This is a genomic window from Mycobacterium sp., assembly GCF_035640695.1.
In the GTDB taxonomy this organism is placed as follows: Bacteria; Actinomycetota; Actinomycetes; order Mycobacteriales; family Mycobacteriaceae; genus Mycobacterium.
The window spans coordinates 1-41,625 of record NZ_DASQVQ010000021.1; the positions used below are offsets into that span (position 1 = coordinate 1).

General features: G+C 64.7%; 41 protein-coding genes. 22 read left to right on the forward strand and 19 right to left on the reverse strand.

The features are described 5' to 3' along the window. Nucleotides 1-65: 65 nt before the first annotated feature. Nucleotides 66-677: a TetR/AcrR family transcriptional regulator gene (locus VE759_RS02595; protein WP_324927948.1), complete on the forward strand. Its 612-nt coding sequence runs from the start codon at nt 66-68 to the stop codon at nt 675-677. A 16-nt stretch (nt 678-693) separates the two neighbouring features. Here the strand turns inward: VE759_RS02595 and VE759_RS02600 are convergent, their stop codons facing one another. After that, nucleotides 694-3,576 carry an MMPL family transporter gene (locus VE759_RS02600; protein ID WP_324927950.1) on the reverse strand — a complete coding sequence of 961 codons (2,883 nt, stop codon included), beginning with the start codon at nt 3,574-3,576 and terminating at the stop codon, nt 694-696. After that, on the reverse strand, nt 3,573-3,977 hold the full coding sequence (locus VE759_RS02605; RefSeq protein WP_414687815.1) for an MmpS family transport accessory protein: 405 nt from the start codon (nt 3,975-3,977) through the stop codon (nt 3,573-3,575). Before VE759_RS02605 ends, VE759_RS02600 begins: the two co-directional genes overlap by 4 nt. 372 nt (nt 3,978-4,349) lie before the next feature. On the opposite strand from VE759_RS02605, the gene VE759_RS02610 reads away from it, so the two are divergent. The 7 genes from VE759_RS02610 (at nt 4,350) to VE759_RS02640 (ending at nt 9,509) form a co-directional block, all read left to right on the forward strand. Next, on the forward strand, nt 4,350-5,591 hold the full coding sequence (locus VE759_RS02610) for a thiolase family protein (protein WP_324927954.1): 1,242 nt from the start codon (nt 4,350-4,352) through the stop codon (nt 5,589-5,591). 54 nt (nt 5,592-5,645) lie between these two features. Next, nucleotides 5,646-6,410: a DUF427 domain-containing protein gene (locus VE759_RS02615; protein ID WP_324928016.1), complete on the forward strand. Its 765-nt coding sequence runs from the start codon at nt 5,646-5,648 to the stop codon at nt 6,408-6,410. A 168-nt stretch (nt 6,411-6,578) separates the two neighbouring features. Next, nucleotides 6,579-7,397 carry an LLM class F420-dependent oxidoreductase gene (locus VE759_RS02620; protein WP_324927956.1) on the forward strand — a complete coding sequence of 273 codons (819 nt, stop codon included), beginning with the start codon at nt 6,579-6,581 and terminating at the stop codon, nt 7,395-7,397. A gap of 33 nt (nt 7,398-7,430) precedes the next feature. Beyond that, complete coding sequence (locus VE759_RS02625; protein ID WP_324927958.1) at nt 7,431-7,661, forward strand: tautomerase family protein; 231 nt, start codon at nt 7,431-7,433, stop codon at nt 7,659-7,661. A gap of 52 nt (nt 7,662-7,713) precedes the next feature. Then, nucleotides 7,714-8,091, forward strand: a complete 378-nt coding sequence (locus VE759_RS02630) for an NYN domain-containing protein (RefSeq protein ID WP_324927960.1) — start codon at nt 7,714-7,716, stop codon at nt 8,089-8,091. 100 nt (nt 8,092-8,191) lie between these two features. Beyond that, nucleotides 8,192-8,479, forward strand: a complete 288-nt coding sequence (locus tag VE759_RS02635; RefSeq protein ID WP_324927962.1) for a YggT family protein — start codon at nt 8,192-8,194, stop codon at nt 8,477-8,479. Nucleotides 8,480-8,594: 115 nt separating this feature from the next. Further along, on the forward strand, nt 8,595-9,509 hold the full coding sequence (locus tag VE759_RS02640) for a LysR family transcriptional regulator (protein ID WP_324927964.1): 915 nt from the start codon (nt 8,595-8,597) through the stop codon (nt 9,507-9,509). A gap of 101 nt (nt 9,510-9,610) precedes the next feature. On the opposite strand, the gene VE759_RS02645 is transcribed toward VE759_RS02640, so the two are convergent. After that, nucleotides 9,611-9,895, reverse strand: coding sequence for a hypothetical protein (locus tag VE759_RS02645; RefSeq protein WP_324927966.1), 285 nt, complete (start codon nt 9,893-9,895; stop codon nt 9,611-9,613). Between the two features lie 198 nt (nt 9,896-10,093). Between VE759_RS02645 and VE759_RS02650 the strand changes: the two genes are divergently transcribed. The 4 genes from VE759_RS02650 to VE759_RS02665 all read left to right on the forward strand — a co-directional run bounded on the left by VE759_RS02650 (nt 10,094) and on the right by VE759_RS02665 (nt 13,645). Beyond that, on the forward strand, nt 10,094-11,377 hold the full coding sequence (locus VE759_RS02650; RefSeq protein WP_324927968.1) for a wax ester/triacylglycerol synthase domain-containing protein: 1,284 nt from the start codon (nt 10,094-10,096) through the stop codon (nt 11,375-11,377). 88 nt (nt 11,378-11,465) lie between these two features. Continuing rightward, complete coding sequence (locus tag VE759_RS02655) at nt 11,466-11,657, forward strand: hypothetical protein (protein WP_324928018.1); 192 nt, start codon at nt 11,466-11,468, stop codon at nt 11,655-11,657. 225 nt (nt 11,658-11,882) lie between these two features. After that, entirely contained in the window at nt 11,883-13,310 is a 1,428-nt protein-coding gene (locus tag VE759_RS02660; protein ID WP_324927969.1) for an ammonium transporter, read from the forward strand. Next, nucleotides 13,307-13,645 carry a P-II family nitrogen regulator gene (locus VE759_RS02665; protein WP_324927971.1) on the forward strand — a complete coding sequence of 113 codons (339 nt, stop codon included), beginning with the start codon at nt 13,307-13,309 and terminating at the stop codon, nt 13,643-13,645. Before VE759_RS02660 ends, VE759_RS02665 begins: the two co-directional genes overlap by 4 nt. A 19-nt stretch (nt 13,646-13,664) precedes the next feature. Here VE759_RS02665 and VE759_RS02670 read toward each other — a convergent pair whose 3' ends face one another. The 6 genes from VE759_RS02670 to VE759_RS02695 are packed head-to-tail and all read right to left on the reverse strand — an operon-like array spanning nt 13,665 to nt 18,584. Further along, entirely contained in the window at nt 13,665-13,988 is a 324-nt protein-coding gene (locus VE759_RS02670) for a hypothetical protein (RefSeq protein WP_324927973.1), read from the reverse strand. A gap of 21 nt (nt 13,989-14,009) precedes the next feature. Continuing rightward, nucleotides 14,010-16,241, reverse strand: coding sequence for a SpoIIE family protein phosphatase (locus tag VE759_RS02675; RefSeq protein ID WP_324927975.1), 2,232 nt, complete (start codon nt 16,239-16,241; stop codon nt 14,010-14,012). After that, nucleotides 16,238-16,864, reverse strand: coding sequence for a SpoIIE family protein phosphatase (locus VE759_RS02680; protein WP_324927976.1), 627 nt, complete (start codon nt 16,862-16,864; stop codon nt 16,238-16,240). Before VE759_RS02680 ends, VE759_RS02675 begins: the two co-directional genes overlap by 4 nt. Further along, the gene (locus tag VE759_RS02685) at nt 16,857-17,279 is read right to left on the reverse strand and encodes an anti-sigma regulatory factor (protein ID WP_414687816.1); all 423 of its coding nucleotides are present in this window, start codon (nt 17,277-17,279) and stop codon (nt 16,857-16,859) included. Before VE759_RS02685 ends, VE759_RS02680 begins: the two co-directional genes overlap by 8 nt. Continuing rightward, nucleotides 17,269-17,658, reverse strand: coding sequence for an STAS domain-containing protein (locus VE759_RS02690; protein WP_324927978.1), 390 nt, complete (start codon nt 17,656-17,658; stop codon nt 17,269-17,271). The genes VE759_RS02685 and VE759_RS02690 overlap by 11 nt, the downstream gene beginning before the upstream one ends. A 20-nt stretch (nt 17,659-17,678) precedes the next feature. Further along, the gene (locus VE759_RS02695; RefSeq protein ID WP_324927980.1) at nt 17,679-18,584 is read right to left on the reverse strand and encodes an STAS domain-containing protein; all 906 of its coding nucleotides are present in this window, start codon (nt 18,582-18,584) and stop codon (nt 17,679-17,681) included. 168 nt (nt 18,585-18,752) lie between these two features. Here VE759_RS02695 and VE759_RS02700 point away from each other — a divergent pair, with 168 nt between their 5' ends. Continuing rightward, nucleotides 18,753-19,124 (forward strand): STAS domain-containing protein, encoded by a 372-nt coding sequence (locus tag VE759_RS02700; protein ID WP_324927982.1) that lies wholly within the window; start codon nt 18,753-18,755, stop codon nt 19,122-19,124. Here the strand turns inward: VE759_RS02700 and lipE are convergent. Together lipE and VE759_RS02710 are read right to left on the reverse strand one after the other, a co-directional pair. Beyond that, nucleotides 19,121-20,362 (reverse strand): lipase LipE, encoded by a 1,242-nt coding sequence (gene lipE / locus VE759_RS02705; protein WP_324927984.1) that lies wholly within the window; start codon nt 20,360-20,362, stop codon nt 19,121-19,123. The genes VE759_RS02700 and lipE overlap by 4 nt on opposite strands. Continuing rightward, the gene (locus VE759_RS02710) at nt 20,359-20,844 is read right to left on the reverse strand and encodes a peroxynitrite isomerase (RefSeq protein WP_324928022.1); all 486 of its coding nucleotides are present in this window, start codon (nt 20,842-20,844) and stop codon (nt 20,359-20,361) included. The genes lipE and VE759_RS02710 overlap by 4 nt, the downstream gene beginning before the upstream one ends. 92 nt (nt 20,845-20,936) lie before the next feature. On the opposite strand from VE759_RS02710, the gene VE759_RS02715 reads away from it, so the two are divergent. Further along, entirely contained in the window at nt 20,937-21,635 is a 699-nt protein-coding gene (locus VE759_RS02715; RefSeq protein ID WP_324927986.1) for a haloacid dehalogenase type II, read from the forward strand. A gap of 27 nt (nt 21,636-21,662) precedes the next feature. Here VE759_RS02715 and VE759_RS02720 read toward each other — a convergent pair whose 3' ends face one another. The 4 genes from VE759_RS02720 to VE759_RS02735 form a co-directional block, all read right to left on the reverse strand. Continuing rightward, on the reverse strand, nt 21,663-24,989 hold the full coding sequence (locus VE759_RS02720; RefSeq protein WP_324927988.1) for a protein kinase domain-containing protein: 3,327 nt from the start codon (nt 24,987-24,989) through the stop codon (nt 21,663-21,665). Between the two features lie 168 nt (nt 24,990-25,157). Next, nucleotides 25,158-26,576 (reverse strand): NAD(P)/FAD-dependent oxidoreductase, encoded by a 1,419-nt coding sequence (locus VE759_RS02725; RefSeq protein WP_324927990.1) that lies wholly within the window; start codon nt 26,574-26,576, stop codon nt 25,158-25,160. A 69-nt stretch (nt 26,577-26,645) separates the two neighbouring features. Next, nucleotides 26,646-28,409, reverse strand: a complete 1,764-nt coding sequence (locus VE759_RS02730; RefSeq protein ID WP_324927991.1) for a DUF3556 domain-containing protein — start codon at nt 28,407-28,409, stop codon at nt 26,646-26,648. A 30-nt stretch (nt 28,410-28,439) separates the two neighbouring features. Further along, nucleotides 28,440-29,903, reverse strand: coding sequence for a class I adenylate-forming enzyme family protein (locus tag VE759_RS02735; RefSeq protein ID WP_324927993.1), 1,464 nt, complete (start codon nt 29,901-29,903; stop codon nt 28,440-28,442). A gap of 174 nt (nt 29,904-30,077) precedes the next feature. Here VE759_RS02735 and VE759_RS02740 point away from each other — a divergent pair, with 174 nt between their 5' ends. Both VE759_RS02740 and VE759_RS02745 read left to right on the forward strand, forming a co-directional pair. Then, a complete protein-coding gene (locus tag VE759_RS02740; RefSeq protein WP_324927995.1) occupies nt 30,078-31,364 on the forward strand; it encodes a PucR family transcriptional regulator in 1,287 nt (428 codons plus the stop codon). A 142-nt stretch (nt 31,365-31,506) separates the two neighbouring features. Further along, nucleotides 31,507-32,757 carry a helix-turn-helix domain-containing protein gene (locus tag VE759_RS02745; protein WP_324927997.1) on the forward strand — a complete coding sequence of 417 codons (1,251 nt, stop codon included), beginning with the start codon at nt 31,507-31,509 and terminating at the stop codon, nt 32,755-32,757. Nucleotides 32,758-32,789: 32 nt separating this feature from the next. On the opposite strand, the gene VE759_RS02750 is transcribed toward VE759_RS02745, so the two are convergent. The 3 genes from VE759_RS02750 to VE759_RS02760 all read right to left on the reverse strand — a co-directional run bounded on the left by VE759_RS02750 (nt 32,790) and on the right by VE759_RS02760 (nt 34,630). After that, nucleotides 32,790-33,377 carry an HdeD family acid-resistance protein gene (locus tag VE759_RS02750; RefSeq protein ID WP_324927999.1) on the reverse strand — a complete coding sequence of 196 codons (588 nt, stop codon included), beginning with the start codon at nt 33,375-33,377 and terminating at the stop codon, nt 32,790-32,792. Between the two features lie 144 nt (nt 33,378-33,521). Continuing rightward, the gene (locus VE759_RS02755) at nt 33,522-34,010 is read right to left on the reverse strand and encodes a DUF1003 domain-containing protein (RefSeq protein WP_324928000.1); all 489 of its coding nucleotides are present in this window, start codon (nt 34,008-34,010) and stop codon (nt 33,522-33,524) included. After that, nucleotides 34,007-34,630, reverse strand: coding sequence for an HdeD family acid-resistance protein (locus VE759_RS02760; protein ID WP_324928002.1), 624 nt, complete (start codon nt 34,628-34,630; stop codon nt 34,007-34,009). The genes VE759_RS02755 and VE759_RS02760 overlap by 4 nt, the downstream gene beginning before the upstream one ends. Before the next feature lie 344 nt (nt 34,631-34,974). On the opposite strand from VE759_RS02760, the gene VE759_RS02765 reads away from it, so the two are divergent. From VE759_RS02765 to VE759_RS02790, 6 genes are read left to right on the forward strand one after another with little or no spacing between them, the layout of a single operon-like run. Then, on the forward strand, nt 34,975-36,480 hold the full coding sequence (locus VE759_RS02765; protein WP_324928004.1) for a long-chain fatty acid--CoA ligase: 1,506 nt from the start codon (nt 34,975-34,977) through the stop codon (nt 36,478-36,480). Between the two features lie 3 nt (nt 36,481-36,483). Continuing rightward, nucleotides 36,484-38,178: a PHA/PHB synthase family protein gene (locus VE759_RS02770; RefSeq protein WP_324928006.1), complete on the forward strand. Its 1,695-nt coding sequence runs from the start codon at nt 36,484-36,486 to the stop codon at nt 38,176-38,178. Between the two features lie 2 nt (nt 38,179-38,180). Continuing rightward, the gene (locus VE759_RS02775) at nt 38,181-38,630 is read left to right on the forward strand and encodes a MaoC family dehydratase (protein ID WP_414687817.1); all 450 of its coding nucleotides are present in this window, start codon (nt 38,181-38,183) and stop codon (nt 38,628-38,630) included. After that, nucleotides 38,627-39,451, forward strand: coding sequence for a poly(3-hydroxyalkanoate) depolymerase (phaZ, locus tag VE759_RS02780; protein ID WP_324928008.1), 825 nt, complete (start codon nt 38,627-38,629; stop codon nt 39,449-39,451). Before VE759_RS02775 ends, phaZ begins: the two co-directional genes overlap by 4 nt. A gap of 9 nt (nt 39,452-39,460) precedes the next feature. Beyond that, nucleotides 39,461-40,645: an acyl-CoA dehydrogenase family protein gene (locus VE759_RS02785; RefSeq protein WP_324928010.1), complete on the forward strand. Its 1,185-nt coding sequence runs from the start codon at nt 39,461-39,463 to the stop codon at nt 40,643-40,645. Nucleotides 40,646-40,658: 13 nt separating this feature from the next. Beyond that, nucleotides 40,659-40,880, forward strand: coding sequence for a hypothetical protein (locus VE759_RS02790; RefSeq protein ID WP_324928012.1), 222 nt, complete (start codon nt 40,659-40,661; stop codon nt 40,878-40,880). Nucleotides 40,881-40,911: 31 nt separating this feature from the next. Here VE759_RS02790 and VE759_RS02795 read toward each other — a convergent pair whose 3' ends face one another. After that, nucleotides 40,912-41,340, reverse strand: a complete 429-nt coding sequence (locus VE759_RS02795) for a hypothetical protein (protein ID WP_324928014.1) — start codon at nt 41,338-41,340, stop codon at nt 40,912-40,914. Nucleotides 41,341-41,625: the final 285 nt, after the last annotated feature.

The window sequence follows — 41,625 nt, forward strand, 5'->3', positions numbered from 1 at the left end:
AAGCCGGGGTCAATTCGCGGCCATCGTACTGGGTTGGACGGTGCAAGCGCCTTATCGTTGATGCTGTGACCGTTGATGCCGTGACCCAGATTGCCGATCGCGCCGCGGAGTCCTCGCCGTGGTCGCCACGGGAGACCGAGCTGCTTGAGGTGACGCTTCGGCTGCTGCAGGAACGCGGCTACGACCGGTTGACGCTGGACGCGGTGGCGGCTACCGCGCGGGCCAGCAAGGCTACGGTGTATCGGCGCTGGCCATCCAAAGCGGAATTGGTGTTGGCCGCGTTCATCGATGGCATCCGCCAGGTCGCCGTGCCGCCCGATACCGGCACGCTGCGGGGCGATTTGCTGCGACTGGGGGAGGTGATCTGCCAGCAGGCCCGCCAGCATGCCAGCACGATGCGTGCGGTGCTTGTCGAGGTGTCACGCAACCGCGCACTCAGCGACGCCATGCAGCACGGGTTCATTGAGCAGCGCAAAGCCTTGATCCACCACATTCTGCAGCAGGCCGTCGACCGCGGCGAGATCGACGCCGCGGCGATCAGCGACGAACTCTGGGACGTGCTGCCCGGTTACCTCGTGTTCCGGTCCATCATCCCCGGTCGGCTCCCCACCCAGCACACCGTGCAAGCCCTTGTCGACGACGTCATCATCCCCAGCCTCACCCGACCCACCGGGTAGGGGACGTGGGAGACCGTTATTCGTCTTCCCAAAGGAGCAATTGACGAACCGCCGGGCGTGGTCCGTACGGCCGCAGCATCTCACTGGCGGGGCGGGGACGTACCCGTTGCGGCCACCAGAACCAGCGCCCGAGGAGTGTCGCGATGGATGGGGTCATGAACGATCGCACGACCAGCGTGTCGAACAGCAGGCCGAGGGCGATGGTGGTTCCGATCTGACCCAGAACCTGCAGATCGGAGGTCACGAACGAAGCCATGGTGAAGGCGAACACCAGGCCGGCGGCGGTCACCACCGCGCCTGTGCCGGCCATGGCGCGGATCACGCCCGTCTTCAACCCGGCGGGAATCTCCTCTTTGAATCGGGAGATCAGCAGCAGGTTGTAGTCCGATCCCACCGCCAGCAGCAGGATCACGGTCAGCGCCAGCACGACCCAGTACAGCTGGATTCCCAGGATGTCCTGCCAGACCAGCACCGACAGGCCGAATGAGGCACCCAACGAAAGCGCCACCGTGCCGACGATGACCAGCGCGGCTACCAGGCTTCTGGTGATGATCAACATGATGAGCAAAATCAGGCTGAGGGCGGCGATTGCAACGATCATCAAGTCGTACTTGGAGCTGTCCTGGATGTCCTTGTAGGTCGCCGCGGTGCCGCCGAGGTAGAGGTTGGCGCCCGCCAGCGGCGTTCCCTTGACGGCCTCCTCCGCCGCACGCTTGATCGCGTCGATGTGCGAGATGCCTGCAGGCGAGGCGGGATCGGCGTCGTGGGTGATGGTCATGCGGGCGGCGGTGCCGTCGGGCGACATGAACAATTTCAGGCCGCGCTGGAATTCGGAGTTGGAAAACGCCTCCGGCGGCAGGTAGAAGGAGTCGTCGGTTTTGCTGGCGTCGAACGCCTGTCCCAGGGCGGTCGCGTTTTGCAACGCTTCCGCCGTCTGATTGTCGATCCCCGACGTGGTGGCGTAGTTCGTCATCGTGAGGTCACGATTGACTTGCTGGGTGTCGATTTGGGGCGGGATCAACGCCAGCAGTTTCGGCTCGATCGCATTTATTTTGTCCAAAGATGCCGTGATGTTGCCGAGCTGATCGGTGAGCGCGTCGACGCCGTCGAGTGCATCGAATAGCGATCGCAGCGCCCAGCAGATCGGGATGTCGTAACAGTGCGGTTCCCAATAGAAATAATTTCGCAGCGGCCTGAAGAAGTCGTCGAAATTGGCGATTTTGTCGCGCAGGTCCTGCACCGTGGCGACCGTGTCGTGAAACCTTGCGGTCTCGTCGGCGGTAGCGGCGTTGAGTACCTGCTGCGCGGAATACTGCTCGTGCAAAATGCCGATCGTTTTGTCAATCTCGGCGACCTGTTTGAGCAAGTCCTTCGCGCGGGCTTGCTGGTATGGCAGGTTCTCGATCTGGCCGAAGTTTCCCGCACTGATCTGAAACGGTATCGAGGTGTGGTCGAGCGGTGTGCCCAACGGTCTGGTAATGGATTGCACCTGGGCGATACCGGGGACGTGGAAGACGGCCTTGGCCACTCTCTCCAAGAGGATCATGTCCGCCGGATTGCGCAGATCATGATCGGCCTCGACCATCAGCAGTTCAGGATTCAGCCGCGCCTTCGAAAAATGGCGCTCGGCGGCCGCGTAACCGACGTTGGACGGGGCACTGCCAGGCATATAGGGGCCGGCGTCGTAACTGGTCTTGTACCCGGGCAGGGTGAGCAGACCGACCAGGGCCACGGCGATCGTCACCACCAGGATGGGTCCGGGCCAGCGCACGATGGCCGTGCCGATCCGTCGCCATCCAAAAGTCCTCGCCCTGTGCTTGGGCTCGAATAGACCGGCAAGACTACCCAGGGCCAGCACGGCGGGGGCCAGGGTGAGCGCGGCCGCCAGCGCCACAAGAATGCCTAGCGCTGCCGGAATGCCAAGGGTCTGAAAATACGCAGTCCTGGTAAACATTAGGCAGGCAACCGCGCCCGCAACGGTCACCCCGGATCCCAAGACAACGTGGGCAGTCCCGTGAAACATGGTGTAAAAGGCCGACTCGCGATCCTGGCCGACGCGACGCTCCTCTTGATAACGGCCCAGAACAAATATCGCGTAGTCCGTTCCGGCGGCGATCACCAGCAGCGTGAGCAGGTTCGTCGAGTACGTCGATAGCCCAATGAACCCGGAGTTTGCCAGCAAGGAGACGACTCCGCGGGCCGCGGCCAACTCGACGATGACCGTGAGAAGCACCAGAATCATGGTGACCAGCGAGCGGTACACAATTAGCAACATCACCGCAATCACCACGATCGTGACAAAGGTGACCTTCGCGGTACCTTTGCTGCCCACTTCGAATTGATCGGCTACTTGGGCCGCCGCGCCGGTGACATAAGCCTTGACCCCGGGCGGCGCCGGCGTGTGGTCCACGATGTTGCGGGCCGCGTCGACGGACTCCAGAGACAACGACTCGCCTTGATTACCAGCGAGAAACACCTGAACGTAGGCCGCCTTGCCGTCGGTGCTCTGCGAGCCCGCCGCCGTCAGCGGGTCCCCCCAGAAATCGTCGATGTGCTGTACATGCTTGGTGTCCTGGGAAAGCTCCTTGACGATGGTGTCGTAAAACCGGTGCGCATCGGCACCGAGCGGCTTGTCGCCTTCCAGCACAATCATCGCCGCACTGTCCGAATCGAACTCGTGGAACACTTTTCCGATTCGTTTGATCGCCTTCAACGACGGCGCGTCCGGGGAGCTCAGCGCCACGTTGTGTTCTTTACCGACAGTCTCCAATTGCGGAACGAAAACGTTCGTCATCGCGGCGACCGCCAGCCAGAACAGCACGATCGGGACCGAAAGCCAGCGGATCGTCCGCGCGATGGTGTGCGGCAACGACCGGTTTAAATTGTGATGGTTGGTCATCCGGACTTGTCCAGGCAGTAGGCGTAGGCGTTCATTGTGTTGACCGTTCTCTCGTCTTTGACCTCGCCGTCAATGCTGATCCGGCAGCCGATGGAATCGCTGTTGCCTTGAGCCACAACGTTGATGAAGACCGCGGCGTCGGTCGTCGTGGCGTCGTAGGACCATGGCAGGGGCACGTCGTCAACGTGCTGTGGCTGCACGTTGACATCGAGATAATTGATCGTCGCCACGGAGCCCGGCGGGCCGAAAACCTCAACGACCACGTGCTTAGGGTTGAAAGGAACGATCGCATTCGAAAAGGCGCTGGCAGTCGAAGTGCTGTAGTGAGAGCCGAAGATGCCATGCAGGCGATACACGCAAAACCCCGCGACCCCGACGACCGCCACGGCGATCAGCAACATCCACCATCGTTTGACGAGGATGCCAACCGAAAACTTCCGCACCCGTTAGCCTTTCGATAAGCGGTGACACGATCACCCGGGCGAGGTTGACTCTACTGAGCGTCGAGTGGCGAACCGAGACTACAAAACTACATCGGTACGGTACGGTTTCGGGCCCCTTCTATACAAGATGCCACGGCATGGTTGCCCTGCTACCTGCTCTTCCGGCGCATCATTGCCGGCCGGTCGCCCACCAGATCCAGAACCGCGTCAATTGTGATACGTCCTGCGCAGTGCCGCTCGGCAGTGCATGCGTTGTCATTGTCATTGGGGTCATTGGGCAGCCGGACGCGGACGGCCTGACAAGATACGGATGGTCTTTAGGAGTCGACGATGACAGAGGCGTTTGTGCTCGGCGGTGTCCGCACACCGTTCGCCCGTTATGGGGGTTCCCTGGCCCACATCCGGGCCGATGATCTGCTCGGGATGACCATGAAGGGCGCGTGTGAACGCGTCGACGTCGCTCTTGATCAGGTCGAGGACATCGTCGCCGGCTGCGTCAACCCGGCCCATGAAGGCATGGGGGATGTCGCCCGCTGGGCAGCGCTGGCCGCGGGGTTTCCCGACAGCGTGGCCGGCTCCACAATCAACCGATTCTGCGCCTCGTCGCTCAGCGCGACCATCCATCTGGCCCACGCGATCAAGGCCGGTGATCTGGGCGTTGGGATCGCCTGCGGTGTCGAATCGATGTCACGCTCGGGGTGGGCCTACATGAAGGGTGACGCACCGTTCGCCCCGCGCGGGCCGGTGCTGCTGCTCGACACCATGTGGGCCGGGGCCGGCGGTCCGCCCAACCCTGCACTGTTGGCCCGCAACGCCTACATCAGCATGATCGAGACCGCACAGAACGTGGCCGACCGCTACGCGTTGTCCCGCGAGGAGATCGACGCGTTTGCGCTGCGCTCACAGCGGCACGCCAAGGCGGCCCGCGATTCGGGGCGGCTGGCCAAAGAAATCATGCCGGTGCCGATCGCGGCGACGAAAAAGACACCGGCGCGCACATTCGAACATGACGAGTTCATCCGTGCGGACACCACCGCCGAGCAGCTGGCGGCGCTGCCGGTCCAACCGGGCACCACGCAGATGACCGCGGCCAACTCCACACCGCTGACCGATGGGGCCAGCGCGATCGTGATGGCCTCGGCACAGCGCGCTTCCGAGCTTGGTGTCCAGCCGTTGGCCCGTGTGGTGTCGTCTGCGGTGTACGCCCTTGATCCGCTGATCATGGGTCTGGCACCGGCGTGGGCGGTGCCGCTGGCGCTCAAGCGCGCCGGCTTGGCCCCGGAGCAGATCGACGTGTGGGAAATCCACGAGGCGTTCAGTGCCCAGGCGCTTGGCGTGCTTCGTGAATTGCCCAATCAGCTCGGAGGTTTCACGGTCCCCGACGACAAACTCACCCCCAATGGCGGCGCCGTGGCAATCGGGCATCCCTTCGGCGCCACGGGCACACGCTACGTATTGACCCTGGCGACCGAGCTGGCCGAGCGCAAAGCCCGCTACGGCGTGATCGGTGTGTGCGTCGGCTCGGGCCAAGGCGTGGCCATCGTCCTGGAAAACCCGAACGCCAACACGTAATCCGCGCGCCCCCACAAGTTCTATTTGCAAGGAGCACCAATGATTCCCGAGTCCATGAATCGCGATCGGGACTATCCCCAAATGGCGGCAGACCGGGGCCGTATCGAGCCGGCACCCCGCCGAGTCCGCGGATATTTCGACAGCACACTCGTCTTCGACACGATCCGCGCTCGCTACGTCTGGGAGGTGCCCTACTACCCGCAGTACTACATCCCGGTATCTGACGTACGCCTGGAGCATCTCGTGGACGACGACCATCCACAACGACAGCAGTTTGGCCCTTCTCGGCTCCATTCGTTGACCAGCGACCGGTGCACACGCAAGGCCGCGGCGCGTGTCTACGACACCGACGGCCCGGTCGCAGGCTACGTGCGATTCGAATGGGACGCGCTTGTGTGGTTCGAAGAAGACGAACAGATCATCGGCCACCCACGCAACCCCTATGTCAGAGTCGACGCGCTGCGCTCGCATCGCCACGTCAAGGTCGAGATCGACGGTGTCGTACTTGCCGAGACCGGCAGTCCCGTCCTGCTTTTCGAAACCGGGCTGCCAACCCGGTACTACATCGATCGCACCGATGTCTCGTTTGAATGTCTCGGCACCAGCAGCACCCAGTCCGTCTGCCCCTATAAGGGGATCACGTCGCGGTACTGGTCCGCGCGAATCGGCGACACGGTTCATCCGGACATCGCCTGGACCTACGAGTACCCCGCGTACCAGGTCGCACCGGTCGCCGGCCTTATCGCGTTCTACAACGAAAAGCTCGACATCTTCCTCGACGGTCAGCGATTGCCCCGGCCCCCGACTCACTTCGTCTAACGATACGAGTCCGACTGCTTTGATTGCGGCACGCAGACCGGCGCGCCTGGCCATGTCGCTCACCATACATAGCGAGTTTACCTCCGATGATTCCCACTTCCGAGCCCCGGCATGTACTATATATGGCGACCGACATAGTAGCCGGCCAAGAGGAGGCAGGGACACGTTATGACCAAACCCATCCGCGTCGGTGTGCAGTTGTGGCCCGGCGGAACGCCCGACTATCGATCTTGGCGCCAGGCCGTCATCGCGGCCGAAGACCTCGGTGCCGACGCCATCTTCGGATACGACCACTTTCACAAACCTCGGTTCGATTTCGGCACGGACGGTATGCCCCACCTGGCGCCCGACCAGCCCGATGTGAACAACTTCGAAGGCTGGACAGCACTGGCGTCGTGGGCCGAGATCACCACACGTGCCCAGATCGGCCTGCTGGTCACCGGTTTGGGCTATCGCAACCCGGACCTACTGGCTGACATGGCGCGCACCGTCGACCACATCAGCGGCGGCAGACTGGTCCTGGGCGTGGGCTCCGGGTGGTATGAAAAGGACTACACCACGTACGGATACGACTACGGCACGGTCAAGACCCGTGCGGACCTATTCGAACACAACCTAACCCGCGTCGAACGCCGGCTGACTCAGCTGGTGCCGCCGCCGATGCGCCACATTCCGATCCTGATCGGCGGCATGGGAGTCAAAAGGACACTGCCGCTCGTCGCCCGCCATGCCGACATCGTGCACACGTTCGTCGCCGACCTTGCCGAGTTCCGCCGCCGAAACGGCATCCTAAAGGAGCTGGCTGCAGCTGCGGGACGCGATGAATCGCTGATCGAGCGTTCCGTCGCCTGGACGGGTCGGGACAACGCCGACGCATTCGCAGCAGAGGGCGTGACTCTCTTCATCACGGAGATCCACCCGACCGACGACGGCTACGACTTCACCGAATTCAAAGACATGATTACCTGGCGAGATCAAAACGGCTGACTCGAGTCCCGCACCCGCAACGGAATCCCAGTAATGCCTCTCGTCCGCATTGACCTGTCGCAGTCCATCGCGCCGCAGCGGCGTCTGCTCATCGGTGACATCGTCTACCAAACCATGGTTGACGTACTCAACGTCCCCGCCCGGCTGAATGCCGAGGCGAACGTCCGGCCCGAGGATGTGTTCATCGTGCTGACTGAGGTGGCCAAGGAGAATTGGTCCTTCGGCAACGGTGAGGCCCAGTACGCCAGCGACAGCCGCCGGTAGTCGCTACGTCGTCTCCGCGGTCGTCTCCGCGGTGAGGTCATACCGTGGTCGTGTGCGGTGGATCGTCGACGGCATGAACTTGATCGGGACTCGTCCCGACGGTTGGTGGCAGGACCGCCACCGCGCGATGGTCACGCTGGTGAACCGGCTCGAACGCTGGGCGTCGGCCGAGGGCGATGACGTGACAGTGGTGTTTGAGCGGCCGCCGTCGCCCCCGATCCGCTCATCGGTGGTCGAGGTCGCGCATGCGCCGAAGGCCGGCGTGAACTCGGCCGACGATGAAATCGTCCGGCTGGTGCGGGCGGACGCCCGGCCGCAGGAAGTTCTAGTCGTGACGTCGGACCGCACGTTGACCAATCGTGTCCGCGACGCGGGCGCATTCGTCTACCCGGCTGAGCGCTTCCGCGATCTCGTCGACCCGCGCAGCTGACCCGTTGACCTGGCGAATGATCACAAGGTGCATCTATGCCTACCCACAGCGCTGTCTCAGCTAGTCGCAGCACACTCGGCGAGGTCGGAAGGAGCGTGCGGTGGTCGCAGGCTTGCTTGGAATCGTTCTCCTGCTGTTCGAACTCGTGCTAATCGCCCGGGTAATCGTCGACTGGGTCGGCGTCCTATCCCCGGTGGGCGCCCGCAGCAGCGGCATGGACACGGCACGCCGGGTCACGCACGGCATCACCGAGCCTGTGATCCGCCCGGTGCGGCGGGTGCTGAAGCCCGTACGGTTGGGCTCCATCTCCCTCGATCTGGCATTCACCGCCGTGTTTGTGGCGGTGATCGTCCTGCGGACCGTCGTGGTGCCGTTGATTCCGTTCTGAGGGCCGGCGTCAGGCGCAGTCCTGCGGGTCGCGACCGCGGGATTGCGGAACATTAACGGTTCGCTCAGCGCTGACTTAGGTGTGAGTTGGCGTTGAGTTATCAGTGGGCGAACCGATGAGCTACGACTACTTCACCCCGGCGAGGCTGCATGCATTCGTGGCGGTCGCCGACGAAGGTGGCCTGTCGGCAGCCGCTCGTCGGCTGCACGTGAGTCAGCCGACGCTGTCCCACACCATTCATACCCTTGAGCATCAATTGGGGGTGCAGCTGTTCGTGCGCACCCGCACGGGGGTGCGCCTGACGCCGGCAGGGCGGGCGCTGCTCGAGGAGGCTCAGGCGATCCTGGGCCGCCACGATCAGCTGCTCCGCGCCATGGCCGAATACGCCCACGGCGCACACGGCGTCTTGAGGTTGGGCATCCCGCTGCAGCTCGCCCCAGACCTGATGCGGGCTGTAGCCGAGTTCGCCACGACCGATTCTGAAACCCGAGTGGAGCCGCGCCACCTGCCCATGGCGGAACAGCTCGCGGCACTGCGCGGGGGTCAGCTCGACCTGAGTTTCATGCGCGAACGCCCGGACGGCGCGGAGTTCGACACCATGCTGGTCGCGTGCGAGAACCTCGGCGTGCTTCTAGCGCGGGACCTCGCGGCACGCCTGGCCGGCCCGGACGGAATCCGGCTCGACGACCTGACTGGCATGGACTGGGTCGACTTCCCGCGCTCCACCAGTCCTGCGTGGCATGACGAGCTGGCCGCGATCCTGCGCACACACGGGATCAACTCGAGCGCCTCACCTGGTCGTGGCGACGACTTTGCCGTGCTCTCAGTGCTTTTCACTGCGGTAAGTTCGGGGCACGCCTTCGCTCTAGCGCCATCGTTGTGCGCGAACCCCGTCCGGGACACCGTCGTTTGGACGCCCCTTCTCGGCCGTCCGGTGGTAAGGCGCACCTGGGCCGTCTGGCCCGCGAATTCGCGCCGGCGTGACGTCGCCCAGCTTATTACCGCACTCGAGCGGGTCGACACCTGCTGAGCCGCGGAAATACTCGCCCAGCTGCCGAATGCCGTTGGCGCCTAACGGCTGCGGGCGCCGCCGAGGTATCGCACCGGACTCTGCGTCACCCTTGTGCGCGGTCAGTTATTGGTCGGCGGGCACGACACGTCGATGTAGACCGTGGTGAACCCCGACGCGCCGCCGGTACCTCGGGGAAGCCCGTGGACATCGTTGACCACGCATGCCGAGAGCGGGGCGGACACTGTACCGTTGAGCTGCACGCTATAACCCTGCGACTGCAAGGAACCCATGACGTCGGCGGCCGAGCCGCTCCCGCTGGGAGCCGCTGTGGCAGCACCCGCCAATCCGACGGCGATGGCCGTTAGCGCGCCGGCCGACGCGACAGTGATCGCGATCTTGTTCATGGTCGAACTCCTCTTCGTCGAGTGAAACTTGGTCCCGCGCCTGCCTCCTCGAAGAAGGGCGGTCACTCTGTGGAACACCGGCGATCTCGCCGGTAGTCGCGACCGGCTATGGCGTTTCCCTATGACAGGCATCGGTGTCGTCTATGCCGCAATGCCGAACCGGCCGTCTCGAATGCGGGATCTCCATACACTGACCGGGTGGCTCGCGAGGATCCCGATCGGCTCTCCGTAGACGACGCCCATATCTTGGCGCTCGAGTCGGCGACCATCACCGGCCACACGTTGCAGCTGGCCGTTCTCGAGCCGGGCACGGGTCCGCTCGACGTCGACGCACTGCGAACATCAGTGGCGAAGCGACTTCCGGCCGAACGGCGTGCGACGCAGCGGGTCGACACATCTGGCTTGGCACCGCGCTGGGTGGCGGCAACCGAGTTCGACATCTGCGAACATGTCCGCCGCCTGACCGCACCGGATTGCGTTTCGCAGGCCGACCTGTGGCGGGCCGTGAGTGCGCTGATGTCCCAGCATCTCGACCGCCAGCGGCCACTGTGGACATTCGACGTGATCGGCCCGCTCGGTGACGGCCGTGAAGCGATCGCGGTACGTATCCATCACGCGATGGCCGACGGGATCGCCGGGGTCCGGTTCCTCGACGCCGTGCTCTGGGACCCGCACCTCGATCCGCCCGGAGACACACCGGGGCTTCGGTCCGCGGCGGAGTGCGCACGACTCACCGAAGCGTGGCGCATGCCGGGCGCTGTACTTCGTGAACTCGGCCACCCCGGCCAGCGCTCACCATTCGACCGCCCGGTCACCATTGCCCGCGAATTAGCGTTCACGGTCGCCCGGCTGGCGGAGATGAAGGCGATCGGCGCCTCGCGCGCCACCCGCGCCACGGTGAATGACGTGCTGCTCGCGATCGTGGCCGGCGGCCTGCGAGCGTGGCTGGGTGTCAGCGCGGGGGCGAGGCCGCACCTCCATGCTCAGGTCCCGGTCAGCCTCCACCACCGCGAGGAGGCAGCGGGCGATCTCGGCAACCGCGACTCGTTCCTCAATGTCGATCTGCCACTGGGGGAGCCGGACCCGCTCGCGCGACTGGACCTGATCAGCGCTGAGACCGGCGAGCGCAAACAGCTTGGCGACGCCGAAGAGCTGTATCACTTGTTCCACGCTCTCGGGCGCATGAAGTACATCGGTAGTGCCGCGCAGCGACTCGCCGGAAGTGCACGCGAATTCAGCGTCTCGATCTCGAACGTCCCCGGTCCGTCCAGCCTGATCAGTGTCGCAGGGCGCAGAGTCGAGCACCTCTTTTCCTCCTCGGAGCCCGCTGTCCACCACGCGCTGCGCATCTCGGCGATTTCGTGCGCCGGGGACGTCGGGATCGGACTGTGCACCGACCCGAACGCGCTGCCCGACGTCGCGCGGCTGGCCGCGGCGATCGACACCGCATATGCCGAGTTACGCAGCGCCGCAATCGGATGACGAGGTGTCGAAAGCGCTGCCCGATGATGCGACGCCGTTGTTGTCGGACGCGATATCACGACCGCCGTCTGCCGTTATCGTTGACGGCGTGCGCATCGCCATCGTCGTACTCGGCGTGTTGGTCGCGCTGGCCGGTTTACTCTTCGCGCTGCAGGGATTCGGCGCGGTGTCCGGCAGCCCGATGACCAACACCACCACATGGTCCATACTCGGTCCGATCATCGCGCTGGTCGGCCTCGCCATCGCCTTCGCCGGCTGGCGCGCACGCAAGCCCAGATAGCGGCCGCCTGCTGTCGCTCATAGGCGGGCACGAACGACTATGCTCCCCGCGAGGCCACACCAGACCCGGCCCCCCTGTGTGAACGCTGTCCACATACTGTGAACCTCACCTGCATTCGCGAACGACATCCAGATTTAACACAGGATCATTTGACTGCAACCCCCCGAAGAAATACTGCCCGCGACGCGACCGAGTCTGTACCACGTCGAATGAGGGGTGCCCCGCATGAACCCTTACCCTGACTGGCTCAACCCAGGTGACAACGCGTGGCAGTTGGTGGCCGCGACACTAGTCGGTTTGATGAGCGTCCCGGGCATCGCCGTGCTGTACGGCGGGCTCGTGCAAAAGAAGTGGGCCGTCAACACGATGCTGATGGCGTTCACCGGCTTCTCGCTCGTGTTGGTGGTGTGGGTGTTGTGGGGCTTCAAGATGGGTTTCGGCGAGCCGCTCAAGCTCGGGCCCGGAATTCTTCAGGCCGCGGTGGGTCAACCGCGCACCATCCTGGGCAATGGCAGCCAGCATCAGGCCGTCATCCCGCTTCTCGACGGGCTGATGCCGAAGTTCCGGTTCTCCGAGACGACATTGGCGTACTTCCAATTCGTGTTTGCGGCCATCACGCCACTGCTGTTCCTCGGCAGCGTGGTCGGCCGGATCAACTTCAAGGTGTGGCTGCTCTTTGTTCCGTTGTGGTCGACATTCGCCTACTCCGTCAACGCTTTCCTGCTGTGGGGCGGGGGCTGGTGGGCCAGCAAGGGCGCCCTGGACTTCAGCGGTGGCTACGTGATTCATCTCGCCGCGGGAACCACCGGTTTCGTCGCGGCCGCAGTGATAGGTCCGCGGCTCGCGCGCGATCGGGAACGGGCGGTGCCGAACAACTTGCCGATGGCCGCCGTCGGCGCTGGCATCTTGTGGTTGGGCTGGAATGGATTCAATGGCGGCGACCCGTACTTCTCCGGCGCCGACGCGTCCATGGCGGTGATCAACACCAACCTGGCCACCGCGGTCGCGTTGCTGACGTGGGTGCTGTGGGACACCTTCCTCAGTCGCCAACGCAAGCCCACCTTCCTGGGCGCGGTCAACGGCATGATCACCGGACTGGTCGCGATCACCCCGGCGGCCGGCTACGTCACCAGCTTCGGCGCCATGATCATCGGCGTTGTCGCATCGAGCCTGGTGTGGCTCTCGTGGAATTACCTTGGCCGAACACGGCTCTTCCAGAAGGTGGACGACACCCTCGGTGTATTCCACACCCATGGCGTCGCCGGGCTGGCCGGCGGATTACTGGTCGGTGTGCTGGCCGACCCGCACATCCTCGTCTACCTCGGAAATGGCGCCGACGTTGCCGACGTCACGACTTCGGGCTGGCTGTGGGGTCACCATCCCAAGCAGCTGTTGATCCAGCTCGGCGCCGCGGTGACGGTGATCGTCTGGGATGCGCTCGTCACCTTCGTGATCCTGCGGGTGCTCGGGCTGTTCATGAAACTGCGCGCACCCGATCAGGACCTGGAGATTGGCGACGTCGCGATGCACGACGAAGAGGCATACCCCGACGAGACGCTGGTCACCGGGCGTCCCGGTCAAACTGTTATCCCCGACACCGCCGCCGGGGCCGTGACCACCAAGCAGGCCGCCGCCTCGGAGGTTGAGACGTGAAACTCGTCACCGCGATCATCAAGCCGTTCACCATCTCCGACGTTCGCGCCGCGGTCGACGAAGCCGGCGTGCACGGGCTGACGTTCACCGAGGTGCAGGGATACGGCCGCCAGAAGGGCCATACCGAGGTGTACCGAGGCGCGGAGTACCAGGTCGACTTCATCCCCAAGGCTCGCGTCGATGTCGTGGTCGACGACGATCACGTCGATGTGGTGGTCGCGGCCATATGCAAGGCCGCCCGCACCGGCAAGATCGGCGACGGCAAGGTCTGGGTGTCACCCGTCGAGCAGTTGATCAGGGTGCGGACTGGGGAGCGCGACTCCGAGGCGCTTTGAGCAGCAAGGTAATGCAGAGCTAAGGGACGATCCCCGCGATCCGGCACTGCGCCTGAACCGCTTTGGCGTGGGCGTCGGTCTGCGCATAGACGGTGCGACACCAGTCGCGCGCGGCCGCACCACACGCGTGCTCGAGTCCGCCGCCCATCGAGCTGGCGATGGACACGTTCACGCAGCCGCCACCCGATTGGTCATACACCGTGGAGTGACTCGTCACTGCCCAGGCCGTCGCGCCGGCGGCAATAACCGCCGCCACAACGCCCATCACCGTCAGAATCACACGACGTTCCCGCGGCGTGAGCGGATCGGTGGGCGGGGTCTTGCCCCTGTTGACCGTCATCATGTCTCTCCCGGTCGATCACAATCATCGGTCGACCGATGCGCTTCCCTTCGCCGGCAGCCGAAACCTCATGTCGATCGTCGTCCCCTCCGGAGTGCCGTCCAACACGCCCTGGTCGCTGAGGGCTTTGATCAACGGCAGACCCCGTCCGCGGGTTCCAGGGTCGGCAGCCGGCGCCTTCCAGAATCCGGAATCGACAACGCGGATCCGGATTTCGGTGCCGCGATTTTCGGCCTCGACGCGTATCTTCCCAGGTTCCCGGCGCCGGTAGGCGTGCTCGACACTGTTGGTGCATGCCTCGTTGACCGCCAACACGATGTCTGCGGTGACCGGATCCGAGACAGCGGCTTCCCGTAGCCACGCAGCGAGCCGGTGCCGGACGTCGATCAACCGGTCCGGCGTCGCGTCGTGCTCTATTCGAAGCGCGGCGTGCTGTGGGCGGCACACCACGATCGCGACGTCGTCGTCGTATCCCCCTTCTGGAGCCAGCTCGCTCACCACCACGTCCGCGACCGCATCAAGCGGCAAACCGCTTGTCCCCAAGAGAATCTCGGCGGCGCGTGCGATCCCTTCATCGATCGATGAATCGCGTCGCTCGACCAGGCCGTCCGTGAACAGCATCAGCGTCGAGCCGAACGGAAGCACATGTGAGGCCTGCGGTCGTGGGTGGTCCCGGTGCACGGCCAACGGCACCGAGCGCGCGGCGTCCAATAACTTGGTCCCCCACTGCGGGGTGGCAAGCACCGCCGGCGGATGACCCGCACTGCTGTATTGGACGACTCGGGTTTCGGTGTCGATGATGGCCAAGAACACTGTCGTGCAGAGGGCATCGGGAATAAGCGCCGCCGTCGAGTCGAGTTGATCGAGCGCCACGGCGGGTTCGGCACCGGTCAGCAAAAGTGCTCGCGCCGAGCTACGCAACTGGCCCATCACCGCGGCGGCCGACAGCCCCCGTCCCACGCAATCGCCGACGATCACGCAGATCCGGTTGTCACCGACCGGCAACACGTCGTACCAGTCACCGCCGATCTCCAGCGGCGGGACAGCCGGCTCGTAGCGAACCGTGAACCCCGGCGGGCATGCCGCCGGCGGCAGCATCGCGCGCTGCAGCGTCAGCGATGTCTCGCGCGCAGTTTCGAATTGGCGTACATGCTGCATTGCCAGGCTGAGGTGCCCGACCACCGCGTTGACCAATAGGCGGTCCTCGGTGCTGACGCGACGTGGCATGCGATGCTCCAACCACAAGCCGACGTCTCCCGTACCGGAAAGCACCGCCATCATGCCGCACGACTTGCCGGGATCGCCCACCATATCGACCGGCTCGACCGTCAGCGGCAATCGGTGGCGCGCGGCCTCGAATTCCCTGCGCAGCCACGGATCAAGGTCGCGCCAGGTCGATGCCGAGGGTGAACCGGCCACCTCGATCGTGGGTTCGCCACCGTCGCCCTGCGGCCACACGACGGCCACCACCCGTTGCACGTCGATCGCCGTTCGGCTCTCGTCCAACGTGATCGAAAGCACCTCGCCGACACCCTTGGCAACACCGACCGCCGTCGCGAGGCGCATGACCGCGCTTTCACGCTGAGCAGCGGCGCGCGCCGCGGTGATGTCGCGGATCGTTCCGACGTAGGCGTCGCGTTGGGCGCCGCCCGCAGTGACGGCGTTGACGCTCATCGCCACCCACACGATATGCCCGTCACGATGCCGAATCGGGGCTTGGGCCTCCAGATGGCCCTCGCTGACGAGCCGCGACAATCGCTCAGTGGCCGCCTCGTTGTCGACGGCCCACGGGTGGTGCCACCGATACGGCAAGTCCTCCGGCCCGTAGCCGGTGATCTCGGCGAAGGCGTCGTTGATCTCGACAACCGCGCCGTCGTGATCGGCCACGAAAAAGCCCTCTTGCAGCGAATTCACCAACGCCGTGTGGAACTCGTCGCGACTGGCCAAATCGTCGGCGCGGGCGCGTTGTTGCTGGTAGCGCCTTGTGCCATCGAGGAACCCACGGGTCACCACGTCGAGCGCCGCCAGCGTCTGCAGCAGGAATTGCAGTGCGGCCGCTGTGTCGGGCGCGGTGTTCTTCGCCAGTTCCTCGGTCAGTCGGAAGTGGTTCTCGACGATATCGAGCATGCTGATCTGTTCCCGCAACGCACGGCGTCCCAGCTCGTGAGCGATGGCCAGAGCGGCCTCGCCCGGCGCGTCCAGGTAGTCACGCAACGCGGCGGCGTACTCGACATGGAAGTCGTCGAAGGCAGTCATGGCGCGAGCCCCCGGTGTCGGGCCGCCATGATCAGCGCGTCGTCGGTTTCACGGCTGTGGTGTGCCAGCACATGCTCGGCGATTGTCGTCGCCGACGCCGCGAAGTCGATGTCCTCCAGATGGTCTTCGGCGATGCCGTCGCTGGCGATCACCAGCAGGTCACCAGGGCCGATCGGAACACGCTCCGCGAGCAGCTTTTCGGGTAGCCGGTAGCCGACGATGCCGCCGGTAAGGCGTGCCGCCGACCGTATCTCCATGCCCTTGGCGCTCTTGGCGACGACATGGGCGGTGACATTGCCGATGCCGATCCAGGCCAGCTCGCCGACGTCGAAGTTGATGCGTGCCAATGTCATTGCGGCGCCACGGGTATCGGTCAACGCCCGGTGGCACGACCGAATGAGGATGTCTAGCGGCTCGGCGCAGTCGCGCGACACGACCCGCGCCGCGCACTCCGCCGCCTCCGCGGCAGGCGCGCCGTGGCCGAGCCCGTCGACAACGCCGAACAGCGCGCCGGCGTCACCCACCCGCAGCGCGACCGGCTGGTCGCCGCAGACGGGTTCACCCGGCAACGGACGGCGCACCGCCGCCCACTCGATCGGCCCCACCCGCCCATGCCTATGCATGGCGAGGTATCCATTTCCACATCTCGACGACCGTTCCCCGGCCGGGCTTGGAGTCGATGACCAATCCGTCCATCAGCCGGCGCGCGCCGGGCAACCCGAGACCGAGCCCCCGGGCGGTGGAATAGCCGTCCTCGAGCGCGCGCTCGATGTCGGCGATGCCGGGGCCGTCGTCTTCGGCCCGCACCACCAACGCCTTGCGGCCGTCGCGCTGGCTCACCGTGACCCGGATCGCCCCGTAACCTGCGTAGCTGGTGATATTGCGCGCCACCTCGGAGATCGCGGTGGCAATCATCGTGACGTCGGTCAGCGAGAATCCGAGATCACGGGCTAGTTCGTGTCCCGCCTGCCGTGCCGCGACGATGTCGTCGGAGTTGCCCACATCCACCACGACATCCACCACGACGTCACCCGACACCGTCGCGTCCGATCGCCTGCTTACGGTCTTCGGTGCGCCGATTCAGCAGCGACAGGCCCTCTTCCAGGTCCAGCGCGGTTTGCATGTCGTCGAACGCCAGCCCCAACTGCACCATCGCGAACGCCACTTCGGGCTGTAAGCCCACGATCACGGTGTCCGCGCCGCGCAGCCTTGTCATGTGGGCGATGGTGCGCAGCGAGCGGGCGGCGAACGAATCCATCACGTCGATGGCCGTGACGTCCACAATGATGCCGTTCGCCCGGAACCGGCTGACGCGGTCCATCAGGTCGGTGCGCAACCGTTCGGTGTCCGAGTCGGTCAGCGCGGCCTGCACGGTCGCGATGAGGATCGAGCCCTGTTTCAGGATCGGTACTGGCATCAGATGCTCGCGACCGGGGGTTACCCGTTCTGCTCGCCGGTGCGGGTGACTTCGTAACCGAGAAGCCGCTCGGCCTCCTCGATGCCACCCTGCAAATCGCCGACGGCATTCATCTTCGACAGATCCAGGCCGATGTTGACCAGAGTCAGGGCAATCTCCGAGGACAGGCCGGTGATGATCACGCTGGCGCCCATCAGACCCGACGCGTCGACGGTCTGCACGAGGTGGTTGGCCACCGTGGAGTCGATCGTCGGCACACCGGTGATGTCGATGACGACGACCTTAGCGCGGTTGGCTCGGATCGCCCGCAGCAGCTGCTCGGTCACCTGGCGGGCGCGCTGGCTGTCGAGGATGCCGATGATCGGCAGGATCAGCAGCTGCTCACGCACCTGCAGCACCGGCGTGGACAGCTCGCGGATGGCCTCCTGTTGCTGGCGGATGATCCGTTCGCGTTCCTGCACGAACGACACCGCCACCGTGTTGGCGATCCGGTTGGCCGCCGGCTCGTAGGCGTCGAGCACGCGGTTGAGCAACTCGAAGTCGGTCTGGTACTTCTCGAACAACGATCGCGCCAGCACGTCGCGCAGCAACAGCACGATGCCGACCACCTCGTCGGTTTCCACGCCCCGGGGGATGATGCGTTCGGACAAGTTGCTTGCATAGGCCTGCAGCGCTTCCACGCTGCCCGTCTCGAGCACTTCGACGTAGTTGTCGTACACCGCGGTCGCCTCGGAGAACACTTCTTCCGACGACATCGAGGTCAGCAATTCGGCCTCGGTGATGCGCCGCGCCCATTCCTCGCGCAACGCGGTGCGATTCTGGCGCAAGTGCTGAACCAGCTGTGGCAGCAGGGCTTCGCTGGATACCGCGGAAGTCTGCGTGGCCGCGTTGCTGGGGATGGCGAAGTCTGTCGACGTCTCGGACATGTAACCTCCCGGCTTCCGCTCACATTGAGAAGAGCATGTGACTCCCCGGGCCGACATTAGCTTGAGCGACGCCGCGGCAACGCTGAAGTTTTAATCTCTCGTCACGTGGCAGGTTAGGCTCAGCGCATGTCTGTCGAGAGCAGTGGCCCCTCAGAGAGCGGAAGGCCCGTGTCAGCTCCCGACGCGATCACCACATCGGTTGCGCATCGTGACGGGATTGCCGTGGTCACCGTGGGAGGCGAAATCGATCTGGCGACCGCCGCCACCCTGGAAACGGCGATCGCCAACGTGCTCGAAGGCAACCCTTCCGCCCTCGTCATCGAGCTGTCGGCGGTGACGTTCATGGCCTCGGCGGGGCTGCAGCTGTTGGTGGCGACCCATGAGAAAGTCAGCAGATCGGCTGGCTTCGCGGTGGTGGCGAACGGTCCGGCCACCAGCAGGCCGATACAACTCACCGGGCTCGACGAGATTTTCGCGCTGTATCCGACCCTTGACGACGCTATGACCGCGTTGCGGAACGAACGGGGCACGCAAACCTAAGCCACGACCCGGGGGATCTCGGCGGTGATGCGGTCCATTACCGCGGTATAGCGATCGGCTTCGCGGTGCCTGCCCGGTTTGCCGCTGCTCACGAGTCCAGCCGCGAGCCCGCGCTCGGGGTCGGCCCACACCGCGATGTTGACCAGTCCGGTGTGGCCGAACGCGGCCGGTGCATCGCGCCCGAACGGACCGAACCGCTTCGATCCCAACATGTACCCGGTACCCCAGCGAAGCGGCGCAAGTCCGGTCGCGAGATCGGGTCGCAGACGTCGGCATTCGGTAGCCGCGGCGCGCAGGGTTTCGGGGCGCATCACGCGCACGCCGTCGAGTTCGCCGCCGCGACGCAGCATTTCGGCGAAGCGGGACAATTCATGGGCGGTCGAGACGGTGCTTGACGAGGGCACCACGCCGGTAAGGAAGAGCGGTGTGTTCGAAAACGGGATGATTTCGTGCATCGTCCCGCCGACCGCTGTGCGGAAGGCCGCCGCGATCGGGGCGGGCAGCGGCTTGCCCGTGGCGTGGCTCGGCGCAACCAGCCCGACGTCCTGCGGCGCCACCCCGTAATTCGTCCAGCGGAAGCCGAGTGGGTCGAGGATCTCGGCGGCGAGAATGTCGCGAATGTTCGTGCCGGTCGCGGCCGAAACGATCTCCCGGACCAGCGGGCCCCACGTCAGCGCGTGATAGATGTGGATCAGGCCCGGCCGGTAGAGCGGCTTCAATTCGCCGAGCTTTTGGCGGGCGTACTCGCTGTCGTTCATGCGGGTGATGTCCGGTCGCGGCCCGGTGGGGAAGGGCACGCCGGCGCTGTGGGTCATCACGTGCCGGATCGTCGTGCGGTCCTTGCCGTGACTGGTGTAGCTGGGCAGGTAGTCGCAGACGCGATCGTCGAGCGAGAAGTATCCGCGTTCGGCGAGCATGTGGACCACGGTCGTGGTGATCGCCTTGGCGGCCGAGTACACGCAGAACGGCGTGTCCGTCGTGACCGGGACCCTTTCGGCGTCCGGCGGGTCGGTGGGCCCGTTACCCCAGCCGTGTCCGATCGCGCGGTTGAGGACGACCCTCCCGTTGTGTCGCAGGCACAACTGGATCGCGGGGTGCATGCCCGCGGCGTACCAGTGCCGGGCGGCCCGCCAGATCCGCTCAACGGCCATCGGGTCGATCGCGGAGTGGTCTTCTTCGCCCACTGCCGTCACGGCGTCGAGGTCGGCCGGCACGCGGATTCTGCCGTCTGTGGTCACGCCTGCTTCCTATGCAGCGTCGCGGCCAGGTGGTGTTGCAAGGGTTGGCCGACCGCACCCAGCCGAAGCGTGTAGGTCAGTTCGTCGCCGTCGACGCGGACCGAACGGCTCAGCGCGGTGACCTCTTTGGCTGATGCGGTGAGCCCGATCGTCGTCGCGGTCAATTCCATCTCGACCGCGGTCCCGCTCACCGACAGGATTCCCTCCTCGATCTCTGCGATGCCGGTCGGATGCGCCAGCACCAATTCGACCCGGCCCGGCGACGCCACCCGGACGTACCCGGTCTCGGCGTGCAGCGGACGGCCGTCGTCGCGGGCCTTCGTCCGTTGGCCATAGGTAAGGAACGCCTTGCCGACATGACCAAAGGTGACTTCCTCGCTATAGCCGAACGGCTGAATGGTCGGGTACTCGCCGGCGCCCTGACCTGCCCATGTGCCGAGCAGGGGAGCGAGGACGGCGATGTCGGGATGGAGGTCGACCACGTCCGTCAGGGTACGGCTACCCGCGTCGGATGGGTCGATCACACTCGTTAGGTTGACGTGCAGCCACCGCGTCAGAGAACCTGGGGAGTCCTATGCTGACGCCCGCTCGGCCACCATCGGTCCTCGTGTTCGATGTGAATGAAACACTCATTGACATCGAAGCGTTGACACCGCTTTTTGCGCAGATCTTCGGTGACCCGCGCGCGATGCGCGAATGGTTCGGCCAACTGATCATGTACTCGATGACCGCGGCGATGTCCCATCGCTACGTCGACTTCTTCGCACTCGGGCAGGCAGTGATGCGGATGCTCTCAGACATCCACGGTGTCCACCTGACCGACGACGACCTCCGCCGGGTCAAGGAGGGCATGCTGACAATGCCGGCGCACCCAGATGCCGCGGGGGCGCTCAACAGCCTGCGCGACAACGGCTTTCGGCTTGTCACCCTAACCAACACACCGCCCGTCCCGCAGGGCCAGAGCCCCCTGGAACACGCCGGGCTGAGCGGCCTCTTCGAGCACCAGTTCAGTGTCGACACCTGCGGCACCTACAAGCCTGACCCGGCGGTCTACCGATATGTGTGTCAACAACTCACGGTCGAGCCCTCGGCGTGCATGATGGTGGCCGCCCATACTTGGGACACCATCGGCGCGCAAAGCGCCGGCTTCAGCGCCGCTTTGATCACCCGATCCGGCAACGCGCCACTACCGGCCGACGGATTGCCGCAACCGAACCTGGTCGTAGGCGATCTGCACCAGCTCGCCCAACAACTGGGCCGACTCATCGAGTAGGGAAATCCGAGATTCCCTCCGCCGGACCTAGCGGGCACCAGCGAGTCCGGCGTCGACCAGCAAACGTGATAGCCCAACTTCCTCACATCGCGCGGCGACCTGCGGCAGCAAGTCGTTGGCTTGGTTCAGCCGGCCTGTCGCAGACAGCATCTCCACCAACAGCAGCCTCACCTGCAGCGCCGCCAGCGGTCTGCGTTGGCCGTCGATGGCCGCGGCGAGATCAGCGGCGCGTCGGCACGCCTGCTCCCGCTCGTCGGGGGAATCACGCACCGACAGCATGCGGACGGCAGAGTCCTCGTCGAGTTCGGCTGTGATTGTGGCGATGCCGTCGCCGTGTGGGACGGCACGGGTCGAGAGCAATCGCGCGGCAACCTCCGGATCAATTGCGATGCCCAGCCGAATCCGCTGATTTGTGATGGCGGCGGCGAGCCGCGGCAGCCGCAACCGCTCGGCCACCGCCATGCCGGCCGCAAGGCGTTCGGCCGCCGCGGCACTATCTCCCTGCGCTGCTTTGATTCTGGCGCCCATCACGTATTTCGCGGCCAGATAATCCACTCCGCCACCGTCGGATCCAAGCCGATAGCTCTCCTCCAGCAGACGGGTGGCCTCGCTCACCTCGCCGGTTTCGTAAAGCAGCCGGCCGAGAAGCGCACCGGCTAACAGCGCGGCATGCGAGTGCTGTCCGACCGTGACAGCGATCTCGTATGCTTCTCGGAAGTTCTTCAAGGCAGCCGGGATGTCGAGTTGATATCGGGCGGCCATGCCCCGGTAGCAGTGCGCGTAGACGCTGGCGAACGGCCCCATCATTTCGTGGTAAGGCACGGCCCAGTCGAGCAGTCGGTGCGCGGCGTCGAAGTCGAAGCGGTAGATCGCCGCGAACGCCGCGATATTTCCGGCCACTCCGGGCACCCGGGGATGTAGGGAGTCCGGTCGTGACATGGCTTCGCCGACCAACGCATCGATGCTGGCCGGCCGGTCGGCGAATGCTTCGGCAACACCTCGCAGAACGTCCGCTTCTGCTCGCAGATCCGCCCGCGTCGCGTCCGGCAAATCCGCGCGGTTCAGCGCGGCCTCGAACCGATTCAGCGCGGCGCCGGCCGGCGCTAAACGTTGAAGCAGGATATTGGCCCAGGCGATGACCAGTTGCAGCCGAGCCCGCGAGATCACCAGCCGCGGCGGCAACTTTTCGACAATCCCGAGCAGGGTCGTCATCTTTGCCTGTTCGAGCAGGTTTGTCTCGTCCTTTTCGATGAGGTCGACCGCCCGGGCGGGATCGCCCGAATACAGCGCATGGTCGACAGCCTCCTTGAGGTAGCCGTGGTCAGCAAACCACGCCGCCGCCGCGCCGTGCAGTTGTTCGACCTGCTCGGGCCGGTCACGATCGAGTCGGCGGCGCAAAAACTCGGCGAACATCTGGTGGTAGCGGAACCAACCAGGGTCATCGTCGATCCGCTGCAGGAACAGACCGCGATGCTCGATGTCGTCGAGCATCGCATGCCCGCGAGCCGAGCCGGTCAGCGCCGACGCCAGGCCGCCGCAGGTCCGCTCGGTGATCGACGTAACCAACAGGAACTCTCGGATGCCGGGGTCAAGTGTGTCGAGGACACTCTCGGCGAGGAACTCGCCGATAACATCGGTTGCCCCGGACAGCCGGCTAACCAGACTGTGCGCGTCGCCGCCGCCGCGCAACGACAGCGTCGCCAGCTGCAGCCCGGCGGCCCACCCGTCGGTCGAAGCGGTCAACGCCTTCACGTCGCTGATCGGCAACCGCAAGCCGCCGATATCGTTCAGCAAGGACTGGGCTTCTTGGACGTCGAAACGCAACAAAGGGCCGTCTATTTCGACTAACTCGTCACGGATCCGCAACTTACTGACCGGTAGCCCGGCGCGCGACCAGCTGGTCACAATGATCTGCAGGTGATGGCACCCGTGCTCGAGCAGAAAACCCAGAGCAGCAATGGTCCGGTCATCCGACACTCGGTGCCAGTCATCGATAACCACCGCTATCCGGTCGTCCTTCTCGTGGATGTCGTCGATCAGCGACGTCAATACATAGCGGCCGGCGTCGTCGCCGTGCTCTTCGAGCACCTGTCCCAACGACTCGGCCAGTGCCGGGCGGACCCGCCGGATCGACTCGAGCAGGTGCGCGAGGAACCACACCGGGTTGTTGTCGTCGTCGTCGATCGTCAGCCAGGCGACCGCGACACCGTCGCGCGAAAGTCGCTCTCGCCACTGCGCCGCCAGCGTGCTCTTGCCGAATCCCGAGGGCGCGTGGATGAGGATCACGCGTCTGTCGGCGCCCGCGTGAAGCACGTCGGTAAGTCGGCGACGGGTAACCAGCGATCGGGTGGGTACGGGCGGACGGTACTTCGTCGCGGGTGTCGGAGGCGTCGGTGTCGCATGCCGGCGAATCGACGCTGGCCCGGCCGGCTTTCGGCGCTCCACGCCCAGCTCGACGGGACGTGCCATGTCGTCGACCGTGACGCTGTTGTTGCGCTGAACCTCGCGCAGCTCTTCGCCGAATTCCTCCGCGGTTGCCGGCCGGTCACCCGGAGCCCGTGCCATCGCACGTTCGATCACCGTCGACACGTCGTCCGGCAGGCCGCGCGCGCGTAGGTCCGGGATCGGTTGTGCAGTGATCCGCAAGAACTGAGCGACCACCTGCTCGCCGCTGCGGCGCTCGAACGCGGCGTGGCCGGTGAGTGCACAGAAGAGCGTCGCCCCAAGCGAATACACATCCGATGCCGGGGTCGGCGAGGCACCCTCGAGCACTTCCGGTGCGGTGAAAGCCGGCGAACCGGTAATCACCCCCGTCGCGGTCTCGAAGCCCCCAGCGATTCGAGCGATGCCGAAGTCGGTGAGCTGTGGTTCGCCGTAATCGCTCAACAAGATGTTCCCCGGCTTGACGTCACGGTGCAGTGTGCCCACGCTGTGGGCGGCCTGCAGCGCACCGGCCACCTTCACCCCGATGCTGAGCGCCTCATGCCAGTCCAGCGGCCCGTGCCGGCGGATCACCGACTCCAGTGAATCTTTTGCGTGATAGGGCATGACGATGAATGGCCGGCCCTGTGCCGTCGTGCCGACCTGCAGAATGTTGACGATGTGCGGGTGCCCCGACAACCGGCCCATCGCACGCTGCTCGCGCAGGAAGCGGTCGACATTGTCCGGATCAAGGCCAGAGGTCAATACCTTGACGGCAACGGTGCGGTCCAACAGCGGCTGAACGCACCGGTAAACCACGCCAAAGCCGCCGCGGCCGGCCTCCTCGACGTCGTCGAACCCCAGGTCACGCAATTCGGCGGCGATGTCGGGAACTAGATCCTGCCGCGTCGCATGCGGATCCGCGTCGGCCATCGACGATCACTATCCTCAGCCCGGAGGCCATTGACCTCCATTGATCGACCAGTAACGACACAATATCGCTGCTCGTGGCGACCGGCGGTATTCCGGCCAAGTTGGCGGATCAGCACGCTCGTGCCGTCCACCAGGGTCCACCCGCGGTGGGTGAAGTCAGCGAATCGATCACCGTTGACCAAGCTCACTGAGCGCAATTCCGGCAGCGTTGGCGCCACACATTCCGTGAGCGCCCGGGCCGGGCGGCGTGGCCGCCGAGCAGATGAACATGCCGGGGACCCCGATCTTGTACGGCGACAGCGTGATTCGCGGTCCGAACGTCAGCTGGCGGAGGTCCTTCGACCCGGTCATGATGTCACCGCCCACGTAACTTGGGTTGTAGCAGGCCATTTGGGCGGTAGTGCGGACACGCTGGCCGACGATGCGCTCCCGGAAGCCCGGCGCGAACCGCTCGATCTGGGCGATGATCGCGGCGGTGGCGTCACCCGAATACCCGTTTGGCACGTGTGCGTATGTCCACACCGGATTGATGTTGCCCGCCGAGCGTTGCGGGTCGGCCAGGTATTGCTGCCCGACCAGCACGAATGGCCGCTCCGGCATGCGTCCGGCATGGATGTCGCGTTCCGTGGCGGCGAGTTCGGCGAAGGTCCCCACCACATGAACCGTCCCGGCGTGACGCGCAGCCGAATTGGTCCAGGGGACGGCGCCGTCAACCGCGAAGTCGACTTTGAACGCGCCCGGACCCCGGCGAAACCGCCGGTAGGCGGTGGCAACCCGGGGCGGAAGGCGATCGGCGAGAACGCCGGCGACGGCTTCGGGCGCCAGATCGAACATTGTCACGTCGGCCGAAGGTAGTTGAGAGGCCGTCTCAATTCGCGTGCCTGTTTCGATCTTGCCGCCCAGGTCGACGAGCAGCGACGCGAGCGCGTTGGTGATCGCCTGCGAACCACCGGCTGCGACGGCCCAGCCGTGACGATGGCCCGCGGCGATGATGCCCACCCCTATCGCCGATGCCATGGGATAGTGCAATGGCCGGAATGCGTGTGCCGCAACGCCTCCGAACAACGCGCGGGCTTCCGGGGTGCGAAACCACCTGGCAAGGGTTGACGCCGGCAGCACCGTCGGCGCACCGAATCGGGCCAGCACGAGCGGGTGGCGCGGGACCCGCAGCAGCGGTCGCATGATGTCCTCGGAGAGGACGTCGAACCGCTCCGACGGCCAGCCGAATAGCCTGCACCACCGGGAGCCGTCGACGCCCAGCCCGTTGGCCGTGGCGTCCACCGAGCGGCACAGCACTCCGGCGCTGCCGCCGTCCAGCGGGTGGACGCAATCGATTTCCGGACGGCGCCATTCGAGACCATACCGGTCCAGCCCGAGCCGGCGCAGAAACTGCGAGCCCACAGCCATCGGGTGGATCGCCGAGCAGTGGTCGTGCAGCAGGCCGGGAACGATTTCCTCGCTGGTGCGGGTGCCGCCGCCGATTTCATCGGCGGCTTCCAGCACCGTGACCGCGACACCGGCCCCGGCCAGCCTGACCGCGGCGGCCAGGCCGTTCGGCCCGGCCCCCACGACGATCGCGGTACTCATGCGCGATCCGCCTTCGGCTTCTCGCTGGTACTCACGCGCGATCCGCCTCAGAGATCGCTTGCGAGTTGGTCATTTCGCCCCGGCCAGCGACCAGGTCACCTCGGTGGGAATCGGCCCGTTGGGCAGCCATGGCTGTTCCTTGACGGCGTCGCACACCTTCCAGGTGCCCCGCTCGATCACGCCGAGCGCCGCGTCGATCACCTTGTAGTGCTGGACCTCGCTGCCCCAACCCTGCGACTCCACCCACGCGACCACGAGCTCACCCGGCTCGAAAGCCGCCTCCCTCTGCATCGCGGCGATCATGTCTTCGTTGTGCAAGTGTCCGTCGCCGAAGTTGAAACCGACCAATGAGTTGCACACGAACTCACCCTCCCGCACGGAGCGGGTGTCGATGTCGGGCAGGTTTTTCAGCAGCACCGAGAACAGGCCGCGGCCTTGGCTGTGCATCGTGCGCCAGGCAGCCGTCTGCTGCATGGTGATCTCGGCCCACTTTGGCTCGTAACCGAAATCGACGAACTGGTCGACCTGATTCTTGGCGGTCCGCGTGACCTGGTTGAGTTTCGCCTCCCCGCCCGGCGCGAACGCCCACACCGCCGACGCCCAATTGCCGGCGTACTGGCGCATCGAGGGCAAGAACGACACCTTGTCAGGCCGGAAGTTGCCCAGGACCGGGTAGAACAGCAGGGCGGCCGCGACCACAAGTGCCAGCCACGGCGGTGACATGTCGGTGACGCCATAGCCCCGCCAGGACGGAAAGCCGAGGAACAAACAGATCGTGGCGTACGCGAACAGCACGTTCCACTCCAGCGGAACCGCCAACGGGAACGTCGAGATGATGAACAGGTGGAACGCCACCATGATCACCGCGGCGAGCACGGTCAGCCACGGCCACGGCGACAACAACAGCGCCAACGGGGCGATGATCTCCACGGTCGTGCCGGCGATGTGAGCCATCACGTCGGCCACCCGCGATGGGCGGAGATCCCGCGGGAAGTCGCGGTAGTGCGCGCGCTTGAGCCATTTGAACGGAACAGAGGGGCTGTTGCTCACCATCGGCGGCACCACGTTGGCGAAGTGCTTGCCGAACTTCGACACCCCGGCGCCGACCCACACCACCACGATCAGCAGCTTCAGCGCGATGATCATGTTGACGAACGGGAACACCGCGAAGATGATCAGGGCCGGCAGATACTGCTCTCCACGGGCGGCCAGGAAGATGATCTTGTCTCGCAACCCGATCAGCACCAGCAGCGCAATCGGCGCGACGAGCAGCCTCGGATCCACCAGCCCCGACGTGTTGTCCGGCATCGCTCGCGACAGCGAATCGCTGTGCACCCCGGGCGAAAACAGCGGGATCGCGACGCTGATCAGAAGCGCGAAGTAGATAACGACATCGACGAGCGTGCGCCGGTCCCCGGACGTGAATGGTATCCAGCGCCACGGCCTCAGCCGGATCGTTCCGGGTCGCGCCCAAAACAGGATGCCGCCGGTCATCGGTTTGATCTTGCCGGCCAGCGGGCCCCAGGATCCGGCCACGCCGATCGTCTCCAAGAGCACCGTCCACAGGATGGCCTTCTGGTAGACGATCGGCTGGTTCCACCACTCGGAGACGCGCCAAAACGCTGGCAGGTGCGACGTGAGCGTGGCCACCAGAACGCCGCCCAAGGCGTAGAACAGCACCAGCTTGGCGATGTAGAGCGTGTGCACCATTCGCGGCGAACCGAATCCGTTCTCGGCCCAGTTCAGCGCGAGGATTCGCATCCGCTCCATGAGCGGCTTCTGCAGGAAGGCATCCGGGTCCACTTCGGGCAGATGTGGTTTGGTGAAGCCCATTTCAGCTCTCCTTTGTCGAGTCGGTTTGGTTCAGTGCGTGCCGGAGCACAGTTGGCGCAACTCGGGTTTGACGATCTTGCCGACGGCATTCTTGGGAAGGTCGTCGAGAATCGTGATCTCAACCGGGAGCTTGTATTTCGATAGCGAGTCACGTAGGTGCGCATCTATCGCGTCGGTGCTGAGCTCGGCGCCGGAGTGCAGCGAGACGAACAGCACCGGCTCTTCTCCATAGACGGTGTTGGCGCGCCCGACCACGGCTGCCTCGGCGATCTGCGGGAGTTCTTGCGCAACGGCTTCGATCTCCTTGGGGTAGATGTTCTCCCCACCGCGGATGATCATGTCCTTCGCACGGTCGACCAGCACGAGGTAGCCGTCCTCGTCGAATCGTCCGATGTCGCCGGTATGCAGCCAGCCGTCGACGAGCGTCTTGGCAGTTTCCTCGGGTTTGTGCAGGTACCCGCGCATGACGTTGGGGCCCTTTATCACGACCTCGCCGGCCGCTCCGCCGGGTACGGGCCGGCCGTTTGCATCAACGAGCCGAATCGTTTGACCTGGTAGCGGTAGTCCGACCGTGCCCGCCTTGCGTTCGCCGGAAAGCGGGTTCAACGTGCTGGCGCACGAGCCTTCAGACAGTCCGTAGCCCTCGATGATCGGAATGCCGTAACGCGACTCGAACCGTTCCAGCAAGGAAACGCTGGCCGGCGCCGCCCCACAGATGGCGAACCGAACCGATGACGCGTCGGGTTTCACACTGTCGGGTAGGCCGCACAGCATCGTAAAAATCGTCGGTACCCCGGAAAAGTATGTCGCGCGGGTTCGCTCGATCCGTTCGAAGAACGTATCTGTGTTGAACCGTCCGGCAACGCTCGTCCGGCCCCCGGCCAGCAGCGGCGAGAGGGTCCCGACCACGATTCCGTTGACGTGAAACAGCGGCAGGATCAACAGGCTGTGGTCGGTACGCGTAAGTTCGAGCGCGTCGATCACCGCGTGGCACATCGCATCGAGGTTGGCGTGGTCGAGCATCACGCCCTTGGGCCGGCCCGTGGTGCCGCTGGTGTAGACCAGAAGCGCCAGCAAATCGTCCTCGACCTGCGGTACGTTGACCCCGACAGTGGGCTCCGGGCTGTCCAATTCGTGGGTCGCCACCACCGACACTCCCGCGTAGAACCCGGGGGAGGTGTCGACGATCAGCACCTTGGCGCCCGCATCGGAGAGCTGATAGCGCACTTCCGCCGGGCGCAGCGTCGGGTTGACCGGCGTGATCGTGGCGCCCACCCGCCACGCCGCGAACATCGAAACGACAAAGCTGGCGGTGTTGGGCAGCATGATCGCGACGACATCGCCGGCCGTTACGCTGCGGCCACGCAAGCACGCGGCGGCGCGGCGCACGGCACCCAGAAACTGGGCGTTGTTGAGGTCGGCGTGGTCATCGGCGACCGCCGGCCCCTCCGGATCTTCGGCTGCGCGGAGGTCGGGCAAGGCCGCCAGGTTCATGGGCCTGCACTCCTTTGGTTGCGGTGGGTGAGTGGCGACAACGGTAGGGCTCGGTCGTGCGCTGGTGCAGTCGCCGATCGACGAAATGCGTCGAGGTTGTTGTCGCCCGGAAACAACGCTTTGACCACCGTGAATCGCCTGCTAGTGGCGATCGCAGGGGCTAGCGTCGTGGACATGGCGAAAGCGAGTCTCGAAAGAGACGTCGATATAAGGCGCAGTGTCGCGGAGACGGCCGCCCGGCTGCACGCTCGCCTGGCGGAGGTGTCGTCCTCCATGCGCCGTGTCCTTGAGGATCAGATTCCCGAGTTGCACGGCGATGCCCGGCTCATGGAGCTGCTCGGGGCGAGCGTGGAGGGCAACGTCGACAACGTGCTGGAAGCGCTGCGCTACGACATCGCCGTGGAGCGTGTCGAGGCGCCAACCGCCGCGCTGGAGTACGCCCGACGATTGGCGCAACACGGCGTCCCCGTCAACGCGCTGGTACGCGCCTATCGGTTGGGCCAGCGCCACATGAACGAAATCGTGTTCGCTGAGGTGCGCGCGAGCGACGTCCCGGAATGGGCGCGCTACACCATTCTGGAGGCGATCACCACCATGCTGTTCGAGTACATCGACTCGGTTTCGCAGCAGGTCGTCGCCGTGTACGAAGACGAACGCGAACGATGGCTGGAAAACCAGAACAGTCTTCGCGCGGTGCGGGTTCGCGAGCTTCTGGAAGCTCGCAAGTCGGTCGACGTAGATGCCGCAATGACATCGATCCGCTATCCGCTGCAATGGCACCACCTCGCGCTTGTCATGTGGTATCCGGATGTGGGCACCGAAGGTGATGAGCTTGCCCGGCTGCAACGGTTCCTGCGCGAACTTGGCCAAGCAACGGGCGCCGGCGCGGCCCCGCTTTTCGTTGCCGCCGACCGGACATGCGGATGGGGTTGGCTGCCCTATCGTGGCGCGGCCGCAGGCGCTTCGGCCAAAGTCCGTCGGTTCACGCTAGCGCGAACGGGTTCTCCGAGCGTGGCAATCGGGACGATGGCCGGCGGCATCGAGGGTTTCCGCCGATCGCATCGGGAGGCCGAGGGTGCACGCCGCGTTGCGATCGTTGGGGGCGGGCATCAGCCGACGGTGATCGCGGCCACCGACCCGGGGGTGTCTGTCGCGGCGCTGCTCGGTGGCGATGTCGTCGACACCCGCGCATGGGTCGCCGAAGTCCTCGGCGACCTCGCCGCCGACACCGAGAACGACGCGCGGCTGCGCGAGACGCTGCGGGTGTATCTGGGTTGCGGTTGCAGCTACAAGACGGCCGCCCAGGAGCTCAGCTTGCACTTCAATTCGGTGAAGTATCGCGTTGGCCGCGCCATCGACCGGCGCGGCCGCGACATCGGCAGTGACCGGCTCGACGTCGAACTCGCCTTGCTTATCTGTCACTGCTACGGCACCGCGGTTCTGCAGCCCGATACCCGATAGACCCGCATCGGGTCGAAGTGGCCGACCGCGTGTAGATACCCGGTCAGTTGCGGCGCTGTCATTGTCTGGATGACAACGGCTACGCCGTTTTTTGTTGTTTTGGCACAAGGCGACGGTTTCGCGCTCCCCTAATCTGCCGCGCATGAATAACAACGGCGTACAACAGCTGGTCGCTGAGGTGGCCCTCGGCGTGCAACAGCAGGTCCCTGAGGTGGCCCACGGCGTGCAACAGCAGGTCGCTGAGGTGGCCCAGGCGATCCATTTGCGCACCGATGAACTCGCGGTCCAACTCGCCCTCGCAATCACGCGCGAGGTGCACCTGTATGACGGGGCCGCACCGGTGCCGGTCGATGTGGTCGCCGCAGGCTGCGCGGCCAACATGCGGCCGATCTTCGCCGCGATTGCCGCCGACGCCGAATTCGACACCACCGCTGCGACCGAGCTCGGCGTCGAGCGTGCCCACGACGGCATGCCGCTGTCATCGGTGATGGAGGCCTACCGCGTCGGATTCCACCGGGTCTGGGACGCCGTGGTCACCGAAGCGGCGAGCCGGAATGTCAGCGGCGATGCCCTGCGCACATTGACGGCGAAACTGCTTGCCGCCCAGGAAGTCTTCACCGACGCGATGGCGGTCGGATACCGCGACGAGCAGACCCGCACGCTACGCAGTGACGCGTCGCAGCGCTCGATGCTGATGGACTCACTACTGCACGGACGGGTCGTCGAGCGATGGAGCCTGTGGGAAGCCGCCGACCATCTTCGACTGCCGACCAGCGGTCCATACGTGGTGATCGCGGCCGAGGTTGCGGTTGCGGGCAGCGAAGCGCTGCCGAACATCGAGTCGAAGCTGCGCAGCTTTGATGTGTTCTCCGCGTGGCGATTGCTGCCCGACGTGCACGTGGGCATCGTGCACGTGAGGAGGGACAAATCCCTCGGCGATGTGCTGGCATTGGTGTCGCGGTTGGCCACCGCCCGGGTCGGGGTGAGCGCGCGCTTCGATGACCTGCGTGACGCGGCTCAGGCGCTGCGGTTCGCCCGCATGATGCTGGTCGGCCGGCCCGACCCGGGCCTGCTCGTCTCGGTGTTCGACGGCTCGATATTGGCAAGCGCCGCGGTCAGCGCGCCCGAAGTGTTGGTCAAGCTGGTCACGCCCACCATTGATGGTTTCGCCGGACTTGCCGACCAGGAGCGCGAGGTGTTGTTCGAGACGTTTCGGGCGTGGGTGGAAAACGACGGATCGATGCGCACGGTCGGCGACTTGTTGTTCTGTCACCCCAATACCGTGCGCTACCGGCTGCACCGCATCGAGCGGTGTACCGGGCGGTCCTTGTCGAACCCGCGCGATCTCGCCGAACTGTGCCTTGCCTTCGAGGTGCAACGCCGCCTTATGTAGCCGACGTTGTTCTCAGCCACATGAGCGAAGACTCAGGCCGCACGGGGTTGCGTTATCTTCTCGGCCTTCTTCACATCGCTGCGCATCGCGAAACCGGACACGATCTCCATCACACCAATGACGATCAGCCAGATACCGACCACCAGAGCCAGTGTGACGATCGAGTCGAAAGGCCATGCAAGAACCACGATTCCGGCGATGATGCTGATGACTCCGAAGAAAATGGCCCAACCGCGACCGGGAACCCCCCGATCGCTGACGCCCATTGCCGTCGTCGACACGCCGCGGAAGATGAATCCGACCGCGATCCAGATGGCGAGTAAGAGAATTGCGTATCCCTCACCAAAGTGGCGAAACGCTAACACCGCGAGGATCAGCGATGCTGCGCCGCTGATGAGGAGCAAGACTCTTCCACCCGCTGACACCGGCAGGCTGAACGCGAAGATAACCTGCCAGACGCCGGAGACCACCAGGTACACGCCGAACAAGACGGCGGCCACAACGATCGAAGGTCCTGGCCACAGCAGGATGACGACTCCGAGGATCACCGCAAGGACCCCGGAGACAATCGCGGATAACCACAACCGTTGCACAAGGCGCGGAAACGGGCTGGTAGTCATGTCCGAAGTGTTTCACAGCGCGGACCGCGCCGGCGGAATTTCACCATCATCCGAGTCATGCTTCGTCGAGAGCCGGAAAAAACAGTTCCTGAGTAAGCATCGGCGACGCTCGCGATTGCTGCGTCTGGGGTCGTTATCGCCATCTCATGTGGCCGCTGGGGAACCGGGGGACCCGGAAGCCGATTGTTCGATGAAGCGCTTGTGCAATTCCGCTGTCAACAAGTGAATTTGGCGAGTCAGCTCCGTGTTGGTCTTGAGCTCGATGTCTTGGGCGTGGTAGTCGTGGTCGGCCTTGGCCTGCTGAAAGGCCGCCTGCCGGTTTTGCCCGATCATCACGAAGGTCGAAAGGAAAATCGCCTCCAGCGATACCACCAGGGTCAACGTGGGCCATGGGCTTCGTTCCAGAAGCAGCATCCACACGGCAAACAGCGCCGCGTGAAGCCAGACGAAGTTCATCGACCCGGCGAACGTGGTAATTCGGTCGGCCAGACGGAGCTGAAGATCCTGGCTCCGTCTGTGTGCCTCCTCCACCACGGCCGGATGGTGCACCTGACCGCTGCGCAGCAACCGGCGCGGAATCAATTGCGGGATGGGCAATCGCGGTATGCGCCCCTGGGCGTGCGGCGTCGTCATGGCCTGGCCAGGTGATTTTCCAGCGCGGTGGCGTCGCGGCCGGCGTCTCGAACCATGAACGCCGAAGCGATCTGGCCGATCCCTTGAATCAGCGCTCCGGCGGCGACCCACGCGACCAGGACCGTAACCGACGCCTTCCAGGAACCGGCCGCCCAGAATCCGATCGCCAGTTCGGCCAGGCCACCAAGCAGCAACACCCACCACCCGGGCGTCCTGCTCGCCGAAATTGCCATCGCGATATCGAAGGCGCCCCGGAAGACGAAGTAGAAGCTCATTATCGCGGCCAACGCGACGAAAGTGTCCGATGGACGGAGGAATGCGAATACCCCGACGACCACAAACAACGCCGCCAGCAGCCAGTGCAGGATGCGCCAGCCCTTTGACGACACCGCACCCACCATGATTTCGTTCGCCGCCGCGACGAAACTGAAGACACCGAAAAGCGCGGCTATCGTCGCGACCGTGGTGTAGTTGAACCGCAGGATCACGACGGCGATGACTATCCAGGCCACGCCGGTGATGAGAAGCAGCCACCAATATCGCGTAGTCGCATGGACGAGGTCGAGGACCGGACGTGGCCGGTCCGAGGCTGTCGTGGCGGCCTGACGGGTCGTATTCATCGTTGCTCCAACCAATCGATTTGATAGTTATGCACGCGAGTGTCGCTATGCGACCGCCGTGGCCAGTCTTCCGACCGACCGACGGTGGCAAGAAGTCATTGTTGTTCCGAGCGGAACCATTGGTGCTGTTTTTGACTACAACGTCATTGCAGCGATGGTGTTGCATAGCACAGTTTGCGAATTACGGTGCGGAGCCTGATATGCACCCTAGACATCTGCAACCCGCGGGCCAGTGTGCGCCCGTACACCGAGGCAGCGTCAACGTTGTTCGCCATGACAATGGCGCCCAGCGAGACGAACGAGACGATGGAACCGTCAGCCAAGCGGTTGTGGATGGAGTCGACGTGTCGAATCTTGCGCTCAACCTTGCTGCTACCGCGCGGCGTATCCCCGATCAGGCGGCCACGATCACCGACGTGGGCACGATGAGTTACGCGGAGCTGGACGCCGAGTCCTCGCGATTCGCCACGCTTCTACATCGCAAAGGCATCGGGGCGGGCGACCGGGTGGCTGTCATGCTGCCGAACATCGCTGCCGTTCCGATCAGCTACTACGGCATTTGGCGGCTGGGCGCAATCGTGGTGCCGATGAACCCGCTGCTGAAAGCCCGCGAGGTGCAGTTCTACCTGTCCAACACCGCGGCCAAGGCGGTGTTCTCGAGCCCCGGATTCTCGGAGGCCGCGGCCGAGGGCGCTTACGCTGCGGGCTCGGAGCCGTGGGTTATCGATGATGCCGAACTGGCGTGGTTGACCAAGGATCTGCCCGAGTTCGGCGAGCCCGTCGGACGCGCCGATTCCGACACCGCGGTGGTGCTGCACACATCGGGCACGACCGGTCGGCCGAAGGGCGCAGAGCTCACCCACGGAAGCCTGAGTACCAACCAGGAAGTCGTGGTGCGGACGTTGCTGAAGCTGACCGACACCGATGTAGTGCTCGCCTGTCTGCCGTTGTTCCACGTGTTCGGGATGACGTGCGCGATGAACGCCGCGATCGCGGCGGGCGCTGCACTTTCGCTGATGCCGCGATTCGATCCCGTAACGGCGATCGAGCGGATCCGCCGCGATCGCGTGACGGTGCTGGAGGCGGTTCCCACCATGTACTCGGCGCTGCTCGCGGTGGCCGATCAGTTCCCACCAGAAGCGACCGCGACGTTACGGACGTGCGTGTCGGGTGGTGCGGCTCTGCCAATGCAGGTTCTCGACGATTTCGAAAAGGCCTTTGGGGCGGTCATTCTGGAGGGCTACGGCCTGTCGGAGACGTCACCGGCGGTGTCGTTCAATCATCCCGACGCAGAGCGCCGGCCGGGGTCCATCGGCACGCCCATCGAAGGGGTGCAGATGCGCCTGGTCGATGACGATGGCAACGAGGTGGGCCCGGGGACGCCGGGTGAAATTCAAGTCAAGGGCCCGAATGTGATGAAGGGCTACTGGAATCTGCCCGACGCGACCCAAACTGCCATCAAGGACGGCTGGTTCTGTACGGGGGACATCGGTCGAGTCGACGAGGACGGTTACTACTACGTGGTCGACCGCAAGAAGGAGCTGATCATCCGCGGCGGCTATAACGTGTACCCGCGCGAGGTCGAGGAGGCTTTGCATGAGCATCCCGCCGTCGCCCAGGTGGTGGTGATCGGCATGCCGCACGACTCGTTGGGCGAGGAAGTGGGTGCCGCCGTGGTCCTGAAAAACGGTGCCTCGGCAGACCCGGAGGAGCTGCGCAACTTCGTCAAGCAGCGAGTGGCCGCCTACAAGTACCCGCGTCGAATCTGGCTGGTGGACAGCCTTCCGACCGGGCCGACCGGAAAGCTGCTGCGGCGCGAGGTCAAACCACCACCACTCGAGGAGGCGTGACAGGTGGAAGCCACCGCAACACAGGCCGCCGAGGAATTAGCAGCTCCGCTGGATCTGCTGCTGACCAGTTCGGCGGTCGGCGTGGCCGAGCGGATGATGCCCAACGTCTCCTGGAGCAGATTCGCGCTCAGTCTCGCCCGTCAGCCGCGTACGGTGGCAGCACGCGCGGCGGCACTCGGGCGGGAACTGATGGCCGTCGCCGAGGGCCATTCCGATCTGGCGCCTGCCAAGGGCGACAAGCGTTTCGCCGATCCGGCGTGGCAGGGCAATCCGCTGCTCAAGCGGACGATGCAGGCCTATCTGGCCACCGATAATACGGTGAACCAGCTCTTTTCGGATGCGAAGCTGGATTGGCGTGACGCCGAACGGATTCGGTTCGTGTTAGACGTCCTGACCGAGGGACTGTCACCGAGCAATAATCCGTTACTCAACCCGTTGGCGTACAAGGCATTGATCGATACCGGTGGGTTGAGCGCGGTTCGGGGGATCCGGCACTTCGTCGCCGACATGGCTTCCGCGCCGCGGGTGCCGTCAATGGTGCAGCCCGATGCCTTCACCCTTGGCGAAACCATCGCCACCACCCCGGGCGCGGTTGTCTTTCGGTGCGAGGTGCTGGAGCTGATTCAGTACACTCCGCAAACCGAGCAGGTGTGGTCGGTGCCGCTGCTGATGGTGCCGCCGGTGATCAACAAGTTCTACATCATGGACATCGCGCCGGGTCGCAGCATGATCGAGTACTTTCTGCGCCAGGGCCAACAGGTCTTCGCGATCTCGTGGCGCAATCCGGGTGCAGAACAGCGAGATTGGGACTTCGACACCTACGGCCAAGCAATCTTGGATGCGATGGATGCGGTTGAGACGATCACTCGGTCTGATCGCACCCACCTGCAGGCGTCGTGTTCCGGGGGCATCCTCGCGGCGATGACAGCCGCCCACCTGTCGGCGATCGGGGAGGCCGACCGGCTTGCCGGTCTCACTCTGATGGTGACCGTGCTCGATCAACGCAAAGCCGGATTCGCGGCGGCCGCCATCGATGAAGAGATGGCCAACATCGCGATTGCGTTGTCTGCCAGGAAGGGTTATCTGGACGGGCGGGCGTTGGCGGAGGTGTTCGCCTGGCTGCGCCCCACCGACCTGGTGTGGCGGTATTGGGTCAACAACTACGTGGAGGGCAAGTCGCCGGCGGCGTTCGACGTGCTGTTCTGGAATGCTGACACCACCCGGATGGCCGCCGCATTGCATCGCGACATGGTCCTGATGGGATTGCACAACTCGCTGGTCACACCGGGTGCGGTCAGCATGCTGGGCACCCCGGTGGACCTGTCGAAGCTGACCGTGGATGCGTATGTGGTCGCCGGGGTCGCCGACCACATCTCGCCTTGGCAGGCCTGCTACCGCAGCGCACGGCTGCTTGGCAGCGAGAACCTCCGATTCGTCCTGTCGTCCAGCGGGCATATCGCCGCACTGGTCAACCCACCGGGAAATCCAAGGGCGTCCTACCGAGCCGGCGGCGTCGACGAAGCCGATCCGGCCGTCTGGGTGGAGTCGGCTGAGAAGGACACCGACTCCTGGTGGCCGGACTTCGTCGCGTGGCTCGGCGCGCGCAGCGGCGAGAAGAACGCCGCGCCGGGCCGGCTCGGCGGCCCCGGCCTAGCACCGATGGAACCGGCGCCGGGCACCTACGTGCTGGAGCACTGACCGTGTTGGTTCTTGACGAGCCAGCCGATCTGCTCAAGCTGGTCGGCAAGCGCCTTGGTACCACCGACTGGATGCAGATCACCCAGCAGCAGGTGGACATGTTTGCCGATGCCACGGGTGATCACCAGTGGATCCATACCGACCCAGCCCGCGCCGCCAACGGCCCATTCAAGGGCACCATCGCCCACGGTTATCTCACCTTGTCGCTTGCACCGGTTGCCATTTCACGCGTGCTGCAAATCCGCGAGCTGACCGCTGCGCTCAATTACGGGCTCGACAAGGTGCGGTTTCCGGCGCCGGTGCGGGTCGGTTCACACGTCCGCGCCACCGTCGACGTGATGAGCGCCCGGCAGAAAACCTCGGGCGTGGAATCGGTATTCGGCGTGACCTACGAGATCGATGGCGAACCACGCCCGGCCTGCGTCGCGGACGTGATCGTGTTGTATCCATGACCGCCGCTATGTCGGAGAGGTTCAGCGTGGAACATCTCATCCCGGTTATCGGTCAACAGATCCGCGCCAACGTCCGTGCCGGGACGGGGGTGCCATTGGTGCTGTGTAACGGCATCGGTGCGAGCCTCGAAGTTCTCGATCCGTTAGTGGCGCAACTTGATTCGGACACCACCGTGGTGCGCTTCGACGTGCCGGGCACCGGCGCTTCGCCCGATTCACCGTTGCCCTATGGATTTCCGTACTTGGCCGCGGTGCTGGCACGACTGCTGAGGAAGCTGGGATTCGACGGACCCGTCGACGTGCTGGGCCTGTCGTGGGGTGGCGCGCTGGCCCAGCAGTTCGCCTTTCAGCACCCGCACCGGTGCCGGCGGCTGATCCTGGCATCGACGGGTACGGGTGCGATCATGGTGCCTGGGCGGCCCAGCGTTCTGGCGAAAATGCTTACCCCGCGCCGGTTCCTCGACCACGAATACGCAGCCTCCATCGCCGGTGAAATCTACGGCGGGACCGTCCGCACGGATCCGTCGATCGTCAAGCGGCTGTTTGACCGTCAGCTGATGGCCGGCTCGCGCGTCGGTTACCTTCATCAGCTGCTCGCGGGGATGGTGTGGACGAGCATCTTCGCGCTGCCACTGATCCGGCAGGACACGCTGATCATCGCAGGTACCGACGATCCGGTGATTCCATTGGCGAATGCCCGCATCATGCATCGGCTGCTGCCGCATTCCACCTTGCACCTGCATGCCGGCGGCCATGTGGACCTGATCACCAACGCCGCCGAGCTGGCTCCGGTGATTGAGATGTTCAGAGATCGGCAGTGAGGAGATCCGATGACCACCGCCACCGCCACCGACAGCGCCGACTTCTATGCACTGGAGTCCTTGCTGGACGACGAGGAGCTGTCGGTTCTACACAATGTGCGTCATTTCATGAAATCGGACGTCGAGCCCACCGTCAATCGGCATTGGCAGCGGGGAAGTTTTCCGTTTGAGATTGTGCCTGGCTTCCGGCAACTGGAGCTGTCCGGCCTGCCGTACCACGGATACGGTTGTCCCGGAAGGTCATTCCTGCTCGACGGCATGGTCGCAATGGAACTGGCGCGCACCGACCCTTCTATCGCCACATTCGCCGGCGTGCATGGCGGATTATCGATGGGCTCGATCTATCTGTGCGGAAGTGAGGAACAGAAGCAGTCTTACCTGCCCGGCATGGCCCGCCTCGACAAGATCGGTGCATTTGGCCTGACCGAGCCCGACGTCGGTTCGGGCGCTTCGCGTGGTCTGAAGACGACGGCCCGCCGCGACGGCGATTCGTGGATCATCAACGGGCAGAAGAAATGGATCGGCAACGCCACCTTCGGTGATCTCACCGTGATCTGGGCGAAGGATGTCGCCGACGGCCAAGTCAAAGGATTCATTGTCGCCAACGATGCACCGGGCTTCTCGACCACAAAGCTGGAGGACAAGATCGCGTTGCGGATTGTGCAGAACGCGGTGATCACTCTTGAGGACGTCCGCGTGTCGGAGGCGGACCGCCTACAGAACGCGAATTCGTTCCGCGACACCGCGGAAGTGCTGCGGATGACGCGCGCCGGGGTGGCGTGGATGGCCGTCGGCTGTGCACGCGGAGCATACGACAACGCATTGGCTTATGCGCTGTCGCGTGAGCAATTCGGTCGGCCGGTCGCCGGTTTCCAGCTGGTACAAGACCTGCTGGTCCGGATGCTGGGCAACATCACATCGTCGTGGGCGCTGTGCGCGCGGCTGTCACAACTGCAGGACGCGGGCCGCGCCGAGGACCGGCACTCGTCTCTGGCCAAGGCCTGGTGCACCGTGCGGATGCGCGAAACCGTCGGATACGCCCGCGAATTGCTCGGCGGCAACGGAATCCTGCTGGAACACAACGTCGGCCGCTTCGTCGCCGACGCCGAAGCGATCTACTCCTACGAAGGCACCCGTGAGATGAACACCCTCATCGTCGGACGTGCTATCACCGGACTCAGCGCGTTTGTCTGAACGGGAAGTCGCCATGACAGCTCTCATCGAACGCATTCGCCAGATCATCGAGCGTCACCGTGCAGACGACGGTGCGTGTAGTTGTGGGGCGAAAGAACTATCCCACCATTCGGGTCATCTGGCCAACGAGATCGTCGAACGGTTGGGATTGCGGCAAGAGCGGGTCGATAACAAGATCCGTTATGTGAGTGCATGGTTTGACGAGGAGCTGACGATGTTGGAGGGGGCTGAGTAGCTCAGAGGTCGGGCGGGTGCTTCGGTGCCGATCAAACCCGCTGCGCGGCCGCGTTGGCTCGCGCATACATGGCAGTGAGCGTCGCGTACTCGGCTTCGTCGATCGCGTCCAGCGCGAAGGCGATGGCGTCGTAGGCGTATCCCTCTGCCATGTCGGCATCCATCGCGGCCTCGCGCGCGTCGAATCTGTCCTCGGCCTTTTTGACGCGCGTGCGCGCTTTGGCCACGTGGGCGTGCCAGCCGTCGCGGATCTCCTGCCACTGCGACGACGCGTCAGCGCGTGCGGCATCTGCCTTGGTTTTCAACTGATCGGCGGCCGCGCCTGCCCGGTCCCGCGCGCTGGCAACGTCCGTTTTGAGCTGATCCCTGCTCCTGCGGGCGGCGGCCTTCAGTTCGTCGCTCGCGGCCCTCGCCTTGTCGGAGATTGTCTCGAACTTTGCGCTCAGATCGGCCTCTGCCATCGAAAGCTCCTTTGTCGGGCCAGGCGGGATTTCCGCCCTACTTGCATCGTCGGTGCCAGCCGGCGATCGGTCATTGTTCGGCGGGACACGATGTGCCGCGCGAGATTAGTCGCGGCGATAACCGGCCGCGCCGATCTACCCTCGATGACCATGGTGTCCGAGGACAACGACGCTCAGGTGCATATCGAGTGAGGCCGGCGATCCGGTGAATCGCGTTGAAGGCCTGGCCCGGCGGTTTGATCGCTGGCAACAGCGCCAGCACCCGATGGCGTTCGCCATTGCGTT

Excerpts from the sequence above, each read along its gene's own strand:
- VE759_RS02755 (WP_324928000.1), bottom strand. The coding sequence starts at position 34,010 with ATGACGACGCCGCACGCCCAGGGGCGCATACCGCGATTGCCCATCCCG.
- VE759_RS02735 (WP_324927993.1), bottom strand. The coding sequence starts at position 29,903 with ATGAACCTGGCGGCCTTGCCCGACCTCCGCGCAGCCGAAGATCCGGAG.
- VE759_RS02785 (WP_324928010.1), top strand. The coding sequence starts at position 39,461 with ATGACCACCGCCACCGCCACCGACAGCGCCGACTTCTATGCACTGGAG.
- VE759_RS02620 (WP_324927956.1), top strand. The coding sequence starts at position 6,579 with ATGACCAAACCCATCCGCGTCGGTGTGCAGTTGTGGCCCGGCGGAACG.
- VE759_RS02680 (WP_324927976.1), bottom strand. The coding sequence starts at position 16,864 with ATGCATAGGCATGGGCGGGTGGGGCCGATCGAGTGGGCGGCGGTGCGC.
- VE759_RS02610 (WP_324927954.1), top strand. The coding sequence starts at position 4,350 with ATGACAGAGGCGTTTGTGCTCGGCGGTGTCCGCACACCGTTCGCCCGT.
- VE759_RS02675 (WP_324927975.1), bottom strand. The coding sequence starts at position 16,241 with ATGACTGCCTTCGACGACTTCCATGTCGAGTACGCCGCCGCGTTGCGT.
- VE759_RS02690 (WP_324927978.1), bottom strand. The coding sequence starts at position 17,658 with ATGCCAGTACCGATCCTGAAACAGGGCTCGATCCTCATCGCGACCGTG.
- VE759_RS02745 (WP_324927997.1), top strand. The coding sequence starts at position 31,507 with ATGAATAACAACGGCGTACAACAGCTGGTCGCTGAGGTGGCCCTCGGC.
- VE759_RS02760 (WP_324928002.1), bottom strand. The coding sequence starts at position 34,630 with ATGAATACGACCCGTCAGGCCGCCACGACAGCCTCGGACCGGCCACGT.
- VE759_RS02695 (WP_324927980.1), bottom strand. The coding sequence starts at position 18,584 with ATGTCCGAGACGTCGACAGACTTCGCCATCCCCAGCAACGCGGCCACG.
- VE759_RS02720 (WP_324927988.1), bottom strand. The coding sequence starts at position 24,989 with ATGGCCGACGCGGATCCGCATGCGACGCGGCAGGATCTAGTTCCCGAC.
- VE759_RS02725 (WP_324927990.1), bottom strand. The coding sequence starts at position 26,576 with ATGAGTACCGCGATCGTCGTGGGGGCCGGGCCGAACGGCCTGGCCGCC.
- VE759_RS02670 (WP_324927973.1), bottom strand. The coding sequence starts at position 13,988 with ATGATGACGGTCAACAGGGGCAAGACCCCGCCCACCGATCCGCTCACG.
- VE759_RS02730 (WP_324927991.1), bottom strand. The coding sequence starts at position 28,409 with ATGGGCTTCACCAAACCACATCTGCCCGAAGTGGACCCGGATGCCTTC.
- VE759_RS02640 (WP_324927964.1), top strand. The coding sequence starts at position 8,595 with ATGAGCTACGACTACTTCACCCCGGCGAGGCTGCATGCATTCGTGGCG.
- VE759_RS02615 (WP_324928016.1), top strand. The coding sequence starts at position 5,646 with ATGAATCGCGATCGGGACTATCCCCAAATGGCGGCAGACCGGGGCCGT.
- VE759_RS02715 (WP_324927986.1), top strand. The coding sequence starts at position 20,937 with ATGCTGACGCCCGCTCGGCCACCATCGGTCCTCGTGTTCGATGTGAAT.
- VE759_RS02625 (WP_324927958.1), top strand. The coding sequence starts at position 7,431 with ATGCCTCTCGTCCGCATTGACCTGTCGCAGTCCATCGCGCCGCAGCGG.
- VE759_RS02600 (WP_324927950.1), bottom strand. The coding sequence starts at position 3,576 with ATGACCAACCATCACAATTTAAACCGGTCGTTGCCGCACACCATCGCG.
- phaZ (WP_324928008.1), top strand. The coding sequence starts at position 38,627 with ATGACCGCCGCTATGTCGGAGAGGTTCAGCGTGGAACATCTCATCCCG.
- VE759_RS02645 (WP_324927966.1), bottom strand. The coding sequence starts at position 9,895 with ATGAACAAGATCGCGATCACTGTCGCGTCGGCCGGCGCGCTAACGGCC.
- VE759_RS02790 (WP_324928012.1), top strand. The coding sequence starts at position 40,659 with ATGACAGCTCTCATCGAACGCATTCGCCAGATCATCGAGCGTCACCGT.
- VE759_RS02605 (WP_414687815.1), bottom strand. The coding sequence starts at position 3,977 with ATGTTGCTGATCGCCGTGGCGGTCGTCGGGGTCGCGGGGTTTTGCGTG.
- VE759_RS02740 (WP_324927995.1), top strand. The coding sequence starts at position 30,078 with ATGGCGAAAGCGAGTCTCGAAAGAGACGTCGATATAAGGCGCAGTGTC.
- VE759_RS02660 (WP_324927969.1), top strand. The coding sequence starts at position 11,883 with ATGAACCCTTACCCTGACTGGCTCAACCCAGGTGACAACGCGTGGCAG.
- VE759_RS02795 (WP_324928014.1), bottom strand. The coding sequence starts at position 41,340 with ATGGCAGAGGCCGATCTGAGCGCAAAGTTCGAGACAATCTCCGACAAG.
- VE759_RS02750 (WP_324927999.1), bottom strand. The coding sequence starts at position 33,377 with ATGACTACCAGCCCGTTTCCGCGCCTTGTGCAACGGTTGTGGTTATCC.